This window comes from Sporosarcina sp. Y838 (assembly GCF_056786515.1).
The window spans coordinates 346,029-403,699 of the sequence record NZ_JBXCJD010000001.1 but is presented as its reverse complement, the minus strand read 5'-3'; the positions used below and the strand labels follow the sequence as shown (position 1 = coordinate 403,699).

Genomic DNA, 57,671 nt, shown 5'->3' with positions numbered 1-57,671 from the left:
AGGCGGACGCTTTCCGTTACAATCAACGAAAATCCATGCAAATGAATATTTGATTAAGAAATTTCGTTTACGTTAGAGTTTTCAATCAAAATAAACAATTATGATATTGACTCATCTAAAAATTTTTATATTGGGGATAATTCAACTTAGAGATTCCTCGTTAAGCTTTTGATCAGTCCAGCTACGAGTGCCAGATGCTCGGGTCATAAGGCAGTCAGGCTGTGCGGCTAAAGAACGCCGCGTCGCCAGCCCACCTTATGCCTGTCGCATCTAGGCGGCACTCTACGCTTTTGTTTAGTCCAGCTACGAGTGCCAGATGCTCGGGTCATAAGTTGGTCCGGCAGTGCGGCTGAAGAACGCCGCGCAGCCAGCCCCCTTATGCCTGTCGCATCTAGGCGGCACTCTACGCTTTTGTTTAGTAAATAGACGCGGGTTCTACGTCAACCGTCATTGTCAGACCTGATTTTATCCAATCCGTACGGTAGTATTTAATGAGCTGTTGGAGCGTTTCTGTTAACTTGGGCTCTTTTTTATATTTTATCAAACATTGGTAGCGATATCGATTGTTAACTCGACTAATGGCGGCTGCAGTCGGTCCAATGACGACAGTATCTGCAGACAAATTGGCTTTCAAATAGCGTGCACCTTTATCCGCAAAGTCAGCTACTTTCAATAAATCCTCATGTGTGAACTGAACGAGTGTGACGAAATAGAAAGGCGGATAGCCATATTGTCTTCTCGCGGCCATTTCCATATTGTAAAACGGTTCATAATGTTGGGCTTTGGCCAAATCGATTGCATAATGTTCAGGAGAATAGGTCTGAATGAACACCTCTCCAGGCAATTCATGACGTCCGGCACGTCCACTCACCTGCGTCATCAGTTGAAAGGTTTTTTCTGCGGCACGAAAATCGGCTAGATGCAGTGTTGTATCCGCCGCGAGGACTCCTACTAGTGTGATATTAGGGAAATCAAGCCCTTTAGCAATCATTTGCGTACCGAGCAGAATATCGGCATTCCCTTCACTGAACTGCCTGAGCAACCGTTCATGTGAACCTTTTTGTCTTGTTGTATCTACGTCCATTCGAAGGACTCGTGCTTCGGGAAACAGTTTTGCAATTTCTTCTTGGGCTTTTTGAGTCCCTGTTCCAAAAAAACGTATATGTTCACTTTTACACTCTGGACAAACTTGTGGGACGCGTTCTTCATGACCGCAATAATGACATTTCAGCTGTTCATGTGCACGGTGGTAGGTGAGCGAGATATCACAGTTTGGACATTCGACAACTGTACCGCAATCTCTACAGAGAACGAATGATGAAAAGCCGCGCTTGTTAAGAAACAGAACGATTTGTTCTCTTTTCTCCAATCGTATGCGGATTGCCTCGGCAAGTGGCAATGAAAACATCGAGCGGTTACCTAACTTCAATTCTTCTCGCATATCAACTACATTTACTGTAGGCAGGGCTTGATCTCTCGGTCGTTTAGTCAGCGTCAGCAGTGTATATACACCTTTTGATGCCCGCGCATATGACTCCAATGAAGGCGTTGCACTGCCGAGAACGACTGGACAATTGTAATATTTCGCGCGTCTAATGGCTACATCCCTAGCATGGTAGCGCGGGGTATCATCTTGTTTATAGGTTGACTCATGCTCTTCGTCTAAAATAATGATGCCTAAATTTTCGAAAGGTGCAAATACCGCCGACCTTGCACCGACAACTACTTTTACTTCCCCACGTTTTATTTTTCGCCACTCATCGTATTTTTCACCTGCAGACAACCCGCTGTGCATAACTGCGACTAACGCCCCGAAACGAGCAAGAAATCGGGATGTCATTTGCGGTGTTAACGCAATTTCCGGTACAAGGACGATTGCCTCTTTGCCTTTATCCAACACACGTTTAATAGCCTGTAAATACACTTCAGTTTTACCGCTACCAGTCACTCCATGAAGTAGGAAAGACTCAGCATGTTGTTCATCTGAAGCAGTCGAGATGTGATCAAGGGCAATTTGCTGCTCACTCGTCAACTGCTCCGGAATTGCCGTATCTTTTAATTGTGGTGCATCAGGTTCACGATAGACTTCCGCTGATTCCTCAAAAGCTGCCCCTCTTTCAATAACCGCTTTTAAAATAGCTGGTTGAATACCTGATTGTTCCATTAGTTGTTTCGCACTGATTGTCTTCTCAGCGCGTTCAATCATCCACTGAATCAATTCCGCTTGTTTTTTCGCTTTTAGATGAACGGAATCGTACAATTCAAGGAGTTTCTTTTCATCTGCCATACGAATCATTCGCACTTTTTTCACAGCCGTTTGCTGACCTACGGCTGTATCTACCGAAACAATTCCTTGACTCGCATAGCTTTTTAATATTTTCATAAGATCGGATGTGTCTACTTCTTTTAGCTTAATTCGCTTCCTACCCGATAGAAAAGCAATAAAATCTTCGTCGACGATACGTGCGGGCTCCTCGACGACAATGAACTTTTCATATTTGGCACGCATTGCGGAAGGCAGCATTACCTGTAGCGCATCTATTTCATAGGACAAAGTTTCTACTGCAAGCCATCCGGATAATTCGAGCAGTTCATGGGAAATGACAGGATCCAAATCAATAAGCTCATCAATTGGTTTCACTTTTGACAAAGCAAGGTCGCTTTCCCCTTTTAGCTTTGTTACATAACCAAGCACTTTCCTAGGTCCGAATGGTACTTTTACTCGTACTCCGGGTTCGATTACGGATTCCATTGATTCTGGAACGAGGTAATCAAACGGCCTGTCAATTGGATAAGCCGCCACATCTACAATGACTTCAGCAATCATTGAGTTGTTCACTTTCTTCTTGAATTATATTTTCCAGAAGTAGGAGCGCCAATTCTTTTTTAGGCATTGCAAGGAAAGGTTTTTGCATTCCGTATTTTGACAAGAGTGTTACGACATTTGTATCTCTTCCGAATCCCGCTTCTGGATCTGTCACATCATTAATGATTATGTAATCGAGATTTTTACTTTCCATTTTGCCCAAACCATAGTTGATTACATTTTCAGTTTCCGCAGCAAAACCGACAAGAATCTGATCTGTTTTCATTGTCCCTATCGTCTTCAATATATCAGTTGTTCTTTCAAGCTCAATGACGGAATCTCCCGCTTGCTTTTTTATCTTTTGAGCGTGAATCTCTCTCGGACGGTAATCTGCGACGGCAGCAGCTTTTATAACAATTGACGCATCATCGAATTGCCCAAGGACTGCTTCGTACATCTCTGCAGCACTTTCTACATCAATGACAGTTACACCAACCGGCTTGTCCAATCCGACAGGTCCTGAAATTAGAACGGTTTCAGCACCTAGCGCCACAGCTGCTTCCGCCATCGCATAGCCCATTTTACCGCTTGAAAAATTCGACACATATCTTACCGGATCGATTCTTTCACGTGTAGGACCAGCTGTAATTACAACTTTCTTTCCTTCAAGAGGTAGGTTTTTTTTCGTAGCAAACCGATTTTCTATCAGGTCCACAATCTTTTCTGGCTCTTCCAAACGCCCTTTCCCTACATAGCCGCATGCCAAAAAGCCAACGGACGGCTCAATGAATTTGTAGCCATCTTCGTGCAACGTTTTAATATTTCGGATAACTGCTTTATTTTCATACATGTGAATGTTCATAGCTGGAGCAATCCAAACTTCTGCCTGAGTAGCCAAAAGAGTTGTTGTTACCATATCATCGGAAATGCCATTCGCCAGTTTACCTATAACGTTCGCTGTTGCCGGAGCAACAACTACTAAATCAGCCCAATCAGCCAAGTCGATATGCGCTATAACACTAGACTCTTTCTCATCGAATGTATCAAAGTAAACATCATTCCGTGACATCGCTTGGAATGTCAAAGGTGTAACAAATTCTTTTGCAGACTCCGTCATGATGACCCTCACTGTTGCCCCGGCCTGTGATAGCTTACTAACAAGTGCAACAGCTTTATAGACCGCGATTCCGCCAGTTACACAAAGGAGGATTTTTTTATTTAACAACTTCATCTCTTCCCTTCTAAAATGACAAACTCCCAAAGAAAAACACATTTCTAAGGGAGTATCACATTTATCTATTTAGACACTAATTTTAAACCTGGAACTTTTATTACACTTCATCTTCATAAACGATAGAATCGTCCGATTTCTTTTTCGATAAAACGCCAGCAGCAACTTCTTCAAGTGCTTTGCCTACATTCTTTTTAGAGTCATAAGAAGAAAGGAGTTTAGTCCCTTCCTCCTGCATTTGACGTGCTCGTTTTGAAGCGAGTGTTACGAGTGTGTATTTTGAATCAATTTTCTCTTTTAACGAATCGATTGATGGAGTTAACATGATTTATTCCCCTCTCAGCATACCTAAATATAACTTTTCTACACGTTCTCTGCGGCAATGTTCTGCGATGACAATTGCATTAATACGTTCGCAGGCATTTGTTACTTCGTCGTTTTCCACGACGTAATCGTACAAGTTCATCATTTCAAACTCATCACGCGCTTTCAATATACGCGATGCAATAACATCGGCTTTTTCGGTTCCTCTTCCAACTAACCGATCTTCCAACTCCGACAAACTTGGGGGTGCGAGGAATATAAATAGCCCGTCTGGAACTTTTGACCTTACCTGTGCTGCTCCGACGACTTCAATCTCAAGGAATACATCTCTCCCTGCATCGAGCGTTTCATTGACATAATCAAGCGGAGTACCGTAATAATTGCCTACATACTCTGCGTATTCCAGAAGTTTACCTTCCTCGATTAACCGTTCAAATTCATCTCTAGACTTGAAAAAGTAATCAACGCCATCCACTTCGCCTTCACGTGGACTTCTCGTTGTCATCGAGATAGAGTATTCGTAGTTTGTATCCGGTTGTGTAAAAAGCTCTTTTCGAACCGTCCCTTTGCCCACACCAGATGGTCCGGACAGGACGATTAGAAGCCCACGTTTTTTATACATGCGATCCCTCTTCTTATCTAATCTGATTTACGGTGATTATTGGCATAATCAAGCCGATGTTGCACTCAATTGATTGAAACAATCTGTTCATATTATACCATATAAGGTCGTTGTAGTGCTAAAATGGGGAAAAACGATTTGAAAGAGGAATCCGTATGGCATTTGATGGTTTATTCACAACGGCAATGGTGCAGGAACTACAAGTCTTACAAAATGGACGTATTTCTAAAATCCATCAGCCTAACGCACAGGAAGTTGTATTTCTAATACGTGCAGATGGCAAAAATCAAAAACTTCTAATTTCAATTCATTCATCTTATTCACGTATCCAACTGACAGAAGAAGCAATTACAAACCCATCTGAACCTCCTTTGTTTTGCATGGTTCTTCGAAAACATCTGGAAGGTGGTTCGATTACATCTATCGGTCAATTCGGCACAGACAGGATTATCACAATGGATGTCAAGGCAAAAAATGAAATTGGGGATGAAATTAACAGAAGATTATACATCGAAATTATGGGTAGACACAGTAACTTGCTGCTTGTCGATCCGGAACGTAATATCATCATCGAAAGTATGAAACACTTGCCGCCATCGGTGAATAGTTACCGGACGATATTGCCCGGACAACCTTTCATACCCGCACCACCACAAGATAAATTAAATCCATTTACAGTCACTGAGCAACAATTTAATGAATTGTACCCTGATTTAGAAAGCGCTCGTGATGTTGTCCAGAAATTTTCTGGTTTTTCTCCGATTAATGCGGAAGAATTACTGTTCAGGTTCAAAGAAGCGAAGGCCGACAAATATTCAGTGTTCACAACTCTCCTCGCTTCATTCAATGGAGTAGGAAGCACACCAAACATTTCCGAAGTCGGGACCAAAACCATTTTCTCTGCAACTGAACTGACATACGCGGACAATAAGCTTGCACAATATAATACGCTCGGTGACTTGTTGGATAAAGTGTATTTCGCACGGGCTGAAAGAGAACGTGTCAAATCTCAAGCCGCAGACCTAGAACGTTGGCTAGACAACGAAGTAGCCAAATTGAATCTAAAAGTGAAGAAGCTTATAAAAGAAAAAGAAGCTGCCGGGAAGCTAGATACGTTTCAGCTTTATGGAGAGTTACTTACTGCAAATAGCTACGCCATTGAAAAAGGTGCAACGGAAGCAACTGTCTCCAACTATTACGATGAAGGCACTACCGTAACAATTCCGCTAGATCCTAGGAAATCTCCGATTGATAACGCGCAACGCTTTTATTCACGTTATTCAAAAGCGAAAACGGCGCTTATCATGATTGCAGAGCAACTCGAAAAAGCAGCAGAGGATATCGCTTACTTCGAAATGATAAAACAACAAGTACTGCAAGCATCCCCTATAGACATCGCAGAAATACGTGAAGAACTAGCGGAACTTGGCTTTTTAAAGGCTCGTAAGTCAAAAAAGAAGCTTAAACCGAAAAAACCAGTGCCTGAAACATTCATTTCATCTGCAGGCCTGAAAATTTCTGTTGGTAAAAACAATAAGCAAAATGATTATTTAACATTTAAGCTTGCTTCTAGAGAACAAACTTGGCTTCATACAAAAGATATACCGGGATCACACGTTGTTATCCATGACGCTAATCCCGATGATGAAACGATTCGCGAAGCAGCAATTCTATCTGCATACTTCAGTAAAGCTCGCGGTTCTTCAGCTGTACCAGTTGACTATACGGAAGTGCGCCATGTTAAAAAACCAAATGGTTCGAAACCTGGATTCGTCATCTACTTTGAACAAAAAACGATATTAGTAGACCCTGATGAAGATATAGTGATGAAACTTAAAAAATAAAAAATGCTAATTCATATGGATATTCCATGTGGATTAGCATTTTTTTACAGATTGAGCATCCATTACTAAACGGATACCCCGTACCAAACTACTTTTGCAATTATCTCAAAGTTATTCTGATTATTGAACGGCACTACATAATCGTAAAAGTTTTCATTTGTTGACTCGGGACTTAACACAATCACTTCTTGCTGTTCAATTTTTCTGTAACGTCTGACAGCGTATTCATTGTCAACACAGTAAACAGCAATATCTCCGTCTTTTATGTCATCTTGCTCAATTATTTTTGCTACGAGTGGAGAACCATCGGGAAAAAGTAAATTCATACTATCTCCTATTACTTTGAACGCTACCAGGTTCTCGTCTTGCGCGTATTTCCCTAAAAAACTAGTTGGTAGTTTAATAAGTTCTGCATCATCGCATTCTATTCCATCTGTATGAGAAAGTACACTGGCTTTAATTGAAGGCATACATCCTAAGGCTACTGTTTTAGCTAGGGGGAAAGAGTTCCCTTTAAAGAAATATTCCATCGGAACTTCAAAGTAATTCGCCAATTGTTGTAATGCCCCCGCCCTCGGAAATTTATTGCCCTTTTCCCATTCCGAAATCGTGGCTTGACTCATTCCTATTGCGTCTGCAAGTTCTACCATTGTTATTCTATTTCTATCTCTTAATCGTTTCAACCGTCTGGAAAATAGGTCTTGTACAAAATTGTTCATGAATAGGACCTCCATTTACATCTCATACTAATTGTACATCATTTTGGAAGTGATCTTAATTTAATTCCGGAAATATAGCTTGTAGTAACTATTCCCACGACACTTGTCTTTTTATATCACTTTTAGTAATATATAATCAGTATAGAAAGGGTGAACTATGTGACATCTGAAAATGAAGTGCCATTTTACCTAATTCAAACACTTCATTCCTTACGACTGAAATATGGGATGAATTCTCCTGAACTCGCAGAAAAAATTGGTGTTAGTACAACTACATACGAAGCATGGGAAGAAGATTCTTCTAACATTTCATTTACTCAAATATTGAAATTGGAAGAAGTATTTCAAATGCCTTCGAAATATATTTTTTTCGGGAAAGATATTACTCTAAGTAATCCACGAAAGTCAAATAAATAGCTAACACAAATATTAACTGAATTGTCCCACATTAAAATTAGTCTGTCAAAGAACTACATCATGAACCTTTCCTTTTAATTAAAACGTTAAGTTGTCTTAGACTATTTCTTTAAGGGGTTGCACCATAATATGGACATTAAAAACTTTCAAGGTGACGTTAAGGTACTTATTTCAAGTATCATGCATGAACAATCGAAGCCATTTCAAACTAGCATTACAGAACTTTTAGCTTCAGCTAACGAAAATAAACTTGAAGAAGCTCTTTTAAAACAATTAGTCCCTATGTATGAACTATTAGAGATTTTAAATAAAGAAAATAAAATAAATAAACAACAGTATAACCAGCGCAGAATAGCCTTACTAAAACTTTCGCAGCTCGCAGAAGAAGTCAATATCAACCATAAAAATACCTAATAAATCTTTTTTTACAATAAATAAAGTTCACTTTTCTAGTAAATAAAAAAATGCTATTCCACATGGTGATAATCATGTGGAATAGCATTTTTTATTTTAATAGACCTGCTTTTAAATTACCATGCCAAGTAAGTAAACTTGCCATTGAATCTTTATTGATCGCACCATTGTCTTTTGCCACTTCAGCAAGTGCGCCGAAATCAGTCAGACTCTTATACGTCAATCCCGCCTTAGCAAATGTTTCATCTGCACTTTGAAGTTCATATGTAAATATCGATACAATTCCAGTCACTTCAATTCCTTCAGAGCGCAAAGCTTCAGCAGCATTTAGGCTACTACCCCCTGTAGAAATCAAGTCTTCTATAATGACCGCCTTATCTGAATCGGCAATCTTTCCTTCAATTTGACGACTACGTCCGTGTCCTTTTGCTGTTGAACGGATATAGACCATCGGCAGTCCAAGAATGTCCGCAACCCAAGCAGCGTGTGGAATTCCGGCTGTCGCCGTTCCTGCGATGACTGTTGTTTCAGGATAATTTTCACGAATCAATTCCGAAAGCCCTTGAGCTATTTTTTTACGGCCAATTGGATCTGACATCGTCAAGCGGTTGTCACAATAGATGGGGGATTCAATACCTGATGCCCATGTAAAGGGTTCGTCAGGACTTAATTCTACCGCTCCTACATTTAACAGGATTTCAGCGACTTCTTTTTTTATCATTTCTATTTTGTCCCCTTCCAAAGTTCATTTATTTGTTCATAAGCCGCCCTTGGATCAGTCGCACCCGTAATCGCTCTACCTACGACGATATGGGTTGAACCGGCGAGACGCGCTTCATCGGGCGTTGCAATTCTTTTCTGATCATGTGCTCCGCCATCTGAAAGACGTATGCCTGGCGTGACTTTGAAGAACTTTTCTCCGCAAACATTCGCAATGGCTGTTGCCTCATGGACCGAACAAACGACACCATCGAGTCCTGCCGATTTTGACAGTTTTGCATAGTGGGAAACAGAATCTTCTAGTGAGACATGAATCAACTGCTCTTCACGAACTTGCCGCTCATCCGTTGAAGTAAGTTGTGTTACACCAATTAATGAAGGACGTGCTATCCCTGAAGGGGTCCCCTTATCAAGACCTTCAAGTGCCGCTTCCATCATTGCCTTGCCGCCAGCAACATGAACGTTTAACAGGTCAACGCCGAATCCAGCAAGCACTTCCATCGCAGACTTTACTGTATTTGGAATATCATGCAGTTTCAAATCTAAGAACACATCATATCCCAGTTCTTTTAAGCGAGCCACAACTGCAGGACCTTCTTTATAATAAAGCTGCATGCCCACTTTCACATTGATGTCTCCGTCAAATGCTCGGAGAAATTCAAACGTTCTTTCGGACGAATCAAAATCAAGTGCAATAATTGGGGATGATTTCATAGACGGTGGCTCCTTCCGATCAGCTCTGAAATATGACCTATTCCTAGCTCATCTAGCTTAGCAGGCAATTGCTCTATGATTTGCGGACAAACGAATGGATTGACGAAGTTCGCTGTGCCTACCGCTACGGCACTTGCACCCGCAGACATAAAGTCGATAATGTCAGCCGTTTCCGTGACACCGCCCATTCCGATTATCGGAATATTGACCGCTTTACTTACTTCATAAACCATTCGAATGGCTACCGGTTTAACTGCAGGGCCGGACAAACCGCCTGTACCGTTCGCAATAACGGGCCGACCTGTTTTCTGATCAAGACGCATACCAATCAGCGTATTGATCATCGTAATTCCATCCGCTCCTCCTGCTTCGACCGCCTGTGCAATATCCTTAATATCAGTGACATTTGGAGATAGTTTGACATAAACCGGAACTGCAGATACTTCTTTAACCGCTCTTGTCAGTTCTCTTGCAATTTCTGGATCTGTTCCAAAAGTGATGCCACCCGCCTTAACGTTTGGACAAGAAATATTGAGTTCAAGCGCTTTGACGTTCGGCGCCTGGGATACAGCTTTCGCTACTTCCACATAATCAGCCGTTTCTGTGCCTGCAACGTTTGCGATAATTGGAACATCAAACTGCTCCAACCATGGTAATTCGCCTTCTAAAACACCCTTCAATCCCGGATTTTGCAATCCAATTGCATTCAACATACCAGATGCTGTTTCAGCTACACGCGGCGTTGGATTACCGAGCCTTGTTTCAAGTGTAGTTGCTTTGATCATAATCGCACCAAGTATTGACAAATCATATAGCTGACCATACTCTTTACCAAACCCGAAACAACCGGAAGCAGGCATAATTGGATTTTTTAACGACAAACCTGGTAATTCAATAGATAATCGATTCATATTGCCACCACCCCTGCCGGGAAAACAGGACCATCTGAACATACTTTAATATATGCTTTTTCGGACCCTTCCGTTGTTTGACAAACACATGCGAAACAGGCTCCAATGCCGCAACCCATTCGCTGCTCGAATGATAGAAATCCTTTTTTCCCTACATACATCTTTTGCACTGCTTCAAGCATCGGCATTGGACCGCAGCTGTAATACGTCGAGAACTCATTATCAAGTTCTGACATAACATTTGTTACAAATCCTGCCGTTCCCTGTGAGCCGTCAACAGTCACGATATGTGTTTCACCAAGCTGGTTGAATTCCTCTTCATAGAATACAACGTCCTTTGATTGGAAACCTAAGACGTGCGTGCATTTCACACCTTCAGCTGTTAATTGTTTCGATAGCTCATATAACGGAGGTACACCTATTCCTCCCCCGATTAAAATAGCTGTCTCACCAGACGCCGTTTCTTTGACTGGAAAACCGTTGCCTAGAGGACCGAGTACATCAATTTTATCATCAGTTCGTTTCTCTGAAAGAATTGTAGTCCCACGGCCTTCAGCGCGATAAATAATGGTCATTTCCCCAGCAATGTGGTCTATGGAAGCGATTGAGATTGGACGTCTTAACAGTGGTTCAAATGAATCAGATACTCGAATGTGAACAAACTGGCCCGGGGAAGAAATTTCCCCGACCAACTTACCTTTTAACGTCATTTCAAATATATTATGAGCTATTTGTCGTTGTGAAGTTACCGTCATTCGATCTTGTAAGATCATATAGTCTCCTCCACTTTCCCCATTTCCTCAGTTTGGAATGTCATCGATTCAATGACACGCAACATTGCATCTGCTGTATCAAGTGAAGTGAAACAAGGAATTCCATTTTCAACTGATTCGCGGCGAATTCTAAAGCCATCACGTGCGGGCTGTTTCCCTTTAGTCAGTGTATTGATAATAATTTGAGCTTTTCCTTTTTGAATAACATCCAGAAGCGTTGGTCCTTCTGAACCGATTTTCCCAATTGTTTTCACTTGGATCCCTGCGTTTTCTAAAACAGAAGCTGTACCTGACGTTGCCAAGATACGATAACCTATATCCGTAAAGCGCTTCGCTATGCTGACTATCTCTTCTTTATCTTTGTCCGAAACAGTCATTATAACGGAACCATATTCTTTTATTTCCATTCCTGCCGCAACAAGACCTTTGTACAAGGCTTTTTCAAGTGTAATGTCTTTACCCATAACTTCTCCAGTTGACTTCATTTCAGGTCCGAGTGTGATATCAACACGGCGTAATTTCGCAAACGAGAAGACGGGTACTTTGACGTAGACGCCTGACGGTGCCGGAGCAAGTCCATCTTTATAACCTTGTTCGATAATTGATTGGCCCAGAATTGCTTTTGTTGCAATGTTAGCCATCGGAATGTTTGTAATTTTACTTAGGAAAGGAACCGTTCGGCTTGACCGTGGATTCACTTCAATTACGTATACTTGCCCTTCCGATATAACGAACTGGATATTGAGAAGTCCAATTATTCCAAGCCCTTTTGCAAGGCGAGTCGTATAATCAGCAATTGTTTCTAGCTGAGAAGCCGATAAGTTTTGCGGCGGGAATACGGCAATCGAGTCACCGGAGTGAACGCCTGCACGTTCAATATGTTCCATAATACCTGGAATTAGTACATTTTCTCCGTCACATATTCCGTCGACTTCAATTTCAGTTCCTGTCAAGTAGCGATCGACGAGTACGGGATGGTCAGGACTCGCTTCAACAGCATGCTCCATGTAATAAAGCAGTTCCTCTTCGTGGTAAACAATCTCCATCGCACGTCCTCCTAAAACATAGGAAGGCCTTACGAGTACGGGATAACCGATTTCATTTGCAATCGCGACAGCTTCCGGTACAGAGACAGCTGTTTTTCCAAGTGGCTGCGGAATTCCAATTTCACGCAATGCACTTTCAAACTTATTACGGTTTTCCGCACGGTCCGTATTTTCCAACGAAGTTCCTAAGATTTTCACTCCGCGTGCTTCAAGGCCAGCTGCCAAGTTGATAGCTGTTTGTCCACCGAATTGTACGATGACTCCTTCAGGCTGCTCAAGATCAACGATGTGCATTACATCTTCGATTGTCAGTGGCTCAAAGTATAATTTGTCCGAAATCGAAAAGTCTGTCGACACCGTTTCGGGATTGTTGTTAATAATGATTGCTTCATAGCCCGCTTCTTGAATTGCCCAAACAGAGTGGACCGTTGCATAATCGAACTCGACACCTTGTCCAATACGAATCGGGCCCGACCCGAGAACTATGACACTCTTTTTATCCGATTTAATCGATTCATTTTCATCCTCGTACGTGCCGTAAAAATAGGGCGTATCCGATTCAAATTCGCCAGCACAAGTATCGACTTTTTTATAAACTGGAATAAGGCCATGCTCTTTCCGCCAGTCGTATACTACTCGCTCGTCTGTGTTCCACAGTTCTGCAATCGTTACATCTGAGAAGCCCATACGTTTTGCTGTACGTAAAGTTTCATAATGGAAAGGATTTCCCTTTACTTCGACTTCAAATTGCACGATTTTTTGAAACTTGCGAAGGAAGAATGGGTCAATTTGACTCCACTCGTTAATCGTTTCAACTGTAGCGCCCCTACGGAATGCTTCGCCGATGAAGAACAAACGCTCATCACCCGCACGACGAATTCGTTTTTCAATCCACTCGTCAGTCATCGTCGTTCCATTTTTCAATGATAAGCCGAATTGGCCAGTTTCTAGCGAGCGAACTGCTTTTAAGATTGATTCTTCGAATGTACGACCAATTGCCATTACTTCGCCAGTCGCTTTCATTTGCGTGCCTAGGTTCCGTTTAGCAGATTCGAATTTATCAAACGGCCAGCGTGGAATTTTTGTCACGATGTAATCGAGCGTTGGTTCGAAACATGCGTATGTCGTCCCTGTTACTGGATTCATCATTTCGTCGAGCGTGAGTCCAACCGCGATTTTTGCTGCGATTTTTGCGATTGGATAGCCCGTCGCTTTAGACGCTAGCGCAGAAGAACGGCTAACGCGAGGATTCACTTCAATAATGTAATAGTTGAAGCTAAATGGATCGAGTGCAAGTTGGACATTACATCCGCCTTCGATTTTCAGCGCTCGAACAATTTTCAATGACACATTGCGCAGCATCTGATTTTCTCGATCTGTCAATGTTTGAAGTGGAGCTGCAACAATTGAATCACCTGTGTGAATCCCAACAGCATCTACGTTCTCCATATTACAAACAATAATTGCATTGTCCGCAGAATCTCGTACCACTTCATATTCAATTTCCTTGTAGCCTGCAATAGACTTCTCTAACAAACATTGCGTAACTGGACTGTATTTTAAGCCGCCTGTGACGATTTCATCGAGATCTGAATCGTTATAACAGATTCCTCCGCCAGTCCCACCCAATGTAAATGCAGGACGAACGATAACCGGATAACCGATTCTTTCAACAAGTGCATACGCCTCTTCAAGGTTGTGGATAATATCACTATCAGGTACAGGTTCACCTAATTCGTTCATCAGTGAACGGAATAAGTCACGGTCTTCTGCTTGGTGTATTGCATGAAGCTTTGTCCCGAGAATCTCAATGTCGAGTTCATCCAAAATACCTGAATCGTGTAGCTCAATCGCCATGTTAAGACCCGTTTGTCCACCTAGTGTAGGTAGAAGTGCATCCGGACGTTCTTTTCGAATAATACGGCTAACAAATTCGAGTGTAAGGGGTTCAATATATACTTTGTCTGCAATCTCCGTATCCGTCATTATCGTAGCAGGATTCGAGTTGATAAGAATAACGCGATAACCTTCTTCTTTCAATGAAAGACATGCTTGTGTTCCGGCATAGTCAAATTCCGCCGCCTGTCCGATAACAATGGGACCTGATCCAATTACTAATATAGTTTCAATATCTGTACGTTTAGGCATTGAAATTCTCCTTTCGGCTGCTCGTATTCATTAATTCCATAAATCTGTCAAAAAGATGTTTTGAGTCTTCCGGTCCTGGTGATGCTTCTGGATGAAACTGAACGGAAAATGCAGCGTATTTTGTGCTTTTCACGCCTTCAACAGATGAATCATTAAGTGCTCTATGTGTCACTTCAAGACCAGTACCCACGAGTGATTTTTCATCTACTGCATAGCCATGACTTTGAGATGTCAGTTCTGTACGACCCGTCGTTAAATCTTTTACTGGGTGATTGCCACCCATATGGCTGTTTTTCAATTTCACTGTCTGTGCTCCGCAAGCTATGGAAAACAGCTGATGACCAAGGCCGATCCCGAAGATTGGGGCTTTTCCTAACAAATCTCTAATTGTTTCAACCGTGCCCTCTACATCTTCCGGATTACCTGGCCCGTTTGACAACACAATACCATCTGGTGATAAAGCAAGGATTTCTTTTGTCGAAGTGTTATAAGGTACTACAATCACGTCGCAATCTCTATCGTTTAATTCACGTAAAATACCATGTTTCATGCCGTAATCGATTAGGATAACACGCTCTCCACGGCCAGGGCTTGGATACGGTTTCTTCGTTGAAACGCGGGCAACTAGATCTGTAGGCAAAGTATAAGATACGGCTTGCTCAACCATTTCTTGCACGTTCACTTGTTCCCCAGCAGCTGTCAAAATACCTTTTAGTGACCCTTTGTCTCGCAACAGCCTTGTTAATTTACGAGTATCGATACCTTGGATTCCAGGAATACCTTTCATCGTCAGCAGTTCGCAAAGTGTCATGATACTGCGGAAGTTAGACGGTTCTTCTGCCAGTTCACGGACAACTACGCCGCTTGCCGCCAGTTCAATTGACTCGTAATCGTCTCGGTTAATACCGTAATTACCGATAAGTGGGTAAGTCATAACAATAATTTGTCCTGCACCTGATGGGTTCGATATGGTTTCTTGATAACCTGTCATTCCTGTTGTGAATACTGTTTCACCGATTGAGGCTGCATCGGAACCAAAAGCAGTTCCTTCAAAAATTGTACCGTCTTCTAAAATTAGCATTCTTTTTTTCATCATTGTCCATCCTCCCAGACTACTTTTCCACCGAATATTGTTTTCACTGGCCATCCTGTACATGTCCAACCGTCAAATGGCGTGTTCTTGCCATTTGAGACAAATGTCGTCCGGTCTATTTTTTCTTCTTTATTCAAATCGAGGAACACTAGATCTGCAGTAGCGCCGACTTCGATTTTCCCATATGGCAACCCGAATACATCAGCGGGTTTTTTTGTCATCCAATCGATGAGTTGTTGCAATGTCCATATTCCTTCTTTAACAAAGTTCGTATAAAGAAGCGGGAAAGCTGTTTCAAACCCTGTAATGCCGAATGGTGCTTTTGCAAAGCCTGCTGCTTTTTCTTCAGCAGTATGTGGTGCATGATCTGTTGCGATGAAATCGAGCGTGCCATCAAGCAATCCTTCTCGCAATGCGATTAGATCCTCTTTTCCACGTAGCGGTGGATTCATTTTCCAATCTGCGTTATCTCCTGGAATATCGTCTTCTGATAGAAGAAGGTGATGCGGACTTACTTCTGCAGTAACATGTATACCTGCTTTTTTCGCATCACGTATAACCCTAACTGATTCTTTCGTACTAACATGACAAACATGATAATGAGCGCCTGCCGCTTCAGCCAGTAAAATATCCCGCGCGATATGGACCGATTCCGCTATTGAAGGGATGCCAGGGAGACCGAGCTCCTTATTGCGTTTCCCCTCATGCATTGCGCCTCCGTAGATGAGCGTATTGTCTTCACAGTGAGCAACAATTGCCATTCCGATTTCGGCAGCATCTTGCATTGCTTCATACATCATTCCTGCCTGTTGCACCCCAACACCGTCATCTGTGAATGCAAATGCGCCATACTCTTTCAATTCCGCAAGATTCGTGCGTTCTTTTCCGGCTTCCCGAATTGTAATGGAAGCGTATGGAAGGACTCGAATTAGTGATTTCTGAGCTATCAACTCATTGACGAAAGTCAGATTTTCTTTTGTATCCGGAACCGGCCTAGTATTCGGCATTGCACAGATTGTCGTGTAACCGCCTTTTGCTGCTGCTAGCGTACCACTTTCAATTGTCTCTTTATGCTCCCCGCCTGGTTCCCGTAGATGCACGTGGACATCAATGAATCCTGGTGCTAGTAAAAGTCCTTGTCCATCGATGATTTGTGCACTCCCGGCATTTAGCTCCTGACCTATTTCCGAGATTTTATCATCTGTCATTTTTACATCTGTCGTAATAAGTTTTCCGTCTTCGTTAAGCATCTGAATCCCTTTAATCAGTTTCTCCATGTTAATTCCTCCCTTTCAAAACTATCTCCAACACAGCCATACGTATGTAAACACCATTTTCCATCTGTTTAAAGATCCTAGATTGGTTGCATTCAATAAGTGATTCTGAGATTTCTACTCCTCTGTTGAAAGGTCCTGGATGCATGATGATGGCATTTTCCTTCATCATCTTCGCACGAGCTTCTGTCAAACCATATCGTTCATGGTAACTTTCTTCAGTAAAGATTGAGCCTACTCCATGCCTTTCATGCTGAACACGCAGAAGCATGACCACGTCACTCGTACTAATTACTTCGTCCCACGAATCAACGCTCTCAAATTCTCCTGCCCATTTAGCTGGGCAAAGGAAAGTCACATTGGCTCCGAGTTTTGTCAATGCATCTGCATTGGATCGAGCAACCCGGCTATGTGTAATATCCCCTGCAATTAGAACATTCAGACCTTTAAACGAACCGAACTCTTCCTTGATTGTGAACAAATCCAACAATGACTGCGTCGGGTGCTGACCTGCCCCATCTCCGCCATTTATAATGGATACATTCGTTCTGCCAACCAATTGCTTATAGTATCCGTCTTCAGGATGACGGATAACAAGTGCATCCACACCGATTGCTTCAAGCGTTTTCACCGTGTCATAAAGAGTTTCACCTTTTAGTGTGCTTGAGAAATTTGATTCGAATGGCAGTACTCCAAGGTTAAGTTTTTGTTCGGCCATTTCAAAACTCATTTTTGTCCGCGTACTAGGTTCAAAAAACAAGTTACTGACAAAGTATTTCCCGGGCAATTCCCGTGCTCCAAGTTTTTTAAATGTATCTGCACGATCAAGGATAGTCATGATTTCAGCTTCACTCAGATCTTTCATGGATAGAAGATGTTGCATTCAGTTTATCCCCCTTTTATTGGTAAGCGACTAAACTCTATATCAGGATTTTTTAAAAAACGAGCCTTCCCGATAAACGGAAAGGCTCGTTAAGTATGACTATCCTCATCCTTCACTCAGATGGGCGTCTACGAACCTTTTCCTGACTCTCGGGCAGTGTTAAAAGGTTTTCTATTTAGTTTTATCGTCCATGCTATCATTCGTTCGGCCTGGTAGCACTAAGTTGAGCAGTACACCTACAATTGCTGCAAGTGCCATTCCTTCAATTTGAAACGTATCATTGAATTTAACGGATGCTCCTCCAATACCAATTATGAGAATAACAGAAGCAATTACCAAGTTTCGCTGATTTCCGAAATCGATTTTATGATCCACTAGCATGCGTAAGCCAGACGAAGCGATAATTCCGAATAGGAGAATTGAAACCCCGCCGAGTACTGCTGCAGGAATTGTAGCGATTAACGCCATAACTTTACCTAGGAATGAGAAAGCTATTGCGAAAACTGCTGCTCCTAAAATTACATATACACTGTAGACACGTGTCAGTGCTAGAACACCGATATTTTCACCGTAAGTTGTCTTTGGTGGACCTCCGACAAAGCCGCTTATTAGCGTTCCCAGTCCATCACCCAGTAAGGAGCGATTCAATCCCGGATTTTTTATATAATCTCTTCCAACAATTCTACCGAGAACGAGCTGATGGCCAATATGTTCTGATATCGTTACGATTGCAATTGGCACCATCAGAGCTAACAGCGTGGGCGTAATGATGAATTCGTAATCTACTCCGGGTATAAGCATTTCTGGAAATTCAAACCATTTTGCTTCCAAAACTGCTGTAAAATCCAATATCCCGATGAATGCCGAGTAAATGTATCCTACTATGATGCCGATAAGTATTGGCATCAAACTAACAATTCCCTTAAAGAACATGATGCAGATTATTGCAGCTGCAAGTGTCACAATTGCCGCGGAAAAATGAAGCAGGTTGTATACCTTTTCATCCCCGACCTGAATCGTACTTGCCATGCTAACTGCAGTCGATGATAGTGCAAGTCCTATAACGATGATGACTGGTGCCACTACAATTGGAGGTAAAACTTTCATAATCCAAACATAGCCTGTTTTCCATATTAGCAGTGAAATGATACCGTAGACCAAAGCGACAAACATACTTCCAATCATCGCGCTACCAATGCCACCTGTTTGGGTCGCTACTTGAATCGGGATGATAAAAGCGAATGATGAGCCTAAGTACGCCGGGACTTGGAATCGTGTAACAATGATGAAAACGATTGTCGCAATCCCGCTTGTTAGGAGAGCAATTGCTGGACTTAACCCCACTAGTTGAGGAACTAGTATTGTCGCTCCAAACATAGCAAACATATGTTGTAAACTAAGAATAATCCACCTGGCAGTTGCTGGTTTTTCATGGACATCTAAAACTTTTTCGTTCATAGTCATTTTCCCCCGTACGATGTACTTTATTTACTTTCTAGTCTTCGGGAGATATTCCCAATCGCTTTTATTTAGAATGAATCGAAACGCTATCTTTGCCGTCGGTCTCTTGTACACTGACCACGACCTGCTCATCGTTCGATGTAGGGATATTTTTCCCTACAAAGTCGGGTCGAATCGGCAATTCACGATGGCCTCGGTCGACAAGTACTGCAAGTTGAATTGTCGCTGGTCTACCTAAGTCCATAACTGCGTCCATCGCCGCACGAACCGTTCTGCCCGTGTATAAGACGTCATCCACTAGGATCACTTTCTTATTTGTCACATCATGCTCAATGTCGACTTGCTGCACGAGAGGTTCGTTGTTGCTATGTTTAAGCATTAAATCGTCTCGATATAATGTAATATCAAGTTCACCCGTTTTAATTGGCTTTCCTTCAATAAGCTCGATTTTCTCTGCAAGTCTCTTGGCGAGGTATGCACCACGCGTCTTGATGCCGACAAGAATACATTCATCAATTCCTTTGTTGCGTTCGATAATTTCATGAGCAATTCTCGTAACTGCCCTGCCAATTGCTTGTTCATCAAGAATATTTGCTTTTTCTGCCATTTGAACATCCTCCATTTCCCAATTTTCACTGTCGATTGTCGATTATAATACCATCCTGAAGCCAAGAGGGTTAAGTGGTTTCTTTTTTTTATAAAAAAACCCTCCCAGCCAAGGACGGCGGGAGGGTATACGTGCAGAAATAAATGTACATAGAAACTGCGCGCAGCAGTTTGATTGTACTTCCGTGCAACCTTCCCAGCCTCTCTGGACTGATGTTAAAGGTATCGCTATTCAATTGCTTCATTCAGTATACAATTCACTCTTCTGTCTTGTCAACACTTTTTCTGACTTTATCAACTAATTCTTTAAAGTCTTCTGGCAGAGGACTGTTAAACTCCAAATACTCGTCAGTTACAGGGTGCTTAAAGCCAACTGTACCTGCATGCAATACTTGTCCATTAAACTCAAGTGTTTTTTTAGGTCCGTATTTCGGATCTCCGACGAGTGGATAACCGATGTATTTCATATGAACTCGGATTTGATGCGTACGTCCCGTTTCCAATTTACATTCGACTAATGTGAAATCACCAAATCGTTCAAGTACTTTAAAATGCGTTACGGCATGTCTTCCTTTATCGATAATCCCCATGCTTTGACGCTCGCGTGGGTCACGGCCAATCGGAGCATCAATCGTTCCATTATCATGAGGTATATGACCATGGACAAGTGCAGTGTATACACGCGTTACTGTCCGTTTAACAAGCTGGTCGACCAATGATACGTGCGCTTTATCATTTTTTGCGACCATCAACAGGCCTGAAGTATCCTTATCAATTCTGTGGACAATACCTGGACGGAGCACACCATTTATACCTGAGAGATCCGTACAATGATGCATTAGTCCATTAACAACTGTTCCTGACGGATGACCCGGCGCCGGATGGACAACCATTCCGCGCGGTTTGTTGACAACGAGGACATCTTTATCTTCATAGACAATATCAAGACTGAGGTTTTCTGCAACGACGTCGAGTTCTTCCGGTTCAGGTTCATCCACCGTTACCGTATCCCCTAGTTTTACTTTATAATTTGGTTTTACTTGCGTACCGTCTACAAGAACAAAGCCATCTTTCAGCCATGTTTGAATTTGTGTACGTGACCATTCTGGGTTGACTTCCGACAACGCTTTGTCAATACGACTTCCCTTGTGTTCTTCAGTTATTTCGATTTCAATTATTTCCATACCTACACCTTTTTCTTGTTCTTTTTTTCATCCATAATTATATGAATGATGATGATAACCACGCCGACTGTCAATGCCGCATCCGCCACGTTAAAAATGGGGAAATCATAATTGATAACCGGAATCATGACATCGACGAAATCGACAACTTCCTTGCGCCATAGACGATCAATGAAATTCCCAATTGCCCCGCCAAGCAAAAACATTAGACCAATACCAAAGAGCGGTTGACCTTTCGCTTCTTTATGAAAGTAATAAATGATGCCGCCTGCAACTACTACTGTGACAATATAAAATAACCACATTTGACCTTCGAGCATTCCCCATGCCGCTCCCCTGTTGCGGTGAGATAAAAGCCCCAAATAAGGTTCTGCAATACTGATTTTTTCACCAAGTTCCATATTTTTAACGACAAGCCATTTAGTAATCTGATCTAAAACTATGACCAATGCCGCCAATCCGTAATAAATGAACAATCCAAATACCCCCGTCCGACAGATTACGTACTATTTTACCACATAGACACCTATATGAGCGCGTTTCAACGCTAAAAAAAGCCGCTGCAGCAAGCTTAATAAAAAGACTGCAGCGGCGGCTTTCAATTTAACCCGTCTTACGAATAATGCTCTATCACGACTTCTGCACAACGCGTACATAGTGTTGGATGTGTTTCGTCAGTTCCGATTGTTTCGGAAATTGTCCAGCAACGTTCACATTTTTCACCATCTGCCTTTTCAACAAGAACACTTACCGTATCCAGTTTCAAAGTACCTTCAGGCATGTTTGTAATATCACCTTCAGCAAATTGCGATACGATGAAGAATTGTGCGAAATCGATATCGTCCGCCGCGAATACATCTTTCAGGTTTTCAGGGACAGCAACCGTTACTTTCGCTTCAAGCGACTTCCCGATCACTTTATCATTCCGCGCTTCTTCAAGCGCCTTCAGAACATTATCCCGGACAAGCATCAAGGTAACAAAACGCTCACGCAATGCTTGTGCTGTTTCCCCAAGATCTTTCGCGTCAGGCATATCTGTAAGCTGAATACTTTCTTCCTTCTTATGTTCAACAAATGCCCACAGCTCATCTGTCGTATGCGGAATAATTGGTGTCAATAATTTCAACAGCGAAATCAAGGTTTCATACATTACTGTTTGCATTGCCCGACGATGTGGATGATCTGCACCTTCGATATATACAACATCTTTCGCAATATCAAGGTAGAACGAGCTCAATTCACCCGTACAGAAGTTATTTACTGCATGATATACATTTGCAAATTCGTAATTATCATATGCTTCACGTACTTCTTTAATCATATCCTGCAACTTCACATAAACAAATTTGTCTACTGTACGCAGATTTTCAAATGCGACTGAGTCAGTTGCCGGATTAAAGTCCGATGTATTCCCGTGAAGGAAACGGAGTGTATTACGAATTTTTCTATATACTTCAGAAACTTGTTTGAAATTTGAATCCGACACTCTGACGTCCGCTGTATAGTCAACAGAAGATACCCATAGACGAAGAATATCTGCACCCAGCTGATTCATCACTTTCGCAGGAACGATGACGTTACCGATTGATTTACTCATTTTACGTCCTTCGCCATCCAGTGTGAAACCATGGCTTAGCACGCCCTTATAAGGCGCATGGCCATTAATCGCAACACTCGTCGTAAGAGATGAATTAAACCATCCACGATATTGGTCAGATCCTTCAAGATAGAGATCAGCCGGATAGACAAGATCATCTCGTTCTACAAGTACACCCTGATGCGTCGAGCCTGAATCGAACCAGACGTCCATGATGTCTGTCTCTTTTGTGAATAGACCGTTTGGACTTCCAACATGTGTGAAACCTTCTGGAAGTAAATCTTTTGCATCGCGTTCGAACCAGATGTTAGACCCGTTTTCACGGAACAATTCTGAAACGTTGGCAATTGTTTCATCCGTAATGATTGGTTCTCCATTTTCAGCATAAAATACTGGAATTGGTACTCCCCATACACGCTGACGTGAAATACACCAGTCGCCGCGGTCGCGAACCATATTATACAGTCTCGTTTCACCCCATGATGGTGTGAATTTCGTATTTTTTATTGCGTCAAGCAATTCTGAACGGAACGATTCAATTGAAGCAAACCATTGTGAAGTCGCTCGATAAATTACCGGTTTTTTCGTACGCCAGTCATGTGGGTACGAGTGAGTGATAAATGATAACTTTTGAAGTGAGCCCACTTCTTTGAGCGCTTCAGTAACTGCTTTGTTTGCATCTTCATAAAAGAGCCCTTCAAAGCCAGGTGCCTCGTCCGTCATAACGCCACGGTCATCAATTGGTGAAAGCGCATCAATTCCGTATGACTTAGAAACATAGAAGTCATCTTCCCCGTGACCCGGTGCTGTATGGACACACCCCGTACCAGCTTCAGCTGTGACGTGTTCACCGAGCATGATAAGTGAGTCGCGATCATACAATGGGTGTTTGGCAATGACACGGTCTAGCTCAATACCTTTTAGTTCACGTTCAACCGCATAATCTTCCCATCCGAGCTCTTCAGCTACAAATGTAAGTAAGTCTTTAGCGATTAGGAATTTTCCTTCTCCTGTTTTAACAATGACGTATATAAATTCAGGATGGACAGAAATTCCCAGGTTTGCAGGAATCGTCCACGGAGTCGTCGTCCAGATTAAGAAATTAACATCTTCATCAATCACACCAAGTCCATCTTTAACAGGGAAACTAACATAAATAGATGGAGATTTCTTGTCTTGGTATTCGATTTCTGCTTCAGCTAGTGCAGATTCACTCGAAGGAGACCAGTAAACCGGTTTTAGTCCTTTATAGATATAACCTTTTTTCGCCATTTCTCCAAAAACTTGAATTTGACGCGCTTCAAATGATGGCTTCAGCGTGATATATGGGTTATCCCAATCGCCCCTAACACCAATCCGTTTAAACTGGCTACGTTGGCTGTCAATCTGACTAAGTGCATATTCTTCACACATCTTGCGGAATTCAGCTACAGTCATTTCTTTTCTCTTTACACCTTTGTTAACTAATGCCTGCTCAATCGGTAGTCCATGTGTATCCCAACCTGGAACGTATGGAGCATGGAATCCTGACATTGACTTGTGGCGGACAATCATGTCCTTCAACACTTTGTTCAAAGCATGGCCCATATGGAGATCGCCATTTGCATATGGAGGACCGTCATGTAAAACAAAAAACGGGCGCCCCTCAGTTCGTTGTTGTACTTTTTTATAGATGTCCATCTCTGCCCATTTCTCTTGCATTAAAGGCTCTTTGTTAGGTAAGTTTCCTCGCATTGGGAACTCTGTTTTCGGCATAAGAAGTGTATCTTTATATTCCATATTGTTTTCCTCCTTTAAAATTGAAAAGCGTAATCAGTTCGCACATTTAAAAAGCGCAGAGTACCCAGAATCCAAGTTTAGCCAACGACTTTCGTAGATTATCCTTTGGCGAAAAATTTCATGATTTTCCGAGCAACAAAAAAAATCCCCACCCCTAAAAAGGGACGAAGAATTAATCTCGCGTTACCACCCTACTTGCAGCAAACAGATTTGCTACCACTCAGACACCATAACGGGGTGTGTCCGGGATTACGTAAATCATTCCATAATCCGGCTCAAGAGTGATCTTCATTTCCAATTTGTTGACCGGGCTTCCACCATCCCCGGCTCGCTGTACACAATTTCGGAAAGTACTTTCTCCTTCAACGCCTGTTCTAAATATATGCATATAATTATATGTGTGCATTAAGACCAAAGTCAAGTTTACTTACGAATCTAGGTCAGCAACCATTTCTAAGCGTTCTGCGTCGATTTCATATTCTAGCAAAACATCCCAGTCATCTGACTGGATAAGGTCAAGTTGCGCTTCAATAAGCATTTTAAACCGCGCACGGAAAACCTTGGATTGTTTTTTAAGATCTTCTACTTCCACAGAAATCTGACGTGCACGTGAAAGTGCTTCATTAACGATTCGATCCGCATTTTTTTCAGCTTCTTTGATTATCAATTTCGATTCTTTCATTGAGTTACGTCGTACATCCTCCGCAGCTTCTTGGGCGATAAGAATTGACTTATGAAGCGTTTGTTCAATTGTGTTAAAGTGGGAAACTTGTTCCGTTGATTGTTGTAAACTGGCTTGTAATGTTTTGTTTTCCGCAAGAACGTTTTCATAGTCTTTCATGATTTGTTCCAGGAATTCGTTTACCTCATCTTCATTATATCCACGGAACTTGCTTGCAAACTCTTTATTATGTATATCAAGTGGTGATAAAGCCATTTAAAGCATCTCCCTTTTAACGTATTCATTCTCTATTATACATGTTGGAACATCAGATGACAGTTCTTTTTTTAAACTATTGTCTGATAAAGTGAAACTTCAATTAACAGAGAATTTTCATTCCATTGATTGTAAAAGAACTCAGATTACGAACGCCGCGTGATGGTTAAGTCTTAAAGTAGGAGGCATACTGCCCGTTAATGAAGAATAATTCATTCTAACTTCCCAACGACGAGTCTGATTTTATCTTTGCGGGTTCTTCCTTCAATTGCAATCACTTTAAAACGACCTGAACCTCTAATTGATATCATATCCGATTCTTGTAGTTCAAAAGTGGGTTGATCACGTATAGCCCAGTTCACTTTCACTTTTCCACTATGTATAAGTGAAGCAGCTTTCGGGCGTGCAACATTCAATAGAGCAGCCGTTACAACATCGAGTCTTAAGGAGCTGACAATATACATTTCCTCTGTCCATGTATCTGTCGTGTCTATCCAATCTTCAGAATTATGACTTTTTTCAACCGTCACTTTCGCTTTTCCAATCGATATAAAGTTCGCAGTCATATAATCATTTAACTCGTCCACAACCGCAAACTGTACCTCATCATTATCCACTCGAATGTCTCCAAACTTCGAACGATCAATGCCTAATGACATCATCGAACCAAGAATATCCTTATGATCTAGGGACAGAAACTTTGAAGCGTATTTGACATTGAACATGGCGATACGATAATCATCCATTTCAGGTACAAAATAATCAGGGTAAATAAGTACTCTTCTACGTTCCGCATCAGGAAATGCGCCACTCGATCCGACAACTAAACTAGAACTTCCCGCGAGCGATTCAACAATACGTAGCTGCCTTGGATCTAAGAATCCTGTTAATTTAGGTGAATACGTATCCTCCACTTCACGAATCCAGCCTATTGCCGTTTCGATGAAAGGTTGTTCGTCTTTTCTAAAGTGTTGCAATATTGTTTCCATTTGTTTCTCTCCTTATAAAAAATCCTCACATAAGTGAGGATAACATAATCATTTTATATACTTCAAAAATCCCCTTTGAGATTAAGCTCAAAGCGAATAAACCTACGATTGGTGAAATATCAATCATACCTAGTGGTGGAATGAACTTTCTGAAAAAACCTAAATAAGGCTCTGCAATCTTTTCAAGCATTTTACCAAACTTAGTTTCACGTGAAGCTGGTACCCAAGACATAAGGATATATATAATAAGTAGTATTGAGTAAATTTGAATTAGCCATGCTATACCTCTATAAAGTAATGTTATGATCTCTGCCATTCTATTCCGTACACCTCATTCAATTTCTATCTTTCAAAATAATCGGATATTGCGCCATCAACTTCTACATTTTCAGGAACGCATAGGAAAATATCCGTCCCAATCCGTTGAATGTCTCCGCCTATTGCATAAACTGTACCGCTCAAGAAATCGACAATTCGAATTCCCTGGTCCCGTTCGATTCGCTGTAAATTCACTACAACAGCGCGTTTATTTTTCAAGTGTTCGGATATATCTTGGGCTTCTGCATAAACACGTGGTTCGATAAGAACGACTTTTGAAGACTTCTGGAGACTTTGCAAACTGACGACCGTAGCAGATTGCTGTGGTTCTCCGGTTGTTTGTTTTCGGGCAGGTACTCTGCGAGGTTGCTCTTGTACTGGTCGCTGTTCTTCACGAATCGGTTGTTCTTTAATGTCGCTTTCTTCATCTTCCAGATAAAACCACTTCTCAAATTTGTTTTTGATGCTCATGTTTCTCCCCCGCTTTCTGCTCCGACTAGTGCGGTACCGATTCTAACATGGGTTGCCCCTTCTTCAATAGCGACTGTGAAATCGTTCGACATTCCCATTGATAGTTGAGTACAAGGTGCATGTGTCAGTTCTTTAACCGAGATGCTGTCTCTGAGTTCCCTTAATGAACGGAAAACTGTACGGATTGCATTCATATCCTCAGTGAATGGAGCCATTGTCATAAGGCCTATAATTCGGATTTTATCAAAAGCCGCAGCTTCATCAATGAAGCTTTCAAGCTCATCTGGCATGACACCAGATTTTGTTGTTTCACCAGAGACATTCACTTGAATAAAACACTCGATTGTATGGTTTGCACGCTTTTGAATCTCTTTTAGTAAACTAAGTCTGTCTACTGAATGTAGGTAATCAATCTTGTTTATGATATCTTTTACTTTTCGACTTTGAACATTACCAATAAAATGCCATATCGCATCATTTTGAATTGTTACCTGCTTCTCAAGAAGAACTTCGGGACGATTTTCACCCAGATGTTGAATACCTGTTTCCAAAATTTCAGAGGTTTTTGCTACCGAAACTTCCTTTGTGACGGCAACGACCGTTATTTCCGACCTTTTTCGACCTGCTCGATCACACGTAATTTGTATAATTTGTTCAATTTCTTCTATCCGACTTTGAAGGTTTTCCATTATTATCACTACTTTTCATATATCTTTCATTTCATTGTACCAACCTAGCCCGTACATATCAATTATAAATCATTTTCCTGATACCTTTTTACCTACAAGTACGATATCTTTTCCTATTGTTGTAATGTCTTTTAGATTGACACTTTTAGTATCTTTGTCTTTTCCTTCAAAAAAACTGCTTCGATCTCCACCTCCGACAAGCAATGTTTCGACTTTTCCCGTAACAATATCAATTGTGGCATCTTGAACAAAACCTAGGAACGAACCCTTAGTTGCATCAATAACCTCTTTTTTTTGCATTTCTGAAAACTTCATAAAACCCCTCCTATGATTGAATATATGCACACGAACAAAAAAATAACGCAATGCAATCGCTGCATTGCGTTACTATTATCAATTTTGTTCCATTCCTTCTCGTATCGTTTTAACTGCACTCTTCTCTAATCTTGATATTTGCGCTTGAGAAATGCCCAGTTCTTTTGCAATTTCCGTCTGCGTCTGTCCCAAATAAAATCGTTTGGATAGGATGGATTGCTGCCTCTCATCCATTGATGATACCGTTTCTTTTACAGATACATATGTCAACCACCGCTCTTCTGACACGGTTTTGTCTTGTATCTGATCCATCATGAACACGGGATCCCCACTGTCTCCATTCATAGGTTCATGAAGTGACATGGGATCTTGAATTGCGTCTAGTGCAAATAATATATCGTCCGCAGGAATCCCGGTTGCTTCTGACAAATCTGAAATTCGCGGTTCTCTTTGATTGTCGTTAATGAATTGTTCTTTGGCTCTGATGGCCTTATATGCAATGTCTCGTAGTGATCTTGATACCCGTATTGAATGATGGTCACGCAAATGTCTTTTTATTTCTCCGATAATCATTGGGACTGCGTAAGTTGAAAATCTGACGTTATGTTTCAAATCAAAGTTGTCAATCGATTTAAGTAAGCCAATGCAGCCGACTTGAAATAAATCATCCGCCTGTTCTCCCCTGTACGCGAACCTCTGAACTAAGCTAAGGACAAGACGCAAATTACCAATAACAAGTTCTTCTCTTGCTGAATGATCTCCACTTTGAAGCCTGACAAACGTTGCTTTCATCACATCATTTGTTAGTAATGGCAATTCGGACGTATCAATTCCACAAATTTCTACTCTAGTACGTACCATTCGCTTTTCCTCCGCATTCTGTAGATGACTGTACAAGATAGTCTGTCCGCAGTTGTCCAGAATATGCGGGAATCCGCTTCGCCAATTTCAACCATTATGCAATGGGTTGATTTAAACTTTCACGTAATTCCGAGATTATTTTCTTTTCAAGTCGGGAAATATAAGATTGTGAAATCCCAAGCAGTTCTGCAACTTCTTTTTGTGTCATTTCCACTTGTCCCGTCAAGCCAAATCGGCATTCCATAATATAGCGCTCCCGTTCGTCAAGGCTCGTAATCGCTTCAATCATGTGTTGGCGTTCTATTTTCTTTTCTACGTCATCAATGATAATGTGCTCATCTGTGCCGAGTATATCCGACAATAGCAATTCATTTCCGTCCGCATCAGAATTGAGTGGCTCATCAAAAGATATTTCTGACCGCGTCTTATTCGTTTTACGGAGATGCATTAAAATTTCGTTTTCAATACAACGAGATGCGTAAGTAGCCAATTTGATATTTTTGTCAGTTTTAAATGTTTCAATCGCTTTTATAAGTCCGATCGCACCGATGCTGATAAGATCCTCGATATGTGTGTTGGTGTTATCAAAGCGACGTGCAATGTAGACAACGAGGCGAAGGTTTTTTTCTATAAGCCTATCACGCGCGTTCATATCGCCTTCCATGAATGCTTTGATTGTTTCAGCTTCTTCTTCCCGTGTTAATGGCTTTGGAAGAGATTCGTGTCCTCCAATATAGTATGTGCCATTTTTCTTTTTAAAAAAACTGGCAATAACCGACATCCACTTCTTTAGTTCATGTAGCATAAGCAGTTCCCCTTTCCCCATTTAATATATCCATTGCGGATACGTGCAAAATAGCCTCAGCACCATCAGGATAACGGCGGTCATTTTTAGTCACGACTATATAACCTGGTTGCATTGTATCTTCATCACCAAGCACCCATCGATCGAACTTGAAGCCGACAGCCCAGGACTGTCCCTGAAGAGTGACCAAACGTATTAACCGTATTTGTTTTTGATAAGCTTTCGGAAATGCAGACATTGAGGGTGTACTTTGTGGATCCCAAGCAAGAAGCGGTTCTAGTAGATCTTTCGGAATATGTCTTTCAAGCACTTTAAATGATACAAAGTGAACTGGAGCTCCGGACAACGGCTCAGTACAACCGTTCCCTGAATCGATGAACACATCAATTTCAATATTTGCATTCCATATGTTCAATATGGATGACTTACGAAGCTCCGATACATGGCGAGCAGTTCTGACATCTAGCCACTTCTTTTTCATGAAGTATAGGGAGACATATGCCACAATCGCATAAGTTAGAACGTTTATTGAAGAACTGAACATGTTGATGCGATAGTGAAAAGCGGTAAGTAAACCACCTGCAAATACTGCACCGATTAAAACCATAACCGAGGACTTTTTCCAAATGCCAAAGTTTCTTCCAAATGCACAGAAAGTCATACAAATAAAGGAAAAAATTAAAGTGACGATTGAAGATGGCAAGATGGTGACAGCCAAAGCACCTACAAAAGCGGCTAACACTAGTCTTCTGCGAGCGGCTTGGACGTTTCCTGCTTTGTTAGCGAATGAAAGGATAGCATAATTGAACAGCATATTCACTCCGACAATGAGTTCTCCGTACATAAACCGCCCTCCCTGAAAACAACGATATCATCTATGCCATGAAATGTTTGTCGGAACGAGGGTTAAGTAAAAAAAAGAAATCGACAGAATTCGATTTCGGTTTTCGGTACATATGGTTGTTTACTGAATAACTGGGTTCTTTGTCAAATGACGTTGGTGAAGTATTTTAGCCGCCTATAATTGATTTTTTTTGTCGCCGGACTGTCCAGAAAGTCAGTAAAACTGATTTTTTGCGGCAATCCTTTATTATATAGGTTTCCAAATATCTCGTTGCTTTCCGTTCCAGATGGACGCTTTCCGCGGGCACGGCTTCAGCCGCCGGAGTCGCCATCTTGCACTCCAAGCAACTAAAATTGCACTTTAAAATTAGATATATGTATACATAAATTGCCCAATCCCATAAAATGCTCGACAGTTAGATTGTGCTGCTTTAGAGCGTGATCGTTTTTGTTCGCTATGTTTATCAGATGGTTTAAACTTAAGTGTAAAATAATACGGTTTTTGTAATTCTGGAGATTCCTGTATGCATATGCGACACGATTCAATACTTTAATTTTATTGTTAACCCCTTCAATCCTTCCGGTATTGTAAGGGTAAATAAAGATGTTTTCGGAGTGCAATCTTTAACGTCTATTGCCAGGGATTGTTCTTTTTCAAAAGTAAATAGGTTGGATTTACACCCGTAATCGGTAAAGTAATTCGAGACAATTGAGTCCCATTTTTATATACTTTTCCTTTAAAAGTCCCTTCTTTTATGAACTTTTCTTCAAAAGTGATGTTTGAGTCTTGAATATCGAGTAGGGATTTAAAATATTAGTGTATGACAAGTGAGTTCCCTCCTGGATGATGGCTTTAGTCGACTTTAATGCTACAAGGAATCTTACTTGTTCTCTATTTATATTGAACTTACGTTCCCCACACTTTTAGCTGATTGGAGTGCAGAGCGGCGACTCCGGTGGGATTAGCGTGACAGGTGAGACCCCGCAGGAGCACGGTTTTCGCGACGAGGAGGCTCACCGCACGCCCCACGGAACGCGTCCGCTCGGAACGGAAATCAGCGTGTAGTAGGATTCTTTAGTTCAATTTACATTTATAAAAAAATGACGTAAGTAAAATTTTATCCCTTTCTCCTGTTTTGTGGAGATAGGGATTTTCTTTCACCAACGTCATATATTGTACAACTAATAGTTGTGGATTATTTATAGTATTTCCACACAAAAAAACTTACCAAAAATGCAATTGCATCTTTGGTAAGCTTTTAATTTCTCATTATTATCTGCGTCGATTACGTAAGAAAGTCGGAATATCGAGCGCGTCATCTTGATGATTATTTTGAGGTTGGCGTGGAGGTTCCTGTTGTTGGAACTGTGGCGCTTCCTCCCTGCGTTCCCGCGTTGGCGGTTGTTGTACTGGAGGTTGTTGTTGTTGTTGTTGTTGTTCACGTGCCTGTGGACGTCCTGCACCGAAACCAGCGCTTCTAGACGGACGTGATACCGTTAGTTGCTCTTCGGTAAATCCAGTTGCAATGACTGTCACAATAATCTCGTCTTTCAAGTTATCATTGATAACCGATCCGAAAATCATATTCACATCTTCATCTGATGCTGAAGCTACGATATCTGCAGCTTCCTGCACTTCGAACAAACTCAGGTTAGAACCACCTGTGATATTCATAAGTACGCCTTTGGCACCGTCAATCGAAGTTTCAAGTAGAGGACTCGAGATAGCCTTTTTCGCAGCTTCTGACGCACGATTTTCTCCCGTTGACATACCGATTCCCATTAGAGCAGAACCTTTATTGGACATAATTGTTTTAACATCCGCAAAGTCCAAGTTAATAAGTCCAGGTACAGCGATCAAATCAGAAATACCTTGTACCCCTTGACGAAGTACATTATCAGCCTCGCGGAAAGCTTCCAACATAGGTGTATTTTTGTCTACGATTTCTAGTAACTTATCATTTGGAATGACTATTAGCGTATCGACAGATTCTTTCATTGCCGTAATACCACCGATTGCCTGTGTCTGGCGTTTGCGACCTTCAAATGTAAATGGTCTTGTTACGACTCCGACCGTCAGTGCACCAAGATCCTTCGCGATTTGTGCGATGACCGGAGCAGCACCCGTTCCTGTTCCTCCACCCATACCTGCAGTGACAAAGACCATATCCGCTCCACGCAATGCCTCTTCCAGCTGCTCTTTACTTTCTTCAGCGGCTTTTTTACCAACTTCTGGATTTGCACCTGCTCCAAGTCCCCGTGTCAGTTTACCGCCAATTTGCAACTTCACTTCTGCAGTAGAAAGATTCAAAGCTTGCGCATCTGTGTTTACTGCAATAAACTCGACTCCCTGTACCCCATGTTCAATCATTCTATTTACAGCATTGTTCCCACCGCCACCTACACCAATTACTTTAATGACGGCTAACGCGTCAACATTCGTGTCAAATTCCAGCATCGTTTCTCCTCCTAATCCATTACATACAATTATTTAATACCCTTATTCGAAGAAATTATCGAAAACTCTTTTAGCCTTATCCATTAATCCTGGTTTCTTCTCTTTGCTGCGTTCTGCCGATTTTTTCTTATTAACAGGAGCCGCCGAATGACTATCCGATTCTACTGTCGGTGAATCTGGCACATGGCCAAAATAAGAATCTTGCATATGCGCATAACGGATAAGACCAACCGCTGTCGTATACATCGGTTCTCTAACCCCGATGTATTCAGGTGTATGAATTCGAACTCTCGTTTTTAGCACATGTCTGGCAAGTTGAAGTAAACCATCCATTTTCGTTATTCCACCGGTCAACACTACACCACCGGGTAGATCCCTTACACCCATCCGATACAGTTCTTCCAGGATGAGATCAAAAAGTTCCTCAAGCCGTACACCGATGATTTCAGATATGTATCGTTGACTGTATTGATCTTTTGAATCAGCACCGATCACAGGCACTTCAAACAACTCATCATCAGATGCATCATCAGAGAATGCATGTCCATACTGGTGTTTAATTTTTCTTGCTTGTTCGGTTGGGGTTTTTAAAATAATTGATAAATCCTTTGTAATATGATCCCCACCCACAGGGATAACAGCTGTCGACATGAATCTGTTTTGACCGAAAATCGAAACTGTCGTAGACCCGCCGCCAATATCAATGTAAGCAGTACCATGGTTTTTTTCATCATCCGTTAATGCGAATGTACCAGCCGCAAGCGGTTGTAGGTAAATTTCTCGTATCACAAGTCCTGCACGTTCTACACAGCGTAATATATTATGAACCAATGTTTTTGATGTAGTAATTAGCGTGCCGTCCATTTCCAAACGTACGCCTATCATTCCACGTGGATCCGTTATTTCATCATAATCGTCAACAATGAATTGTTTTGGAATAATATTAACAATTTCTCGTTCAGGTGGAACAGACATAACTTGTGCTGATTTCATGACTCGATCCAGATCATCGTCAGTGATTTCACGATTTTCCGAGTTAACTGCAACAACGCCTTTGACATCCTGTAATAGTACGCCATTTGCAGGTATACCAAGTATGACTTCACGAATTTGCATTCCTATCATTCTTTCAGCCTGTTCTACAGCTTTTCGGATAGTCTGAACGGTTGCATCTATATCGATAATTGTTCCTTTTCGGATTCCCGCGGATTGTACATTACCAACTCCGATAACATGTAGGGATCCACCATCTACTTCTCCGATTAATACTTTAACCGATGAAGAACCTATATCAAGTGATACATATAGTTCTGATTGGCTCAATTGCTGGCACCTCCCATATCAACTCTTAACTCCCATTCTATTGTATCAGGAGCGTATTGTCTAAATATTTTCGACATACTTTGTTCAAACCCTTTCATTACAATACATTAGTATTTGAAATCTTACCTCGTTCCGTCCACTTTACAAGTAAAATTCTTCTAATGACGGCGATATTTTGGAATAACCTGACCCCAAAGGCAAAGATTGCTGCCAGGTACAGATCGACTCCAAGGTGCACTCCTAGAAATGCCAGTGCTGCCGCTAGAGCGATGTTAAAGAAGAATCCCGATACGAACACCTTGTCATCGTATACTTGCTGTAAATGCGCCCTAATGCCTCCAAATAACGTATCTAAAGCGGCAAGTACTGCAATTGATAAATAATTATCGTATATTTGTGGAATTTGAATGTCTGACAAGAGTCCAAGCGAAATTCCAATTATGAGACCGAGTATAGGTAACCACATAAGTCATTCCCCTTTCGGCAATTCTTCTAAAAATTGATTATCAAATCTGTCTGGATAGCCTCGTATCTCAAGATCCATTTCGGGTTTCCCAACCTCGAGGATTAAATCGTCGATATAAAAGTCATCATGAATGGTCGAAGCCAATAAATAATTATACAACTTTTCACTTTCCGTAAACGTCGGGGAAATGATTTTAATGGTAAACGGGGGGGTAGATACATTTAGTCCATTTACAGTTGTCATACCGTTAATATCCCTGATTGAACTCAATATCGTAAACCGCTTACCATCTATTTCATAAGTAAGCCCATTAAACCTATTTAGCTCATTGACAAAACGTGTTAGCAAATCAGGTGATATCCCCGTTATCGGAATCCCAAATGCCACACTCTCCGGTGAAGGCTTTACCTTGATGACAATGCCAGGACCTTGAATGTCCGTGACGCCCGCTTGACGATAGAGTTTGTCCACTGTTTGGGTTAAGGCTGTTCCAGTATTTTCATCGTTCAACGATTTGTATGTAATAATCGTTTGGTCCAATTCACGAATTTCAGACAGCAATTCAGAATGAAATTGCTTTTCAGCTGCCAAGTCTTGACGGATTGCCCAAATATCCCTCGTATCCCTTTCTTCGGGACTTTTCAACGAATTGAATTGGACGGCAGACATGAATCCAACTAGGAGCAGGATTAAAGTAAATCTCCAATGTATTTTCTTCATCCGTCCAACCTCCTTTCGGATCCTCCTAGACCGTTATTCAACCTTCATCCAGTAATGCCGATAGTTGAATATCTTTTAATTGTTCAGTTGTAACCACAATATTATCCCGTATTAAACTGTCAATCACACCGCCTTTTAAATGGAGCGCGGATGCCAGTACATTCATATCCCCAATTGCTTCTATAACGAATGGTGCAGGAAATGTCTTGCCGTCCACCGTAATAACTGGTCCTGTGCATTTGATGTAAGAGTTTGATGTTATTCTTTGCCCATTTATCGCTAATCCTTGCGCTCCAGAAATCCTAAGTTCATTAATAACGCGAAGAATATGGCTTTCATGAACAATATAATCATTCGGATTCTGTTCAACCGGATCGTAATCGGCATCTTTCATGGTAATTTTGACACCTTGTCCGGCAGCAGGGATTACGCCAAGCAGCAAGCGGAGATCTTTGGCTTCTTCCACGAGATTGGCATGATTTTTCTCCCCTGTAGAGAATGAACGTTCATACTCACGTATCTCTTCCTGCTTGGCGGCGATTTCATCTGTCAATTCCTTATTCCGTTCCTGCTGACTAATTAAATTTTCCCGGTAATCCTCTTCTTTTATAAATGCAGGAGATTTAAAATTTGCGTCCTCCTGATTTATACCAAGAGTCCGATATGAAAACGCGAGAATGAAACCGAGTACGAGAAAGACAACAGAAAAAAGTATGCTCCTACCCCTCTTCTTGTAATCCTCATTAGTCTTCTTCGCCAATCGTATCCTCCTCCTCAATTAACCCGTACACTTTGCTGAAGGGAGTGAAAAATGTGCCGACTTCCATGTCTATTACACCTTTTTCATAGTCGTTCAATTGTGCAGTGATGTCGGGATAATAAGACATCTTTTCAGCGAAAGTTGAGATGAAGGCACGGACTTCAAATCCATCATCCATATAGATTGTAATACTATCCGTATCTGACTTATCTCCAGTGAATATTATTTCGGAAATGGAATGGAAGACTTCGTCCTCCATTTTTAACAATTGCTTTGTCATCCTTTTCCGTATCTTGGCAGACTTGAAATTGTTCAAAACTGGAGATTTCGCATCTGGAAGCAACAAATCGTTCGGAAATGTTTCCCCACTTTCTAGCAGAAGACTATATTGCCCTGCATCTTCCATATAAGCAACAGTCTCCCACTCAGTCACAGCGATTTCAACATTTCTAAACCATTTCCGAGAAACCGAGACTTTTTCTACACCGATAATCTTCTCCATTGACTCTTCAACTTCCCCCGTATTGAAGCTCCAGATAGACTTGTCCTTTAATAAACCGCTTTGTTCCTTATAAAATTCCGGTTGTTGGAGAACCGCTCCAGTTACAGTAATCTCTTCTACCTTACTGAATCGTGATTGGAAGTAAAGGATAGCCAGGAGCGCAAGGATGAACACGGTCAACATGAAAAGGAATTTTTTATTCGTTTTCTTGCGGCGTTTTTCCCGCATGGATGGAATTCGCTCTTCAATATCGATGACTTTGTCCATTTCGGCTCCTCCTTTATCATGACGATTTTTTTACAACTGTAAAATGCATAATTGTTCCAGCCGCTATCCAGGTAGTCATTAATGATGACCCTCCGTAGCTGATAAACGGCAAGGTGACACCGGTGACAGGCAATAGCCCAGAAACGACGCCGACATTTAAGAAGGTTTGAAAGATGATCATGGAACCCATGCCTGCTACCATTAAAAATGCATATTTACCTTTCGTTCTGATTGCTATTCCGAAAGTTGCTGCCAAAAGGACACCGAACAGGAACAAAACCACCGCGGCTCCAATAAATCCCGATTCTTCTGCAATTATTGAGAAAATGAAGTCATTTTGGGGCTCCGGCAAATAAAGATACTTCTGACGGCTATTCCCGTAACCATGACCAACCAACCCTCCTGGTGCAATGGCAAATAACGACTGAATCCCTTGAAAACCCGTACCAAGCGGATCATTCCAGGGATCAATGTACGATTTAATGCGATCTAACCTGTAAGGTGCCGCGGCAATCAACGCGATAAATGCACCTATTCCACCCAATCCTAAAAACATGAAAAAACGAAGCGGATATCCTGCAATAAACAGAATAACAAATGCAGAGACAATCATTATGACGGCGGAGCCTAAATCTGGTTGCAACATGATTAAAGCGGCCGGCAAGAGTATCAACCCGATATGACTAAACTGGAAAACTCTTTTTCCAGTCGAATTAGCGATACTACAAGCTAGTTTTCCGATCAATGCGACTTTGATGAATTCTGCCGGTTGGAGACTGAATGGTCCAAATGCAATCCAACTTTGGGAGCCGTTTCGTACTGCGCCGATTCCAGGTATAAGAACCGCAATGAGTAATAAAATCATCGCAATATAAAATACCGTCCACGTTTTCGAATTCGATGTTAGTGGACTTTTCATGATAATGATTCCAATACCAATAGAAACCGCCATATAAATGGCTTGTTTTACAATGAAAGGGGAGGAATCAGCATAATGGACAGCTCCCCAATAAGAACCGGCGGAATGGACAAAAGCCAATCCGATGAGCGACAGCGTCACGGCAGAAATAATAAAAGACGTTTTCAACTTAGCTTCCAGTGAACGCATCCTTCCGCAAATTTGCTAGATCAAGCAAGGATTTTTATTAAATCCCATGCGAATAGCATTTAATCATTTAAAAACCTACAATTTCATGACTGCACTTATGAATTGATCGCCCCGGATTTCAAAATTAGGGTATTGATCCCAACTTGCGCAAGCCGGTGACAGTAAAATAATATCGCCTGTCTCTGAAAGCGGATATGCTTTTCGTACTGCATCTTCCATATCTTCAGCTTGAATAATAACTGAGACATCACAGGATGCTGCAAACTCCGAAAACGTCTCTGCGGTTTCTCCGACTGCAATGACCGATTTTACATTTGTCATGTAGGGTCTTAATTCTTCAAATGATTGACCTCGATTCAGTCCCCCCGCAATCAGGATAGTTGGGACATTGAAAGCTGCCAAAGCACTTTTTGTAGCAAGCGTGTTCGTTGCTTTCGAATCGTTATAAAACTTTCGTCCATGTAATTCTTTCACAAACTGCATTCGATGTCGTACACCTGTAAAGGAACTTAGAACACTTTCGATTGCTGATTTATCACAACCTAATAGAATAGCTGCAGCAGTTGCCGCAAGAATATTTTCTAGATTATGCTGTCCAGGTAACTTGATGACGGAACGCTTTACATAAAGTTCCCCATTCCAGTATATTTGCTGATCATCAGCTGATATTCCATGCTCTTTTTTTCCAGTTAGTGAAAAAGGAATTTTCCTAGCACTTGAACGGGCAGCATACTTACTCAGTTCCGGCTGATCATCATTGAATATAAGATAATCTTGCTCTGTTTGATTTTTTGATATTCCATACTTTGCTTCCGCGTATGCTTCAGATGTCCCATGGTAATCTATATGTGAGTCATATAAATTTGTCCAGATGGCTATTTCAGGGCGGAATGACTCTGTTCCCATTAGTTGAAATGAAGATGCTTCAAGAACAATAATGTTTTCCTTCGTAGCTTTCTCTGCGACAGTGCAAGAGACTGTTCCGATGTTGCCAGCAATCAGTGGATGTTTACCACCAATACTAAGCATATGGTACAGCAAAGTCGTCGTTGTTGTTTTACCATTGGATCCTGTAATTCCGACGATTTGCGCTTCACTTATCCTGGATGTAAGTTCAATTTCCGTCCACACTGGAATTCCTTTGCGGAGTGCCTCTTCAACAACAATATTGCTATAAGGGATTCCCGGATTTTTGACAACGAAGTCATAGCTTTCATCAAGGATATCGGCTGGATGACCGCCGCAAATAACACGTATTCCAAGTGCTTGAAGTTCTATTGTCTCCGCATCCCCTTTCGACGGCGCTGCATCATTAACAGTCACAATCGCCCCGGATGAATGCAATAGGCTTGCCGCGGCATAACCGCTTTTCGCAAGACCTAAGACAAGAACATTTTTCCCCTTAAACTGATTTGGATTCTTCAATTACATCACCTCCAACAAGACAGGGAGAATTGCTGCGAAGAAAGCAACACCCCAAAAAACAATTACAATTTTCCACTCGGACCAGCCCGATAATTCAAAATGATGATGGATCGGACTCATCTTAAATACCCGTTTACCCGTCGTTTTGAAACTAATTACCTGGATAATAACAGATAGCGTTTCAACGACATAGACAATTCCAATAATAATAAGAAGGAATTCCTGTTTAATTAAAACAGATATCATCGCGAGTGCACCGCCGAGTGCCAATGACCCTGTATCACCCATGAAAACTTTGGCTGGCTTAACATTGAATACAAGGAAGCCAAGCATTGCTCCCGTAACCACGAAAGCAAAGATTGCAATATCATGTTGTCCGTAAACCAATGCATGGACTCCAAATGCAGCAAAAGCAATTGATGAGGTTCCTGCCACGAGTCCGTCTAGTCCATCTGATAAATTCACTGCATTGGAAAACCCGACAAGCCAAAAAATGAGAAAGGCCACATAGAATATACCAAGTTCTATTTTAAAGTCGGTAAAAGGTATTTGAACCGCAGTATCAAACGGCCCCAGCTTCAATAGGAAGAATGCTGCAATTGCAACTATAATTTGCCCAATCAGCTTTTGAATGGACGTCAGTCCTAAGTTCCTTTTTAAAACAACGATTATGAAGTCATCCAGGAAACCGATGACCCCAAAACCAATCAGAACAAGCAAAAGGACTATCGTCTGAGTCGTCAGTACATCGTATATGTATGAAAGGCCAAGTGTTGTAATGATAATCGAACCGATAAAGATGAGCCCGCCCATTGTAGGTGTACCCGCTTTTTTCTGATGGGTTTTAGGCCCTTCCTCTCGGATACTCTGCCCAAACTTCATTCTTCTGAGAGCTGGGATGATTAAAAACCCTAAAAGTGTAGATATGATAAACGCGACCACAATGGCCGTCAACGTAGTGACAAGTGTCATGATTTTTTCTCCTTCTACCTTCTGAGACAGTTTGTAAAAATACACCGTCACAGACTTTGCTTTTATATGTGTTATTCTGTGTAAACGTGGATAATATCATCAACCGTAATCAATGTATCCGCTGTGGGGAACTGATATTTCACTTTTTCTCCTGAACCATGCCACTCGATACGGTACGTATACAATTGACTTGTGAGCTTACTTTTCTTCATTCCCGTTAGATCGGGCACTCGGTGTGACAATGAATCTCCCCACCTGTATTCTTTGTCAATTTGACCTTCCCTATGCGTAATTCCAGCAAGCGGAGCAATCTCCTCAATAATGCGTCCTACGATAGGAGCCGCAATAACGCCTCCGAACTGAACTGAGTTTTTCGGGCTGTCAATTGCAATATAAACAAGCAATTCAGGATCATCCGCTGGTGCAAATCCTATGAATGATACGATATATTCTCCATCTTTATAAGCTCCATCAACAACTTTTTGTGCAGTACCTGTCTTCCCACCAACACGAAGTCCGTCTGTAAATGCATTACGTCCAGATCCATTTGCCACCACTGATTCCAATGACTCCCTCACCTGTTTGGAGGTTTCTTCACTAATCACACGTCGCTGCATTTCAGGCTCAAATGTTTGGATTGACTTCCCTTTATCATCCATGATTTCTTTAACAATGTATGGACGATACAGATAACCGCCGTTAATCGCTGCGGCAACCGCTTGAACTTGTTGGATAGGAGTTACTGAAATCCCTTGACCAAATGCCGTTGTCGCTTGCTCGACGGGACCAAACGCTTTTTCGGAAAATAAAATCCCTTTCGATTCGCCTGCAATGCCTGAACCAGTCGACTGGCCAAAGCCGAAGTCTCTAATATACTTATTCATTTTTTCCGGTCCCAATCGCTGGCCAATTTCAACAAATCCAGGGTTGCATGAATTTTCAACGACTTCAAGGAATGTCTGTTCCTTATGGCCTTCTCTTTTCCAACAGCGCAATCTCGCTTTTCCAACCATTACATAACCTGGATCATAAAACTGTTCCTTTTGAAGATCTATCACTTTTTCTTCAAGTCCCGCGGCAAGTGTCAGAATTTTGAAAGTCGAGCCAGGCTCGAAAGTCATCCAGACAGGCAAGTTTCGATTATAAATACTCGGATCTACATTTTGAAAGTCTGCAGGATGAAATGTCGGGGCAGAGGCAAGTGACAGCAATTCGCCCGTTTTCGGATTCATGATGATTGCAAGTGCTTGGGTCGCATCATACTTTTCCATGGCTTGCATTAGTTCCCGCTCCACTATTTCCTGCATGCGTAAATCGATTGTCAACTCGACATTAGCACCTTTTGCCCCTGTTTTAAAACCATCATCCACATGGGGAAGCGGAAGCCCTTTTGCATCTGTATACAATCGGATATTATCGCCAGTTCCTTTCAAGATTTCGTCATATGCGTACTCGATACCTGCAAGTCCTTGGCTATCATATCCCGTAAAGCCTATCAATCTAGATAACAGCTCGCCATTCGGATACTCCCTGACAAAATCGACACCCGTATACAATCCATCTATTTGCAGTCGAGCAATTTCATCCGCCTGCTCTTTCGTAATGTTTTTTCCTTCGGGCGCTAATTTAACCATAACTTCTCTTTGCGCCATTTTCTTTTCCAGTTTAGCAGCATCTACTTCTAAAACACTTGCCAGCGCAATCGCTGCACTTTTCACTTCACGATTTTGAGATGGCATAAAGTACAGTGTTGGTGCCAATTTATTGCCAACAATTAAATCCCCATTCCGATCTACTATGTTCCCGCGAATCCCGCCGAACGGGATTTCACGATCCCAATTTGCTTCTGCGCGTCCCTTCAGTAATTCATGTTTTATAATTTGCACATGGAATAACTTGACAACGACCATTGCAAGGCAGATAAGAAAAATAACAAATACCGCTCGTAATCTCTTTTTAGATTGTAATTGTATAATCGTCCGCAGCGGTTACACACCTCTCGTTTTTATATCAACGTATGATGTGACGCGGTTCGCTATTCGTTATCCGCCTACTTTACTCTCTTCTTCTTCGGTCTCTTCTACGGGTTTATAGATTTCAGAAGGTGATTCTAAGTGAATCACTACGGGCTCATCATCCCCAATTACAGACCCTTTTGAAAGGCTTTGTTCAGTAACATAACCATCCCCGTTAATCCGAATATCAAGTCCAGATAACATTTTATACGAAAGAACCATTTTTTTCGACCATCCCATAAAGTCAGGTAATGTATTCGGTCCCTTTGTTCGCAATAGGACGACTGAACCTTTAACTAGTTTCGTTCCGGCCTGTGGATATTGGATGTCAATTTCCCCACCCTCACCAATTATTTCCGGAACAAAGCCATCTTTTGTTAATTTTTCAATTGCTACTTTCGAATCTTCCCCAGTATATTCACTGAGAACAGTCGGTTCAACGATATCATCTCCGCTTGGAACAATGTTCTTGTAGCGCAAACTGTTGTCCATAATTGAAGTAAATAGTTTTGAAACAGTATCTGAACCGATTTCCCCCGCTTTTAGTTTCGGTTGCTGAACAACAATATACGTTAACAGCTGCGGATCTTCAGCTGGCGCCATCCCAAGGAATGAATACAAGTAATTCCCATTACCGGATAAATAGCCTTTCCCAGATGGAATTGGTATTTGTGCGGTGCCTGTCTTACCACCGACTGTATAGCCATCGAGGGCAAACTTTCTACCTGTACCTTTTTCAGAAGTCACAGTGGAAGCGAGCAACTCTCTCACTTCTTTTGCTGTCTCAGCAGAAATCGGGCTTCCATGCTCTTCAGGTTTTTGATCTTGAATGACTTTACCCGTATTTGGATCGGTAATTTTATCAATCACATACGGTCTCATCATGACACCATCATTGGCAATTGCAGTACCTGCTTGGATCATCTGCATTACTGTAACTGTGGAGCCTTGTCCAAAGGCAGTAGTCAATCGTTCAATCGGATAATTGTCTAGAATTTTTCCCGAAGCTTCATGTGGCAAGTCAATTCCGGTCTTTTCCCCGAATCCAAATTTCCTCATATACTCGATGAATGTTTTATCACCCATTTTTTCCAGTAAATAAGCCATGGACACATTCGAAGACCTTTGGAAGCCTTCAAGGAATGAAATATAACCCCATCCTACTTTATTATGATCGCGTACTGTCACATCATAGAGTTTATATTGTCCCGATTTATAGAAGTCAGTAGGATTCCACTTATTTTCTTCAATTGCCCCAGCTACTGTAAACATTTTAGTTGTTGAACCAGGTTCAATCGTTGTTTCAACAGCCTGATTTAACCAGTTCTCCGTAAGTCCTTCACGAGTAGATGGATGAAATGTGGGTCTCTGACTCATCGCAAGTATTTGCCCCGTTTTAGGATCTGCAACAACAGCGAGTATACTTTTCGGTGAATACTCTTTTTCTACGCGGTTCATCGCATCTTCCACGAAGTTTTGAATCGTTTTATCAAGCGTCAGTTGAATTTCATAGCCGTCTTTAGGCGCAACAATTGCTTTTTCCGCTTTTGGCAACATAAACCCGAAACCGTCCGACTTAAAGTTCACTATTCCATCGGTCCCGTTCAACTGTTCATTATACGTCTTTTCAAGTCCCATTTTACCGACAGTTGCAATATTGCCGTTGGTATCTTCTTCCTTCATAGCAAATCCAATTAAATACGATGCAAAAACACCGTTCGGATAATACCTTTTCAGGTCTTCAATAAACAGGACTCCTGGTAGTTTTTTCTCTCTAATCGCCAACACCGTTTCGTTGGTGATGTCACGACCAGCATTCCCAAACTCTACTTGATATTTATCATTGTCTTTTGCTTCAGTCAAGCGAGAAAGAATTGCATCTTTTTCAAGCGGAATGTATTCGGCGAGCACTTCAGCAGTCTTTTCATAATCGACAACATGCAATGGTTTTTTCGATCCTTTACTCGCGCTTTCACTCAATACAACTATGAGCCGGTAACTCAATGTATCGGAAGCTATTAACTCACCATTACGGTCTACAATCGTTCCCCGGTCTGCTTTTAAAACCGATTCTCGAGCGTATTTCGTTTCGGCAAGTGTCGCCATCACTTTACCCTCCGCTTGTCCCGTCACTTGAATGAACAAAATTCTTCCGAACAAAAGAAAAAAGAGCCCTCCGTATACCAAAAACATCAGAAAGGCTCCCCATTGGAATCGAAACTTTTTTTTCATCGTCCCGGCACAACCTTTACGTTGTTCTCGTTCGGCTTCAAGCCAAGTTCCTTCGCTTTCTCCCATATCTGCTCATATGTGGATTTTTCTTTCACTTGGATGGACAATTCCATATTCTTTTTTGATGTTTCTGTAATATCTCTTCCAAGCAATTGCACTTCCCTGTTGGTATCATTAATTTGGGCTTGCGTATGTAAAATCATAGTTGAGAAAAGAACCAGAACTGTTGAAAACAGCACGAATAAGAATTTCTCCCCGAAAGAAAAAACTTTCCGGGAAGGACGTATTTGAGGTTGTTTCCTAGGAATATCTGGTGTTTCTAGTTCTCGTACATATGTCGTCTGGAATTTTCTTTGTTCTAATGCCATTCACACATTTCCCCCTCTACTTTTTTTCGACAATCCTTAGTTTTGCGGAACGTGCCCGCTTATTCACATCTAACTCTGTTTCACTTGGTACAATAGGTTTTCTTGTCACCAATTTCAATATAGGTTCCATGCCTTCCGGTATAACTGGTAAGTTCGGTGGAAGATCCGGTAAAGAGGATGCTTCTTTAAAAATTGTTTTACATAATCTATCTTCCAATGAATGGAATGTAATTACGCTTATACGTCCGCCAGGATTGAGCAAAGTGATTGCTTCCGTTATCGAATCTTCGGCTGCACCAAGCTCGTCATTCACTGCAATCCGGATCGCTTGGAATACCCTCTTCGCTGGATGCCCACCAGTCCGTCTTGTAGCCGCTGGAATACTCATTTTGATTAATTCTGCAAGTTCCGCAGTTGTCTCAATTGGAGCTTGCTGTCGAACTTCTTCAATTTTACGTGCTACTCTTTTTGAAAATTTCTCTTCACCGTAACGGAAAAAGATTCGTACTAGGTCTTCATAGGACCATTCATTAACAACTTCATGAGCAGTTAACAAAGCATCTGTGTCCATCCGCATATCAAGAGGGGCATCCAAATTGTAGCTAAATCCACGTTCAGGTGTATCAAGCTGTGGAGATGACACGCCTAAGTCATAAAGGATGCCATCAACTGTAGAGATACCAATCTTACCTAGCTCAGATTTCAAGTTTCTGAAATTCGAATGCACAAATGTAACTTGGGGAAGATAATCCTTCAATCGTTCTTTTGCAACTTCTATCGCCGTAATATCCTGATCAAAACAAATCAGTCTGCCTCCAAGCGATAATTTTTTGGCGATTTCTAAACTATGACCTGCCCCACCTAGTGTGCAGTCGACATAGATGCCGTCATTTTTTATAGCCAAACCCTCGACGGCTTCGTGAAGTAAAACTGTAGTATGGTTAAAAATTGAAACCGCCCACTTTCATAATTTCATTTTCATTAAAAATCAAAGTCGATAATATTTTCTGCAATTTCATTGAATGATTGTTCAGATTCATCATAATAGGCATCCCACAATGCTTTAGACCAAATCTCAATACGGCCTGAAACACCGATTACGACACAATCCTTTTCAACCTTCGCATATTGGAGTAATGAAGAAGGAATATTGATGCGGCCTTGCTTGTCCAATTCAACTTCCGTTGCACCGGAGAAGAAAAACCTTGCAAATGCGCGGGCATCTTTTTTCGTCACTGGCAACGCTTTCAGCTTTTCTTCAAGGAGTTCCCATTCTTTCATTGGATAACCGAAGAGACAGTTGTCCAGGCCACGAGTCAACACAAAGCCTTCTCCCAAGTGTTCCCGAAACTTCGAAGGAACAATCAGACGACCTTTTATATCGACAGTATGCTGATATTCGCCCATGAACATACTCTTCACCCCACTATATGAAATAAATGTACCACATCCCCCCACAATCCTCCACTAGTATCCTAAAATTAATCCAGATTCGTATTAAAATGTGTCAATAGTACTTGTTTCAATGAGATTGAATACAAGAAAAGCGTAAGGCGCCGTCCAGCTCCGACAGGCATAAGACGGGTCGGCGGAGCGGCGTCCTTTGCCCGGGAAGGATGCAGTTCAATCCTTCCTAGCCGAACCGACTTATGACCCGAGGAGTTGGCGCCTGGAGCTAGACAACAAAAAAAACACAAAACACTCTGCCTGCACATTTATGCAAGCAAGAGTGTTTTGTGTTGTCAGTCTTTACAGATATATAATTTTGTGTGTCCCATCCATTTCGTAGGGCAATTGAAGAAGGTCATTTATAAGCGTCGGTCCGTAACCGTTCAAATAAGCATATGGCGGATAAAGCCGCTCTTGTAGTACGCCTTCAGGGAATAATTCTCCTTCTAGAATACCGTATGTACGGAGTGCAGTGGCGTGTTTCAATAACACTTCCTCTTCAGCTTTTCCTTTTAAATAACCCAGTTGTTTTTTGTGGAATTGTAAATTCTTTATTAGCAATTCTTGCATAGTTGTTCCTTGCCGATCTGTGAATTCAGCAATTTTTTCATACTGTTTGCGAAGGATTTCTTCTGTTTCATCCATCACTGAATCGAAACCTTCATCAGTCAATCCGCTAATGAATTGTTCCCGCGCAGTTAGTACCGCTCCTGACATGACTTCTTCAACAGTCATAGACTTCTCTTTCAGCGCATGTTGCACTTGTGTAGTTACCAGCGTCATGGACATGCGTGGAACAATAATCGGCATTTTCATGTCTAGATGATGAAATGCTTCTTTCAAGACTGACCAATATGCTATTTCTCCCGGTCCACCAACGAAAGCGAGTACAGGGAATACCATATCCTGCATAATCGGTCTGGTCGCAACATTATTACTCAATAGCCACGGCGTTTCTTCAGCAATTCGCAGCATATCTATTTTCGAAAATTGCAAGCCTGAACTGTCATTTACAAAATAACCATCTCTTCTAGATAAAAGAACTCGACCTGTATCATGCACGTAGAATAAGTTTGCAGCATCAGATTCAGCGCCAAGCGGAGTACCATATCCTTTTTCAGCAAACAATTCTTCCTTACTCTTGACTGCTTCTGCAATACGCTCGGATTCTACAATAAGTCGAACAAAATGTTTCTTTTCGAGCTCCCGTAGCTGTTTAGCAGCCGAATCTATAAATAACAGTCCTTCATTTTTAAAAAGGCCATTCATCAGTCTGACAAAGAAGTGTGTAAACGTATCTTCTATCTCTACCGCACCTAGGACTTCGTCCAATAAAGCTTTCGTATTTGAAGTTTCACCAAATTTACCAAACGTATCTTTGACAAACGACGACAGCATTTTCTTGTCATATACCGCATCTGATGCCATAAGCTTAAGAACGAACTTTTCACGGTATTGATTTTTCGTTGCCTGTCCATCCATTTCAGTGTAAATATGATTGATTTCATTTAAGTCATGGTCTTCACCTGCAACCCAAAAGACAGGTACTACCGGAACGTTTAGTTTTCCCCTTTGCTTACGTGCAAGTAAAATAACTGTGATCGCTTTATGAACAGAGTATAAAGGTCCAGTTAAAATACCGGCTTGCTGACCGCCAATTACAGTGACTGCATTTTCTGCAAGTTCATTGATATGCGAATTTGCAACCGCGGAAATACCAAATGGTTCCATGAATGTACGAATTGCATCTGCTAGCTGAGCTCTTTCGAAATTACGGCCCGCGAGTTCATTAAGTCTTGCAGGATAGGAACTCTCTTCGTTTTTATAATCGAAAAACATATGTAAAAATTCTTTATCGTTATTATACGATTGCATCACTTTATTCTTTTCTTGTAATGCCAATACTTCCAATTCCATTATTCATGCCCCTTTGTAACTATCGGTATGAAGAGAGTATAACATTCCAAGTTACAGGATTGAAAAATATACGCTTATACATAATTCGTTTAATTAACATACTCGACAATTCTCAGTACAGTTCCCGTAACTAAGAGGCTCAAATAGACAACCATTAAAACTAGGAAATAAAATCTCCATATTTTCCGTAACAGCCGGCCAACACGAAATTCCTTCACTCTACTGCGTTCTATGAATGAAAAAATAATCGCGAGAATGATTGCAAATCCTCCAATATAAAACCCTAATCCCTTCCCGAATATGGTATTAGATACAATATAAACAGCAATGAACAAGAACGGAGTCGTCAAATCCGCGGCGAACCCAATAACGGAAACGGGCGCTTTTCCAAGCTTTCTCATAATAATTAGGATGACAATTGTAACAATGAAAGGGAACAAAATGATTGTCCCTAAAAGTGCAGGAATCACTCCATCCATGTCCCTTCCCCTTTCCAATCAATTGCATACAGCATCTGTTCCAGCGCCGATAGGAGAGGTAACGACTTTCCCTGTCCTCTTGCCTTTCGGATAGTTGCAGAAACGATTGTATCTATTTCCATAGGATTTCCGGACATACGATCTGACAGCATTGACGATTTGTTGTTTGCCGTTTTTTTGCAGACATCCGCTACTTCTTCATAAGATAGAACCGATTGTATTTCTGGAAAGGCGTACATCAATTCTTTATATAGGGTATTAAGTAAAGTAAGGCAATGAGCGTTTGTAAGTAACTCTCCGTTTTCCACTTTAAGAATGGCAGTCAAAGGATTGATCATACAGTTGACCATTACTTTTCGCATTAAAATCAGTTCTGCATCAGTATGGTAACTGACCGGGAATATATCTGAGCGTGCCTGTCCGATTAAATCAAATACGCCGTCCTCACCATTTAAAGTAGCGATTGTAAGCATCCCAATCCCATTATGAGAAACCGTTCGATCGTCTATTCGACGCGCTCCTTGTTCCACGGTGGCGAAAGCGATTTCCAAAGAATTAATGCTTTCCACAATTTCCAAATGACCAATTCCATTTTGAACGAACAATAGCGGATTCTTCAAACCTGCATCCTTTATTTCCATTAGAAGATTTTGAAGACCTGCAAATTTGACCGCAACAATACATAGTGCTGTTGGAGAAATCACTGTGATGTCCGTCGTAGATTTCGCGTGAAACACAAATTTAGTTCCGTCCTGGTTAATGCGCTGAATACCTTCTCCGCGAATGAGCTCCGCCTGCTCTTCTCTTCTGACGTAAAAAGTCACGTCCATTCCAGCCTCCGACAAGAATGATCCAAGCAACAACCCAATTGAACCCGCCCCAGCAATGACTACATCCATGTTTACCCTCCCCCAAAATGAAAAGGCCTACCTGAACAGCGGTAGACCTTTTTGTTCTTTATCTGATTATACAGGATACACTGGATGTTTTCTTGGTGGTTGAGGAATATCTTTTGTACTGTAGAAACGGAATCTATCTGCAAGTACACCTCTTAGACTGGATGGCGCTACAATTTCATCGATGATGAGTTCAGATGCCATCTTGTAAATATCAATTTCTTCTTTATACTCATTATGTTTTTCCAACACGAATGCAAGTCGTTCTTTCGGATCTTCAATCGCTTCGATTTTATTTGAATAGACCGCATTGACCGCAGCTTCAGGTCCCATGACTGCAATTTGAGCTGTGGGTAAAGCGATACAGACATCTGGTTCGAATGCAGGACCCGCCATTGCATAGAGACCCGCTCCATAAGCTTTACGAACAATTACAGATATTTTTGGAACAGTCGCCGAACTCATTGCCATAATCAATTTCGCACCATGACGGATGATTCCTGCACGCTCAACTTTTGTTCCAATCATAAAGCCAGGTACATCAGCTAAGAATAAAAGCGGAATTGAGAAAGCATCACAAAGATTAATAAACTTTGTAGCCTTGTCTGCAGAGTCAACAAACAGCACTCCGCCTTTCACTTTCGGCTGATTGGCAATGATTCCGACTGGCTGCCCCTCGATTCTGGCCAAACCAGTTATTATTTCACCAGCAAAAAGTTTTTTGATATCAAAATAACTTCCTTCATCAATCAATGCATCAATCGCCTCATACATATCGAACGGTGCATTTTGGTTTTCTGGAATAATTGCTTCAAGCGTCCGTCCAACTTTTGCTTCCACAGCTTCTTTCAATGCGGGTTTCTCCGTGAAGTTCGCTGGGAAAAACGCTAAGTAACGACGGGCTTCTGAAATTGCTTGCTCTTCATTTTCCGCAAGAACGTCACCGCAACCGCTCACTGAGCAATGCATGCGTGCGCCGCCCATTTCTTCCAATGTCACTTTTTCACCGATGACCTTTTCAGCCATTCGCGGTGAGCCCAAATACATTGATGCGTTGCCTTCCACCATAATAACAATATCGCAAAATGCCGGTATATACGCACCACCTGCGGCAGAAGGACCAAACAAAATACAAATTTGCGGAATGAAACCTGACAGTCGCACTTGATTGTGGAATATTTTCCCTGCACCGCGACGGTTCGGGAACATATCAAGCTGGTCTGTAATACGAGCACCTGCTGAATCTACGAGATATAGCATCGGTACACGGTTTTTTTCAGCAATCTCCTGTATACGAATAATTTTTTCAACAGTACGGGCTCCCCATGACCCTGCTTTGACTGTAGAATCATTTGCCATAACACAAACAGTCTGGCCATTCACTTTCCCCATCGCCGTCACGACGCCATCTGCCGGCAAATCTCCTGCCTCACAGTTAGCAAATCTGCCGTCTTCTGTATATTCCCCATCATCAAACAGAAGCTCGAGACGATCACGAACAAAGATTTTGTTCTGTTCTTTTAATTTCTCATGATATTTCGGTTGTCCCCCAGCAAAAATCCCTTGCAATTTTTCTTCAAGTTTCTCATTGTAAGCTGACTGTTCTGTAATTTTAGTCATTTATAATACCCCTTTCGTCGAGCGTTTTTACCCATTTCCCCTTGTTCCAAGCTACAAGCATCTTCTGCGTTTCTATGCGATCCAGCAAAAGGCGCCAACTCCTCGGGTCATAAGTCAGTTCGGCTATGCAGCAAAGGACGCCGCTCCGCCGAACCGCCTTATGCCTGTTGGAGGCCTACAGGATGTAGGTCATGCAGTGGGGAAGGATTGAACTTCATCCTTCCTAATTGCCGCAGGACGCGGCGACCTTTGACTGCCATCCCTTTTCCATGCGCCTTTTGCTTTTCTATGCTTCGATTGTCGCAAGAACATCTTCTTCATTTACGAAATCGCCGACTGACACTTTTATCTCTGTAATTTTCCCAGCTATTTCTGTTTCAATTGGAATTTCCATCTTCATCGATTCAAGTACGATAATTACTTGTCCCGCCGTTACTTCTTCGCCCACTGCTGCGTTTACTGTAAACACTGTGCCTGCCATCGTTGATTTTAATGCTGTCATTTTGTTATTTCCTCCTTTTGTTTTGCGCTCCACGTAGTTAAAACGGATGTTGAATAATCACCTGAATTAAATTCTTCAGATTTAAGGAAGTTATTGAATAGCGGTATATTCGTTTTTAAGCCTTCAATTTTCACTTTAGAAAAAAAATCTTCAGATTTCTGAATCGCTTCTGCCCTCGTTTGTGCATGAACGATTACTTTAGATATGAGTGGATCATAAAATGGTGTCACTTTGCCGCCTTCGATATATCCGGAGTCAATGCGGATTCCCTCTGTATTTCCCCAATCCAGCGTGTTAATCGTTCCTGGTGAAGGCATAAACTTAACCGGATCTTCCGCGTAAATACGGAATTCGATTGCATGCCCCTTCGACTTGATTTCATCCTGATTAATGACGGGCAATTCATTCCCTTTAACAATTTCAATTTGCCATTCAACTAGGTCAAATCCAGTCACTTCTTCAGTCACAGGATGTTCAACTTGTAGTCTAGTATTCATTTCAAGGAAGTAGAGTTCATTGTTTTCATCGACAATAAATTCGACAGTTCCAGCGTTCTTGTAGGAAACTGCTTTCCCGGCGTCAACTGCCGCTTTAAAAAGGCGTTTGCGCGTTTCTTCGGGTAAATGCGGTGAAGGTGATTCTTCTATTACTTTCTGATTGCGCCTCTGAACTGAGCAATTCCGTTCATACATATGGACAACGTTTCCGTAATTATCACCGAATATTTGTACTTCGATATGGCGTGCATCAGAAATGAATTTTTCAAGAAAGACAACATCATCTCCGAAGTATGCTTTTGCACGTGTTTTTACGGATTGAAAATGTTGACTGAGCGCTTGCTCATCTTCACAGCGAATCATTCCAATCCCTCCGCCACCTGCAGATGCTTTTAACATGATTGGATAACCAATATCTGCCGCCGCTTGAATTGCATCTTCCAAAGAAGCTATTCCTTCATCTGTTCCAGGTACAACTGGTACTCCTGCGGCTTTCATCGTTACTCGGGAACCAATTTTATCTCCCATTTTGTCAATTGTATCTGCATCAGGTCCTATGAAGCGAATTCCCGCCGCTTGAACTTTACGAGCGAATTCAGCGTTTTCCGATAGCAGTCCATAACCGGGATGAACGGCTTTTGCTCCGGTTTGTAATGCAATATCAATTATATTGTCCGCTTTCAAATAAGATTGTTGAACTTGCGCCGGTCCCAACAAGAAGGCCTCGTCCGCTTCTTTTACAAAGGGCATATCTTGGTCAGCCTCAGAATAGACCGCCACAGTTTTAATACCGAGACGTTTGCACGTTTTTATGATTCTAAGAGCGATTTCCCCACGATTCGCGATTAGTATTTTATCCATTATAATCCCCCAGACTTATTATGAAGTGAACTTACATTCCTTCTTTAGTTTATACGAAGAATGAAAGCGATTTCAACCTTTGTCCGAAAAAAACATATTTTCTTGCTATTTCATATTTTGTAGAATAGTAGAATTATAACATTTATTAAGGACATCCACCCTTTTGCAAAAAAATGCCCCACATGCATAATTCATGTAGAGCGGTAAATGTAACAATCTATTTTTTCGCTAAAAAATGAGCAACTGCTTCGTGATGCGTTTCTCTCCCCCAGAGAATTGAACATTGACGTGACTCTTCAATCATTCGATCTCGCATAAAATCAGCTGTCCACTTTCGTATGGCAATAGACTTATAAGCTCGATGAACAGACGGATGAACAGTGGACATCTTCGTGAGGAAATGTTCAAGTCCTTCTTCAGCGGAACCTCCATAAATTTCTGTCGCCCAACCCACTTCAAGGAGTTGGTCAGCCGTAAACACTTCAGCCTCAGACAACAGACGCAACACACGGTCATGCTTACCGTCTTTCTCAAACAATAATGTCGCACCACCCCAACCAGTCGTAATCGCCAGAGTTCCTTGGATGAAACCAGCTTTTACTGAGGATGAAACAACTCTGTAATCACATGCTGTCGCGATTTCACACCCGCCACCTACAGCCGTTCCATTGACGAGGGCAATGACAGGTATTGGCAGTGTAGCAACCCTATACAATAATCCTGCCATTTTACTTAACATCGGGTAAGCCTCATCTGTCGTTTGCAAAGCATGAAACTCAGTTAAGTCTCCCCCCGAACAGAATGCTCGGTCACCCGCCCCTGTTATGACTGCATATGCAACATCCGGGTCTCCCTCGATTTGATCAAGATATTGTTCAAGACCTTCCATGACCGCATAGTTAATGGCGTTGCGCCTTTCCGGACGGTCGATTGTAAATGTCGCAATTCCATTTTCGATTGTAATGTTATAAGACATATTCATTCCCCCATTGTAAATTGTTTCTTCTGATATTAACACTGTCTAGCTACAGTTTCCAGACTCATCTTATACTTGTCGGGCCTGGACGGCGTCTTACGCATTTCTATGATGTCTAGCTACAGGCGCCAACCCCTCGAGTTGCTTCAGTCTTGCTGATAAAGGCAAAGTACGCCTTTATCACAAGCCTTCCGGCGCTTTTCGGGGCTAAACGACGCCTTTCGCATTTCTATGTATAGAAAAAAGGCTACCGAGAGCCATGGTCTCACGGTAGCCTTTATAGGCAAATCTTACTTATTCGCCTACAACTTCTTTTCCTTTGTAATGACCGCATGATTTACAAATGCGGTGGGCCAATTTGATTTCGCCACAGTTAGTACAAGTAGTCATTCCCGGTACTTGCAATTTATAATGCGTACGGCGCTTGTTTTTAACTGTTTTGGATGTTCTTCTTTTTGGTACAGCCATCTGGGGCACCTCCTTACGTTCACCTATTCGTCCTTGGATTCAAAGAACTTTGCCAAATCGGCAAGTCTGGGATCCACTTTCGTTTCCAGTTCCTCACGGAGCCTGGCATTGTACACCTCGTCAGTCGTAAATGACCAGCCTTTTCCTTCAGCCTCTTGCATCTCAGCAGCTTTTTCGCTGAAGATTTGCAGCGGCACTTCAAGGAGGACGAGCTCCTCAAATACAGGGGTCGGATCGAATACCTCTCCTACAATTGGATGAATTTCATCATCTGCTGCAAGAACTTCTTCATCCCAGCTGAACTGTTCGTCAGCCTCGATTGAGAACGGTAATTCAACGTCTTCCCATGTTCGTGAACAGGGCAATGTCATCGTACCTTCAAGCCGGAATCGGCAAACCAATTTCTTGGAACCGATTGTACAACTTCCGGTCACTCGGACAGGCGTAATATTCCGGATTTCCGGATTCCGTTTTTTCACGGTTTCAAGGTCGACAGCTTCGTCAAGCGGCATCGCACCTTGTCTGTATCTCTGCAATTGATTGATTGACCATTTCATGTCTATCACCTCAAGACAACAATGTTGATTATATAATGGGCGAAAAGGGATGTCAAGATATTTTCTTGTCACTTCATCAGCCGCATAGGTATAATTAATATTCATTGTAGCAAAGGAGTGATACTTTTGAAAGCCTCAGGAATTATTGTCGAATATAACCCGTTTCATAATGGACATCTTTACCACGCAGAGCAGGCAAAAAAAATGACTGATTCGGATATTGTCATCGCGGTCATGAGCGGTAATTTTCTTCAGCGTGGTGAACCGGCTTTTGTCGATAAATGGGCGCGTGCAAACATGGCGTTGAATAACGGTGTAGACATCGTTTTAGAGCTCCCTTATACATTTGCAACCTCTCATGCTCCTTCCTTCGCTAGCGGCGCCATACAGTTGCTGGACGCCGCGCAGTGCAGTACATTCTGCTTCGGCAGTGAAGATGGTGCAATTGAATCTTTTGAAAGAAGTCTTCACCTCATTCAACAATCCAATGAGGACTATGAAAAAACAATTAAAGAAGCAGTCGGACGTGGAAACAGTTATCCAAAAGCACTTAATGAAGCATATCAAACAGTTGCTGATTCCTCCGCATTTGACGGGAGTCTTGCTGACCTTTCAAAGCCAAATAATATTTTAGGTTTTCATTACATGGAAGCGGCAGCTGCTATAGGTTCCAACATGACAGCAATAACAATTCCACGCATTGTTGCTCAGTATCATGACGACGCCGTAGTCGGAAACCAAATTGCAAGTGCAACAGGTATCAGAAAGTCTTTTTTCGAAATTGATTCGCTTGATGCAGTTGTAGATTTTATTCCTGATTCAACACATGAAGTCCTCCTCAGTTGGAAAAAGGAGAGACAACTCTTCGGCAACTGGCAGTCATTCTATCCTCTGCTCCGATTCACAATTTTACGTGAGGGACCGAAACGTCTTGCGGAGATTGCGGACGTTACAGAAGGTATTGAGAACCTGTTGTACCGCGCTGCAGCTATTAACGGCACGTTTGAAGGCTTTATGAGTGCAATTAAATCTAAACGCTATACCTGGACTCGCTTACAACGTATGTTAACGCATATATTTACTGGCTTCACGTATAATTTACGCAGCGAAATGAAAGCGCCTGCCTATCTCCGCTTACTTGGTATGACTTCTGCAGGGAGACTTTACTTGAATGAACATAAAAAAAGGCTGAAGCTTCCTCTTGTTAGCAAAGCAGCCGCCTTTTCACATCCTTCTCTGGATTTCGATAGTCACGCATCCGATATGTATGCGCTCGGAATTGGAAAAGGAACGCTCCATTCTAAAATGGGTATGGATTATAAGACGCACCCAATCATCATTAAGTGATCGTTCATTTTTCATCTAATGTTGCTAAATACTCAAGTGCATCATCCACATCTTTCACCGGTACGATTTTCATTTTCGTACCGATTTTTTCTGCCATTTTTACGGCTTCCTCATAATTTGTCATTATCCCTGGATTTACCTCTCTAACTTCGTCTGGCAAATCATCGTCTGGCGCAAAGAATATTTCTACATCTTCACGGGATGCTGCAATGACTTTAAAGTCAGCTCCTCCAATTCTGCCCACGGTTCCATCTTCTAGCATCTCTCCCGTTCCGGCGATATTATAACCCTTCGTCATATCTTCATCGAGCAACTGATTCATGATTTCAAGTGTGAACATCAGTCCTGCTGAAGGTCCTCCGATATTAGACGTTTTGAAATCGATTTCCGGATTGGTTGTAAGTGTCCGATCTTCTTCAAAACGAACACCAAGTCCTGCACGTCCGTCACTATCCGGAATTTCTTTTAACGTCAATGTGACATCTAGCATCTTTTTGTCCCTTTCCAATGAAATCGCTACTTCATCGCCTAATTTCTTTTCACCAATTAACGTAAAGAACTCTCCCGACTCCTTCAGTTTCACACCATCAACCTCACGGATTTTATCTCCTAATTCCAAAATGCCATCTGCCGCTCCTTTTTCGAGAACCGACATAACGAAAACACCATCAAATTGGATGTCAACAGGAAGT

Annotated in this window: 56 protein-coding genes and 1 other annotated feature (1 of these 57 only partly in view); of the genes, 4 read left to right on the top strand and 52 right to left on the bottom strand. The window is 41.8% G+C overall.

Annotated elements, in window-relative coordinates; translation table 11 throughout:
• Positions 1–415: 415 nt before the first annotated feature.
• The 4 genes from priA to gmk form a co-directional block, all read right to left on the bottom strand.
• The gene (gene priA, locus AC1TO4_RS01935; protein WP_482103922.1) at positions 416–2,827 is read right to left on the bottom strand and encodes a primosomal protein N'; all 2,412 of its coding nucleotides are present in this window, start codon (positions 2,825–2,827) and stop codon (positions 416–418) included.
• Positions 2,817–4,037, bottom strand: a complete 1,221-nt coding sequence (gene coaBC, locus AC1TO4_RS01930; protein ID WP_482103921.1) for a bifunctional phosphopantothenoylcysteine decarboxylase/phosphopantothenate--cysteine ligase CoaBC — start codon at positions 4,035–4,037, stop codon at positions 2,817–2,819. The genes priA and coaBC overlap by 11 nt, the downstream gene beginning before the upstream one ends.
• Before the next feature lie 100 nt (positions 4,038–4,137).
• Positions 4,138–4,362 (bottom strand): DNA-directed RNA polymerase subunit omega, encoded by a 225-nt coding sequence (rpoZ, locus tag AC1TO4_RS01925; RefSeq protein WP_482100390.1) that lies wholly within the window; start codon positions 4,360–4,362, stop codon positions 4,138–4,140.
• A 3-nt stretch (positions 4,363–4,365) separates the two neighbouring features.
• On the bottom strand, positions 4,366–4,983 hold the full coding sequence (gene gmk / locus AC1TO4_RS01920) for a guanylate kinase (RefSeq protein WP_482103920.1): 618 nt from the start codon (positions 4,981–4,983) through the stop codon (positions 4,366–4,368).
• Positions 4,984–5,138: 155 nt separating this feature from the next.
• On the opposite strand from gmk, the gene AC1TO4_RS01915 reads away from it, so the two are divergent.
• Positions 5,139–6,827 carry an Rqc2 family fibronectin-binding protein gene (locus AC1TO4_RS01915; RefSeq protein WP_482103919.1) on the top strand — a complete coding sequence of 563 codons (1,689 nt, stop codon included), beginning with the start codon at positions 5,139–5,141 and terminating at the stop codon, positions 6,825–6,827.
• A 65-nt stretch (positions 6,828–6,892) separates the two neighbouring features.
• Here the strand turns inward: AC1TO4_RS01915 and AC1TO4_RS01910 are convergent, their stop codons facing one another.
• Positions 6,893–7,546, bottom strand: a complete 654-nt coding sequence (locus tag AC1TO4_RS01910; RefSeq protein ID WP_482103918.1) for an XRE family transcriptional regulator — start codon at positions 7,544–7,546, stop codon at positions 6,893–6,895.
• A gap of 159 nt (positions 7,547–7,705) precedes the next feature.
• Here AC1TO4_RS01910 and AC1TO4_RS01905 point away from each other — a divergent pair, with 159 nt between their 5' ends.
• Entirely contained in the window at positions 7,706–7,963 is a 258-nt protein-coding gene (locus AC1TO4_RS01905; protein WP_482103917.1) for a helix-turn-helix transcriptional regulator, read from the top strand.
• Positions 7,964–8,092: 129 nt separating this feature from the next.
• The gene (locus AC1TO4_RS01900) at positions 8,093–8,377 is read left to right on the top strand and encodes a hypothetical protein (protein ID WP_482103916.1); all 285 of its coding nucleotides are present in this window, start codon (positions 8,093–8,095) and stop codon (positions 8,375–8,377) included.
• 91 nt (positions 8,378–8,468) lie between these two features.
• Here the strand turns inward: AC1TO4_RS01900 and pyrE are convergent, their stop codons facing one another.
• The 46 genes from pyrE to AC1TO4_RS01670 all read right to left on the bottom strand — a co-directional run bounded on the left by pyrE (position 8,469) and on the right by AC1TO4_RS01670 (position 55,632).
• On the bottom strand, positions 8,469–9,098 hold the full coding sequence (pyrE, locus tag AC1TO4_RS01895) for an orotate phosphoribosyltransferase (RefSeq protein WP_482103915.1): 630 nt from the start codon (positions 9,096–9,098) through the stop codon (positions 8,469–8,471).
• Between the two features lie 2 nt (positions 9,099–9,100).
• The gene (gene pyrF, locus AC1TO4_RS01890) at positions 9,101–9,811 is read right to left on the bottom strand and encodes an orotidine-5'-phosphate decarboxylase (protein WP_482103914.1); all 711 of its coding nucleotides are present in this window, start codon (positions 9,809–9,811) and stop codon (positions 9,101–9,103) included.
• Positions 9,808–10,722, bottom strand: coding sequence for a dihydroorotate dehydrogenase (locus tag AC1TO4_RS01885; protein ID WP_482103913.1), 915 nt, complete (start codon positions 10,720–10,722; stop codon positions 9,808–9,810). Before AC1TO4_RS01885 ends, pyrF begins: the two co-directional genes overlap by 4 nt.
• A complete protein-coding gene (locus AC1TO4_RS01880; RefSeq protein WP_482103912.1) occupies positions 10,719–11,495 on the bottom strand; it encodes a dihydroorotate dehydrogenase electron transfer subunit in 777 nt (258 codons plus the stop codon). Before AC1TO4_RS01880 ends, AC1TO4_RS01885 begins: the two co-directional genes overlap by 4 nt.
• Entirely contained in the window at positions 11,492–14,689 is a 3,198-nt protein-coding gene (carB, locus tag AC1TO4_RS01875; protein ID WP_482103911.1) for a carbamoyl-phosphate synthase large subunit, read from the bottom strand. Before carB ends, AC1TO4_RS01880 begins: the two co-directional genes overlap by 4 nt.
• Complete coding sequence (locus tag AC1TO4_RS01870) at positions 14,682–15,782, bottom strand: carbamoyl phosphate synthase small subunit (protein ID WP_482104039.1); 1,101 nt, start codon at positions 15,780–15,782, stop codon at positions 14,682–14,684. The genes carB and AC1TO4_RS01870 overlap by 8 nt, the downstream gene beginning before the upstream one ends.
• A complete protein-coding gene (locus AC1TO4_RS01865) occupies positions 15,782–17,059 on the bottom strand; it encodes a dihydroorotase (protein ID WP_482103910.1) in 1,278 nt (425 codons plus the stop codon). Before AC1TO4_RS01865 ends, AC1TO4_RS01870 begins: the two co-directional genes overlap by 1 nt.
• A gap of 1 nt (position 17,060) precedes the next feature.
• Positions 17,061–17,939, bottom strand: coding sequence for an aspartate carbamoyltransferase catalytic subunit (locus tag AC1TO4_RS01860; protein WP_482103909.1), 879 nt, complete (start codon positions 17,937–17,939; stop codon positions 17,061–17,063).
• Between the two features lie 171 nt (positions 17,940–18,110).
• Complete coding sequence (locus AC1TO4_RS01855) at positions 18,111–19,397, bottom strand: solute carrier family 23 protein (RefSeq protein WP_482100377.1); 1,287 nt, start codon at positions 19,395–19,397, stop codon at positions 18,111–18,113.
• A 67-nt stretch (positions 19,398–19,464) separates the two neighbouring features.
• The gene (gene pyrR / locus AC1TO4_RS01850; protein ID WP_482100376.1) at positions 19,465–20,007 is read right to left on the bottom strand and encodes a bifunctional pyr operon transcriptional regulator/uracil phosphoribosyltransferase PyrR; all 543 of its coding nucleotides are present in this window, start codon (positions 20,005–20,007) and stop codon (positions 19,465–19,467) included.
• 256 nt (positions 20,008–20,263) lie between these two features.
• Positions 20,264–21,190 carry an RluA family pseudouridine synthase gene (locus tag AC1TO4_RS01845; protein WP_482103908.1) on the bottom strand — a complete coding sequence of 309 codons (927 nt, stop codon included), beginning with the start codon at positions 21,188–21,190 and terminating at the stop codon, positions 20,264–20,266.
• Positions 21,191–21,192: 2 nt separating this feature from the next.
• Entirely contained in the window at positions 21,193–21,666 is a 474-nt protein-coding gene (lspA, locus tag AC1TO4_RS01840; RefSeq protein WP_482100374.1) for a signal peptidase II, read from the bottom strand.
• A gap of 137 nt (positions 21,667–21,803) precedes the next feature.
• The gene (ileS, locus tag AC1TO4_RS01835) at positions 21,804–24,566 is read right to left on the bottom strand and encodes an isoleucine--tRNA ligase (protein WP_482103907.1); all 2,763 of its coding nucleotides are present in this window, start codon (positions 24,564–24,566) and stop codon (positions 21,804–21,806) included.
• A gap of 157 nt (positions 24,567–24,723) precedes the next feature.
• Positions 24,724–24,941, bottom strand: a binding site (T-box leader).
• 52 nt (positions 24,942–24,993) lie between these two features.
• Positions 24,994–25,503: a DivIVA domain-containing protein gene (locus tag AC1TO4_RS01830; protein WP_482100372.1), complete on the bottom strand. Its 510-nt coding sequence runs from the start codon at positions 25,501–25,503 to the stop codon at positions 24,994–24,996.
• A 212-nt stretch (positions 25,504–25,715) separates the two neighbouring features.
• Entirely contained in the window at positions 25,716–26,492 is a 777-nt protein-coding gene (locus AC1TO4_RS01825) for a YlmH family RNA-binding protein (protein WP_482103906.1), read from the bottom strand.
• 25 nt (positions 26,493–26,517) lie between these two features.
• Complete coding sequence (locus AC1TO4_RS01820; protein WP_482103905.1) at positions 26,518–26,808, bottom strand: YggT family protein; 291 nt, start codon at positions 26,806–26,808, stop codon at positions 26,518–26,520.
• Positions 26,809–26,834: 26 nt separating this feature from the next.
• The gene (locus AC1TO4_RS01815) at positions 26,835–27,281 is read right to left on the bottom strand and encodes a cell division protein SepF (RefSeq protein ID WP_482103904.1); all 447 of its coding nucleotides are present in this window, start codon (positions 27,279–27,281) and stop codon (positions 26,835–26,837) included.
• Entirely contained in the window at positions 27,278–27,970 is a 693-nt protein-coding gene (locus AC1TO4_RS01810) for a YggS family pyridoxal phosphate-dependent enzyme (RefSeq protein ID WP_482103903.1), read from the bottom strand. The genes AC1TO4_RS01815 and AC1TO4_RS01810 overlap by 4 nt, the downstream gene beginning before the upstream one ends.
• A 69-nt stretch (positions 27,971–28,039) precedes the next feature.
• Positions 28,040–28,285 carry a PRC-barrel domain-containing protein gene (locus AC1TO4_RS01805; RefSeq protein ID WP_482103902.1) on the bottom strand — a complete coding sequence of 82 codons (246 nt, stop codon included), beginning with the start codon at positions 28,283–28,285 and terminating at the stop codon, positions 28,040–28,042.
• A 78-nt stretch (positions 28,286–28,363) separates the two neighbouring features.
• Positions 28,364–29,146, bottom strand: a complete 783-nt coding sequence (gene sigG, locus AC1TO4_RS01800) for an RNA polymerase sporulation sigma factor SigG (protein WP_482100366.1) — start codon at positions 29,144–29,146, stop codon at positions 28,364–28,366.
• A gap of 94 nt (positions 29,147–29,240) precedes the next feature.
• Entirely contained in the window at positions 29,241–29,951 is a 711-nt protein-coding gene (sigE, locus tag AC1TO4_RS01795; protein ID WP_482100365.1) for an RNA polymerase sporulation sigma factor SigE, read from the bottom strand.
• The gene (locus tag AC1TO4_RS01790; protein WP_482100364.1) at positions 29,941–30,795 is read right to left on the bottom strand and encodes a sigma-E processing peptidase SpoIIGA; all 855 of its coding nucleotides are present in this window, start codon (positions 30,793–30,795) and stop codon (positions 29,941–29,943) included. The genes sigE and AC1TO4_RS01790 overlap by 11 nt, the downstream gene beginning before the upstream one ends.
• A 347-nt stretch (positions 30,796–31,142) precedes the next feature.
• Positions 31,143–31,415 carry a transposase gene (locus AC1TO4_RS01785; protein ID WP_482103901.1) on the bottom strand — a complete coding sequence of 91 codons (273 nt, stop codon included), beginning with the start codon at positions 31,413–31,415 and terminating at the stop codon, positions 31,143–31,145.
• 652 nt (positions 31,416–32,067) lie between these two features.
• On the bottom strand, positions 32,068–33,252 hold the full coding sequence (gene ftsZ, locus AC1TO4_RS01780; RefSeq protein ID WP_482103900.1) for a cell division protein FtsZ: 1,185 nt from the start codon (positions 33,250–33,252) through the stop codon (positions 32,068–32,070).
• A 42-nt stretch (positions 33,253–33,294) separates the two neighbouring features.
• Positions 33,295–34,575 carry a cell division protein FtsA gene (ftsA, locus tag AC1TO4_RS01775; RefSeq protein ID WP_482100362.1) on the bottom strand — a complete coding sequence of 427 codons (1,281 nt, stop codon included), beginning with the start codon at positions 34,573–34,575 and terminating at the stop codon, positions 33,295–33,297.
• Between the two features lie 97 nt (positions 34,576–34,672).
• Positions 34,673–35,041 (bottom strand): small basic family protein, encoded by a 369-nt coding sequence (locus AC1TO4_RS01770; protein WP_482100361.1) that lies wholly within the window; start codon positions 35,039–35,041, stop codon positions 34,673–34,675.
• Between the two features lie 3 nt (positions 35,042–35,044).
• Complete coding sequence (locus AC1TO4_RS01765; protein WP_482100360.1) at positions 35,045–35,761, bottom strand: DUF881 domain-containing protein; 717 nt, start codon at positions 35,759–35,761, stop codon at positions 35,045–35,047.
• A gap of 37 nt (positions 35,762–35,798) precedes the next feature.
• Positions 35,799–36,521, bottom strand: a complete 723-nt coding sequence (locus AC1TO4_RS01760; protein WP_482100359.1) for a DUF881 domain-containing protein — start codon at positions 36,519–36,521, stop codon at positions 35,799–35,801.
• Positions 36,505–37,290 carry a cell division protein FtsQ/DivIB gene (locus AC1TO4_RS01755; RefSeq protein ID WP_482100358.1) on the bottom strand — a complete coding sequence of 262 codons (786 nt, stop codon included), beginning with the start codon at positions 37,288–37,290 and terminating at the stop codon, positions 36,505–36,507. Before AC1TO4_RS01755 ends, AC1TO4_RS01760 begins: the two co-directional genes overlap by 17 nt.
• 16 nt (positions 37,291–37,306) lie before the next feature.
• Positions 37,307–38,398, bottom strand: coding sequence for an FtsW/RodA/SpoVE family cell cycle protein (locus AC1TO4_RS01750; RefSeq protein ID WP_482103899.1), 1,092 nt, complete (start codon positions 38,396–38,398; stop codon positions 37,307–37,309).
• A 75-nt stretch (positions 38,399–38,473) separates the two neighbouring features.
• Complete coding sequence (murD, locus tag AC1TO4_RS01745; RefSeq protein ID WP_482103898.1) at positions 38,474–39,823, bottom strand: UDP-N-acetylmuramoyl-L-alanine--D-glutamate ligase; 1,350 nt, start codon at positions 39,821–39,823, stop codon at positions 38,474–38,476.
• Complete coding sequence (gene mraY, locus AC1TO4_RS01740) at positions 39,824–40,795, bottom strand: phospho-N-acetylmuramoyl-pentapeptide-transferase (RefSeq protein ID WP_482103897.1); 972 nt, start codon at positions 40,793–40,795, stop codon at positions 39,824–39,826.
• Between the two features lie 71 nt (positions 40,796–40,866).
• Positions 40,867–42,780, bottom strand: coding sequence for a penicillin-binding transpeptidase domain-containing protein (locus AC1TO4_RS01735; protein ID WP_482104038.1), 1,914 nt, complete (start codon positions 42,778–42,780; stop codon positions 40,867–40,869).
• Between the two features lie 57 nt (positions 42,781–42,837).
• A complete protein-coding gene (locus AC1TO4_RS01730) occupies positions 42,838–45,003 on the bottom strand; it encodes a penicillin-binding transpeptidase domain-containing protein (protein WP_482103896.1) in 2,166 nt (721 codons plus the stop codon).
• A gap of 35 nt (positions 45,004–45,038) precedes the next feature.
• On the bottom strand, positions 45,039–45,410 hold the full coding sequence (ftsL, locus tag AC1TO4_RS01725; protein WP_482100353.1) for a cell division protein FtsL: 372 nt from the start codon (positions 45,408–45,410) through the stop codon (positions 45,039–45,041).
• 16 nt (positions 45,411–45,426) lie between these two features.
• A complete protein-coding gene (rsmH, locus tag AC1TO4_RS01720) occupies positions 45,427–46,359 on the bottom strand; it encodes a 16S rRNA (cytosine(1402)-N(4))-methyltransferase RsmH (protein WP_482104037.1) in 933 nt (310 codons plus the stop codon).
• A 32-nt stretch (positions 46,360–46,391) separates the two neighbouring features.
• A complete protein-coding gene (gene mraZ, locus AC1TO4_RS01715) occupies positions 46,392–46,823 on the bottom strand; it encodes a division/cell wall cluster transcriptional repressor MraZ (protein ID WP_482100352.1) in 432 nt (143 codons plus the stop codon).
• Positions 46,824–47,159: 336 nt separating this feature from the next.
• Entirely contained in the window at positions 47,160–48,776 is a 1,617-nt protein-coding gene (gene bshC / locus AC1TO4_RS01710; RefSeq protein WP_482103895.1) for a bacillithiol biosynthesis cysteine-adding enzyme BshC, read from the bottom strand.
• Between the two features lie 89 nt (positions 48,777–48,865).
• A complete protein-coding gene (locus tag AC1TO4_RS01705; RefSeq protein ID WP_482100350.1) occupies positions 48,866–49,255 on the bottom strand; it encodes a DUF3397 domain-containing protein in 390 nt (129 codons plus the stop codon).
• On the bottom strand, positions 49,243–50,154 hold the full coding sequence (locus tag AC1TO4_RS01700) for a ketopantoate reductase family protein (protein ID WP_482103894.1): 912 nt from the start codon (positions 50,152–50,154) through the stop codon (positions 49,243–49,245). Before AC1TO4_RS01700 ends, AC1TO4_RS01705 begins: the two co-directional genes overlap by 13 nt.
• 66 nt (positions 50,155–50,220) lie before the next feature.
• Positions 50,221–51,771 carry an acyl-CoA carboxylase subunit beta gene (locus AC1TO4_RS01695; RefSeq protein ID WP_482103893.1) on the bottom strand — a complete coding sequence of 517 codons (1,551 nt, stop codon included), beginning with the start codon at positions 51,769–51,771 and terminating at the stop codon, positions 50,221–50,223.
• 286 nt (positions 51,772–52,057) lie between these two features.
• The gene (locus tag AC1TO4_RS01690; protein ID WP_482103892.1) at positions 52,058–52,273 is read right to left on the bottom strand and encodes an acyl-CoA carboxylase biotin carboxyl carrier protein subunit; all 216 of its coding nucleotides are present in this window, start codon (positions 52,271–52,273) and stop codon (positions 52,058–52,060) included.
• Complete coding sequence (locus AC1TO4_RS01685) at positions 52,270–53,631, bottom strand: acetyl-CoA carboxylase biotin carboxylase subunit (RefSeq protein WP_482103891.1); 1,362 nt, start codon at positions 53,629–53,631, stop codon at positions 52,270–52,272. Before AC1TO4_RS01685 ends, AC1TO4_RS01690 begins: the two co-directional genes overlap by 4 nt.
• 217 nt (positions 53,632–53,848) lie before the next feature.
• Entirely contained in the window at positions 53,849–54,607 is a 759-nt protein-coding gene (locus AC1TO4_RS01680) for an enoyl-CoA hydratase/isomerase family protein (RefSeq protein WP_482103890.1), read from the bottom strand.
• Between the two features lie 294 nt (positions 54,608–54,901).
• Positions 54,902–55,075, bottom strand: coding sequence for a 50S ribosomal protein L32 (rpmF, locus tag AC1TO4_RS01675; protein ID WP_067211505.1), 174 nt, complete (start codon positions 55,073–55,075; stop codon positions 54,902–54,904).
• Between the two features lie 23 nt (positions 55,076–55,098).
• A complete protein-coding gene (locus AC1TO4_RS01670; RefSeq protein WP_482100343.1) occupies positions 55,099–55,632 on the bottom strand; it encodes a YceD family protein in 534 nt (177 codons plus the stop codon).
• Positions 55,633–55,749: 117 nt separating this feature from the next.
• Here AC1TO4_RS01670 and AC1TO4_RS01665 point away from each other — a divergent pair, with 117 nt between their 5' ends.
• Positions 55,750–56,979, top strand: coding sequence for a nucleotidyltransferase (locus AC1TO4_RS01665; RefSeq protein WP_482103889.1), 1,230 nt, complete (start codon positions 55,750–55,752; stop codon positions 56,977–56,979).
• Between the two features lie 4 nt (positions 56,980–56,983).
• Here AC1TO4_RS01665 and AC1TO4_RS01660 read toward each other — a convergent pair whose 3' ends face one another.
• Positions 56,984–57,671 carry the 3' portion of a SepM family pheromone-processing serine protease gene (locus AC1TO4_RS01660; RefSeq protein ID WP_482100341.1) on the bottom strand. 359 nt of this gene lie beyond the right edge of the window, so 688 of the gene's 1,047 nt are visible here — the last part of the coding sequence; its start codon lies beyond the right edge, outside the window; it ends in the stop codon at positions 56,984–56,986.

What these genes read in the sequence shown, in the direction of transcription:
- rpmF (WP_067211505.1), bottom strand. Translation starts at nt 55,075, where the DNA reads ATGGCTGTACCAAAAAGAAGAACATCCAAAACAGTTAAAAACAAGCGC.
- AC1TO4_RS01670 (WP_482100343.1), bottom strand. Translation starts at nt 55,632, where the DNA reads ATGAAATGGTCAATCAATCAATTGCAGAGATACAGACAAGGTGCGATG.
- rpoZ (WP_482100390.1), bottom strand. Translation starts at nt 4,362, where the DNA reads ATGTTAACTCCATCAATCGATTCGTTAAAAGAGAAAATTGATTCAAAA.
- AC1TO4_RS01750 (WP_482103899.1), bottom strand. Translation starts at nt 38,398, where the DNA reads ATGCGTTCACTGGAAGCTAAGTTGAAAACGTCTTTTATTATTTCTGCC.
- mraY (WP_482103897.1), bottom strand. Translation starts at nt 40,795, where the DNA reads ATGACACTTGTCACTACGTTGACGGCCATTGTGGTCGCGTTTATCATA.
- AC1TO4_RS01700 (WP_482103894.1), bottom strand. Translation starts at nt 50,154, where the DNA reads ATGGATGTAGTCATTGCTGGGGCGGGTTCAATTGGGTTGTTGCTTGGA.
- AC1TO4_RS01825 (WP_482103906.1), bottom strand. Translation starts at nt 26,492, where the DNA reads ATGGAAACAATATTGCAACACTTTAGAAAAGACGAACAACCTTTCATC.
- AC1TO4_RS01790 (WP_482100364.1), bottom strand. Translation starts at nt 30,795, where the DNA reads ATGTACGGAGAACTCATTGTCGGAGTGAATATGCTGTTCAATTATGCT.
- AC1TO4_RS01765 (WP_482100360.1), bottom strand. Translation starts at nt 35,761, where the DNA reads ATGAAGAAAATACATTGGAGATTTACTTTAATCCTGCTCCTAGTTGGA.
- AC1TO4_RS01755 (WP_482100358.1), bottom strand. Translation starts at nt 37,290, where the DNA reads ATGGACAAAGTCATCGATATTGAAGAGCGAATTCCATCCATGCGGGAA.
- AC1TO4_RS01680 (WP_482103890.1), bottom strand. Translation starts at nt 54,607, where the DNA reads ATGTCTTATAACATTACAATCGAAAATGGAATTGCGACATTTACAATC.
- pyrR (WP_482100376.1), bottom strand. Translation starts at nt 20,007, where the DNA reads ATGGCAGAAAAAGCAAATATTCTTGATGAACAAGCAATTGGCAGGGCA.
- AC1TO4_RS01885 (WP_482103913.1), bottom strand. Translation starts at nt 10,722, where the DNA reads ATGAATCGATTATCTATTGAATTACCAGGTTTGTCGTTAAAAAATCCA.
- AC1TO4_RS01730 (WP_482103896.1), bottom strand. Translation starts at nt 45,003, where the DNA reads ATGTTTTTGGTATACGGAGGGCTCTTTTTTCTTTTGTTCGGAAGAATT.
- AC1TO4_RS01690 (WP_482103892.1), bottom strand. Translation starts at nt 52,273, where the DNA reads ATGACAGCATTAAAATCAACGATGGCAGGCACAGTGTTTACAGTAAAC.
- ftsZ (WP_482103900.1), bottom strand. Translation starts at nt 33,252, where the DNA reads ATGCTGGAATTTGACACGAATGTTGACGCGTTAGCCGTCATTAAAGTA.
- AC1TO4_RS01805 (WP_482103902.1), bottom strand. Translation starts at nt 28,285, where the DNA reads ATGAAGTTTTCAGAAATGCAAAAAAAAGAGGTTATTGATGCAACTAAG.
- sigG (WP_482100366.1), bottom strand. Translation starts at nt 29,146, where the DNA reads ATGGTACGTACTAGAGTAGAAATTTGTGGAATTGATACGTCCGAATTG.
- AC1TO4_RS01810 (WP_482103903.1), bottom strand. Translation starts at nt 27,970, where the DNA reads ATGGAAAACCTTCAAAGTCGGATAGAAGAAATTGAACAAATTATACAA.
- AC1TO4_RS01915 (WP_482103919.1), top strand. Translation starts at nt 5,139, where the DNA reads ATGGCATTTGATGGTTTATTCACAACGGCAATGGTGCAGGAACTACAA.
- AC1TO4_RS01705 (WP_482100350.1), bottom strand. Translation starts at nt 49,255, where the DNA reads ATGGATGGAGTGATTCCTGCACTTTTAGGGACAATCATTTTGTTCCCT.
- AC1TO4_RS01820 (WP_482103905.1), bottom strand. Translation starts at nt 26,808, where the DNA reads ATGGCAGAGATCATAACATTACTTTATAGAGGTATAGCATGGCTAATT.
- AC1TO4_RS01845 (WP_482103908.1), bottom strand. Translation starts at nt 21,190, where the DNA reads ATGGAAATAATTGAAATCGAAATAACTGAAGAACACAAGGGAAGTCGT.
- pyrE (WP_482103915.1), bottom strand. Translation starts at nt 9,098, where the DNA reads ATGATAAAAAAAGAAGTCGCTGAAATCCTGTTAAATGTAGGAGCGGTA.
- AC1TO4_RS01870 (WP_482104039.1), bottom strand. Translation starts at nt 15,782, where the DNA reads ATGAAAAAAAGAATGCTAATTTTAGAAGACGGTACAATTTTTGAAGGA.
- AC1TO4_RS01900 (WP_482103916.1), top strand. Translation starts at nt 8,093, where the DNA reads ATGGACATTAAAAACTTTCAAGGTGACGTTAAGGTACTTATTTCAAGT.
- AC1TO4_RS01815 (WP_482103904.1), bottom strand. Translation starts at nt 27,281, where the DNA reads ATGAGCATCAAAAACAAATTTGAGAAGTGGTTTTATCTGGAAGATGAA.
- AC1TO4_RS01830 (WP_482100372.1), bottom strand. Translation starts at nt 25,503, where the DNA reads ATGGCTTTATCACCACTTGATATACATAATAAAGAGTTTGCAAGCAAG.
- priA (WP_482103922.1), bottom strand. Translation starts at nt 2,827, where the DNA reads ATGATTGCTGAAGTCATTGTAGATGTGGCGGCTTATCCAATTGACAGG.
- AC1TO4_RS01855 (WP_482100377.1), bottom strand. Translation starts at nt 19,397, where the DNA reads ATGAACGAAAAAGTTTTAGATGTCCATGAAAAACCAGCAACTGCCAGG.
- AC1TO4_RS01910 (WP_482103918.1), bottom strand. Translation starts at nt 7,546, where the DNA reads ATGAACAATTTTGTACAAGACCTATTTTCCAGACGGTTGAAACGATTA.
- bshC (WP_482103895.1), bottom strand. Translation starts at nt 48,776, where the DNA reads ATGGAATTGGAAGTATTGGCATTACAAGAAAAGAATAAAGTGATGCAA.
- AC1TO4_RS01770 (WP_482100361.1), bottom strand. Translation starts at nt 35,041, where the DNA reads ATGTGGTTACCTATACTCGGTCTCATAATTGGAATTTCGCTTGGACTC.
- coaBC (WP_482103921.1), bottom strand. Translation starts at nt 4,037, where the DNA reads ATGAAGTTGTTAAATAAAAAAATCCTCCTTTGTGTAACTGGCGGAATC.
- ftsL (WP_482100353.1), bottom strand. Translation starts at nt 45,410, where the DNA reads ATGGCATTAGAACAAAGAAAATTCCAGACGACATATGTACGAGAACTA.
- mraZ (WP_482100352.1), bottom strand. Translation starts at nt 46,823, where the DNA reads ATGTTCATGGGCGAATATCAGCATACTGTCGATATAAAAGGTCGTCTG.
- pyrF (WP_482103914.1), bottom strand. Translation starts at nt 9,811, where the DNA reads ATGAAATCATCCCCAATTATTGCACTTGATTTTGATTCGTCCGAAAGA.
- AC1TO4_RS01880 (WP_482103912.1), bottom strand. Translation starts at nt 11,495, where the DNA reads ATGATCTTACAAGATCGAATGACGGTAACTTCACAACGACAAATAGCT.
- carB (WP_482103911.1), bottom strand. Translation starts at nt 14,689, where the DNA reads ATGCCTAAACGTACAGATATTGAAACTATATTAGTAATTGGATCAGGT.
- AC1TO4_RS01865 (WP_482103910.1), bottom strand. Translation starts at nt 17,059, where the DNA reads ATGGAGAAACTGATTAAAGGGATTCAGATGCTTAACGAAGACGGAAAA.
- gmk (WP_482103920.1), bottom strand. Translation starts at nt 4,983, where the DNA reads ATGTATAAAAAACGTGGGCTTCTAATCGTCCTGTCCGGACCATCTGGT.
- AC1TO4_RS01860 (WP_482103909.1), bottom strand. Translation starts at nt 17,939, where the DNA reads ATGCAACATCTTCTATCCATGAAAGATCTGAGTGAAGCTGAAATCATG.
- AC1TO4_RS01695 (WP_482103893.1), bottom strand. Translation starts at nt 51,771, where the DNA reads ATGACTAAAATTACAGAACAGTCAGCTTACAATGAGAAACTTGAAGAA.
- AC1TO4_RS01685 (WP_482103891.1), bottom strand. Translation starts at nt 53,631, where the DNA reads ATGGATAAAATACTAATCGCGAATCGTGGGGAAATCGCTCTTAGAATC.
- sigE (WP_482100365.1), bottom strand. Translation starts at nt 29,951, where the DNA reads ATGCTACATGAACTAAAGAAGTGGATGTCGGTTATTGCCAGTTTTTTT.
- ileS (WP_482103907.1), bottom strand. Translation starts at nt 24,566, where the DNA reads ATGGAATATAAAGATACACTTCTTATGCCGAAAACAGAGTTCCCAATG.